This is a genomic window from Xenorhabdus sp. TS4, from assembly GCF_014467265.1.
GTDB classification, from domain to species: Bacteria; Pseudomonadota; Gammaproteobacteria; order Enterobacterales; family Enterobacteriaceae; genus Xenorhabdus; species Xenorhabdus ehlersii.
In genome coordinates this window covers 36,316-91,512 of sequence record NZ_NKHQ01000007.1, presented here as the reverse complement: position 1 = coordinate 91,512, position 55,197 = coordinate 36,316, and the positions used below count along the sequence as shown (strand labels likewise).

General features: G+C 43.6%; 45 protein-coding genes and 5 pseudogenes. 25 read left to right on the top strand and 25 right to left on the bottom strand.

Going from position 1 to position 55,197, the window contains the following annotated elements; all coding sequences use genetic code 11:
- Positions 1-224: 224 nt before the first annotated feature.
- The 7 genes and pseudogenes from Xets_RS05770 to cpxR form a co-directional block, all read right to left on the bottom strand.
- On the bottom strand, positions 225-1,034 hold the full coding sequence (locus tag Xets_RS05770) for a phosphorylcholine transferase LicD (protein WP_187651311.1): 810 nt from the start codon (positions 1,032-1,034) through the stop codon (positions 225-227).
- Between the two features lie 5 nt (positions 1,035-1,039).
- Complete coding sequence (locus tag Xets_RS05765) at positions 1,040-2,248, bottom strand: oligosaccharide flippase family protein (protein ID WP_187651310.1); 1,209 nt, start codon at positions 2,246-2,248, stop codon at positions 1,040-1,042.
- A 1-nt stretch (position 2,249) separates the two neighbouring features.
- Positions 2,250-3,611 carry a bifunctional cytidylyltransferase/SDR family oxidoreductase gene (locus Xets_RS05760; RefSeq protein WP_187651309.1) on the bottom strand — a complete coding sequence of 454 codons (1,362 nt, stop codon included), beginning with the start codon at positions 3,609-3,611 and terminating at the stop codon, positions 2,250-2,252.
- 80 nt (positions 3,612-3,691) lie between these two features.
- Positions 3,692-3,787 (bottom strand): annotated as a pseudogene (locus Xets_RS27705) (IS1 family transposase); the annotation flags it as partial.
- 1,193 nt (positions 3,788-4,980) lie between these two features.
- Positions 4,981-5,857, bottom strand: a pseudogene (locus tag Xets_RS05750) (IS982 family transposase).
- A gap of 559 nt (positions 5,858-6,416) precedes the next feature.
- Positions 6,417-7,793 (bottom strand): envelope stress sensor histidine kinase CpxA, encoded by a 1,377-nt coding sequence (gene cpxA / locus Xets_RS05745; RefSeq protein ID WP_099131906.1) that lies wholly within the window; start codon positions 7,791-7,793, stop codon positions 6,417-6,419.
- Positions 7,790-8,482 carry an envelope stress response regulator transcription factor CpxR gene (cpxR, locus tag Xets_RS05740; RefSeq protein ID WP_099131905.1) on the bottom strand — a complete coding sequence of 231 codons (693 nt, stop codon included), beginning with the start codon at positions 8,480-8,482 and terminating at the stop codon, positions 7,790-7,792. Before cpxR ends, cpxA begins: the two co-directional genes overlap by 4 nt.
- 152 nt (positions 8,483-8,634) lie before the next feature.
- Here cpxR and Xets_RS05735 point away from each other — a divergent pair, with 152 nt between their 5' ends.
- The 5 genes and pseudogenes from Xets_RS05735 (at position 8,635) to Xets_RS05720 (ending at position 11,570) form a co-directional block, all read left to right on the top strand.
- Positions 8,635-9,141, top strand: a complete 507-nt coding sequence (locus Xets_RS05735; RefSeq protein ID WP_187651308.1) for a Spy/CpxP family protein refolding chaperone — start codon at positions 8,635-8,637, stop codon at positions 9,139-9,141.
- 192 nt (positions 9,142-9,333) lie between these two features.
- A pseudogene (locus Xets_RS23655) lies at positions 9,334-9,447 on the top strand (phage tail protein); the annotation flags it as partial.
- A 183-nt stretch (positions 9,448-9,630) separates the two neighbouring features.
- A pseudogene (locus Xets_RS05730) lies at positions 9,631-9,982 on the top strand (type II toxin-antitoxin system RelE/ParE family toxin).
- 2 nt (positions 9,983-9,984) lie between these two features.
- Complete coding sequence (locus Xets_RS05725; RefSeq protein ID WP_099131903.1) at positions 9,985-10,284, top strand: helix-turn-helix domain-containing protein; 300 nt, start codon at positions 9,985-9,987, stop codon at positions 10,282-10,284.
- A gap of 146 nt (positions 10,285-10,430) precedes the next feature.
- Complete coding sequence (locus Xets_RS05720; RefSeq protein ID WP_187651307.1) at positions 10,431-11,570, top strand: glycosyltransferase; 1,140 nt, start codon at positions 10,431-10,433, stop codon at positions 11,568-11,570.
- A gap of 55 nt (positions 11,571-11,625) precedes the next feature.
- Here Xets_RS05720 and rfaL read toward each other — a convergent pair whose 3' ends face one another.
- Positions 11,626-12,864, bottom strand: a complete 1,239-nt coding sequence (rfaL, locus tag Xets_RS05715; protein ID WP_187651306.1) for an O-antigen ligase RfaL — start codon at positions 12,862-12,864, stop codon at positions 11,626-11,628.
- A gap of 352 nt (positions 12,865-13,216) precedes the next feature.
- Here rfaL and Xets_RS05710 point away from each other — a divergent pair.
- The 4 genes and pseudogenes from Xets_RS05710 to Xets_RS05695 all read left to right on the top strand — a co-directional run.
- Positions 13,217-13,729: pseudogene (locus Xets_RS05710) on the top strand (phosphatidate cytidylyltransferase); the annotation flags it as partial.
- 31 nt (positions 13,730-13,760) lie between these two features.
- The gene (gene fieF, locus Xets_RS05705; RefSeq protein ID WP_099131900.1) at positions 13,761-14,660 is read left to right on the top strand and encodes a CDF family cation-efflux transporter FieF; all 900 of its coding nucleotides are present in this window, start codon (positions 13,761-13,763) and stop codon (positions 14,658-14,660) included.
- A gap of 157 nt (positions 14,661-14,817) precedes the next feature.
- Positions 14,818-15,795, top strand: coding sequence for a 6-phosphofructokinase (gene pfkA, locus Xets_RS05700; RefSeq protein ID WP_099131899.1), 978 nt, complete (start codon positions 14,818-14,820; stop codon positions 15,793-15,795).
- 212 nt (positions 15,796-16,007) lie between these two features.
- A complete protein-coding gene (locus Xets_RS05695) occupies positions 16,008-17,018 on the top strand; it encodes a sulfate ABC transporter substrate-binding protein (protein ID WP_370588207.1) in 1,011 nt (336 codons plus the stop codon).
- 71 nt (positions 17,019-17,089) lie between these two features.
- Here the strand turns inward: Xets_RS05695 and tpiA are convergent, their stop codons facing one another.
- Positions 17,090-17,857 carry a triose-phosphate isomerase gene (gene tpiA / locus Xets_RS05690; RefSeq protein ID WP_187651305.1) on the bottom strand — a complete coding sequence of 256 codons (768 nt, stop codon included), beginning with the start codon at positions 17,855-17,857 and terminating at the stop codon, positions 17,090-17,092.
- A gap of 144 nt (positions 17,858-18,001) precedes the next feature.
- A complete protein-coding gene (locus Xets_RS05685) occupies positions 18,002-18,595 on the bottom strand; it encodes a DUF1454 family protein (protein ID WP_244589800.1) in 594 nt (197 codons plus the stop codon).
- A gap of 85 nt (positions 18,596-18,680) precedes the next feature.
- Here Xets_RS05685 and Xets_RS05680 point away from each other — a divergent pair, with 85 nt between their 5' ends.
- Positions 18,681-19,115, top strand: coding sequence for a DUF805 domain-containing protein (locus tag Xets_RS05680; protein WP_099131920.1), 435 nt, complete (start codon positions 18,681-18,683; stop codon positions 19,113-19,115).
- Here the strand turns inward: Xets_RS05680 and fpr are convergent, their stop codons facing one another.
- Positions 19,116-19,862: a ferredoxin--NADP(+) reductase gene (gene fpr / locus Xets_RS05675; RefSeq protein ID WP_187651304.1), complete on the bottom strand. Its 747-nt coding sequence runs from the start codon at positions 19,860-19,862 to the stop codon at positions 19,116-19,118.
- A gap of 349 nt (positions 19,863-20,211) precedes the next feature.
- On the opposite strand from fpr, the gene emrD reads away from it, so the two are divergent.
- Positions 20,212-21,399 (top strand): multidrug efflux MFS transporter EmrD, encoded by a 1,188-nt coding sequence (gene emrD, locus Xets_RS05670; protein WP_187651303.1) that lies wholly within the window; start codon positions 20,212-20,214, stop codon positions 21,397-21,399.
- An 89-nt stretch (positions 21,400-21,488) separates the two neighbouring features.
- Here emrD and glpK read toward each other — a convergent pair whose 3' ends face one another.
- Positions 21,489-23,012, bottom strand: coding sequence for a glycerol kinase GlpK (gene glpK, locus Xets_RS05665; RefSeq protein ID WP_099131893.1), 1,524 nt, complete (start codon positions 23,010-23,012; stop codon positions 21,489-21,491).
- 24 nt (positions 23,013-23,036) lie between these two features.
- Positions 23,037-23,834, bottom strand: coding sequence for an MIP/aquaporin family protein (locus Xets_RS05660; protein WP_099131892.1), 798 nt, complete (start codon positions 23,832-23,834; stop codon positions 23,037-23,039).
- Between the two features lie 316 nt (positions 23,835-24,150).
- On the opposite strand from Xets_RS05660, the gene zapB reads away from it, so the two are divergent.
- A complete protein-coding gene (gene zapB, locus Xets_RS05655) occupies positions 24,151-24,393 on the top strand; it encodes a cell division protein ZapB (RefSeq protein WP_099131891.1) in 243 nt (80 codons plus the stop codon).
- A 56-nt stretch (positions 24,394-24,449) separates the two neighbouring features.
- On the opposite strand, the gene rraA is transcribed toward zapB, so the two are convergent.
- The 7 genes from rraA to priA all read right to left on the bottom strand — a co-directional run bounded on the left by rraA (position 24,450) and on the right by priA (position 32,459).
- The gene (rraA, locus tag Xets_RS05650) at positions 24,450-24,947 is read right to left on the bottom strand and encodes a ribonuclease E activity regulator RraA (protein WP_099131919.1); all 498 of its coding nucleotides are present in this window, start codon (positions 24,945-24,947) and stop codon (positions 24,450-24,452) included.
- A 108-nt stretch (positions 24,948-25,055) separates the two neighbouring features.
- Positions 25,056-25,973 (bottom strand): 1,4-dihydroxy-2-naphthoate polyprenyltransferase, encoded by a 918-nt coding sequence (locus tag Xets_RS05645; RefSeq protein ID WP_187651302.1) that lies wholly within the window; start codon positions 25,971-25,973, stop codon positions 25,056-25,058.
- A 135-nt stretch (positions 25,974-26,108) separates the two neighbouring features.
- Complete coding sequence (hslU, locus tag Xets_RS05640) at positions 26,109-27,440, bottom strand: HslU--HslV peptidase ATPase subunit (RefSeq protein WP_099131889.1); 1,332 nt, start codon at positions 27,438-27,440, stop codon at positions 26,109-26,111.
- 11 nt (positions 27,441-27,451) lie between these two features.
- Positions 27,452-27,982: an ATP-dependent protease subunit HslV gene (gene hslV, locus Xets_RS05635; RefSeq protein ID WP_074019088.1), complete on the bottom strand. Its 531-nt coding sequence runs from the start codon at positions 27,980-27,982 to the stop codon at positions 27,452-27,454.
- A 137-nt stretch (positions 27,983-28,119) separates the two neighbouring features.
- A complete protein-coding gene (gene ftsN, locus Xets_RS05630; RefSeq protein ID WP_099131888.1) occupies positions 28,120-28,941 on the bottom strand; it encodes a cell division protein FtsN in 822 nt (273 codons plus the stop codon).
- Between the two features lie 72 nt (positions 28,942-29,013).
- Positions 29,014-30,039, bottom strand: coding sequence for a DNA-binding transcriptional regulator CytR (gene cytR, locus Xets_RS05625; protein WP_187651301.1), 1,026 nt, complete (start codon positions 30,037-30,039; stop codon positions 29,014-29,016).
- 221 nt (positions 30,040-30,260) lie between these two features.
- A complete protein-coding gene (priA, locus tag Xets_RS05620) occupies positions 30,261-32,459 on the bottom strand; it encodes a primosomal protein N' (RefSeq protein ID WP_187651300.1) in 2,199 nt (732 codons plus the stop codon).
- Positions 32,460-32,678: 219 nt separating this feature from the next.
- Here priA and rpmE point away from each other — a divergent pair, with 219 nt between their 5' ends.
- Positions 32,679-32,894 (top strand): 50S ribosomal protein L31, encoded by a 216-nt coding sequence (gene rpmE / locus Xets_RS05615; protein WP_099131885.1) that lies wholly within the window; start codon positions 32,679-32,681, stop codon positions 32,892-32,894.
- An 82-nt stretch (positions 32,895-32,976) separates the two neighbouring features.
- On the opposite strand, the gene metJ is transcribed toward rpmE, so the two are convergent.
- Positions 32,977-33,294: a met regulon transcriptional regulator MetJ gene (gene metJ / locus Xets_RS05610; RefSeq protein ID WP_074019093.1), complete on the bottom strand. Its 318-nt coding sequence runs from the start codon at positions 33,292-33,294 to the stop codon at positions 32,977-32,979.
- 292 nt (positions 33,295-33,586) lie between these two features.
- Between metJ and metB the strand changes: the two genes are divergently transcribed.
- From metB to ppc, 3 genes are all read left to right on the top strand, one after another.
- Positions 33,587-34,747 carry a cystathionine gamma-synthase gene (metB, locus tag Xets_RS05605; RefSeq protein WP_099131884.1) on the top strand — a complete coding sequence of 387 codons (1,161 nt, stop codon included), beginning with the start codon at positions 33,587-33,589 and terminating at the stop codon, positions 34,745-34,747.
- A 2-nt stretch (positions 34,748-34,749) separates the two neighbouring features.
- The gene (locus Xets_RS05600) at positions 34,750-37,185 is read left to right on the top strand and encodes a bifunctional aspartate kinase/homoserine dehydrogenase II (RefSeq protein ID WP_187651299.1); all 2,436 of its coding nucleotides are present in this window, start codon (positions 34,750-34,752) and stop codon (positions 37,183-37,185) included.
- 297 nt (positions 37,186-37,482) lie between these two features.
- The gene (gene ppc, locus Xets_RS05595) at positions 37,483-40,119 is read left to right on the top strand and encodes a phosphoenolpyruvate carboxylase (RefSeq protein WP_187651298.1); all 2,637 of its coding nucleotides are present in this window, start codon (positions 37,483-37,485) and stop codon (positions 40,117-40,119) included.
- Positions 40,120-40,191: 72 nt separating this feature from the next.
- Here ppc and metF read toward each other — a convergent pair whose 3' ends face one another.
- Together metF and argE are read right to left on the bottom strand one after the other, a co-directional pair.
- The gene (gene metF, locus Xets_RS05590; RefSeq protein ID WP_187651297.1) at positions 40,192-41,079 is read right to left on the bottom strand and encodes a methylenetetrahydrofolate reductase; all 888 of its coding nucleotides are present in this window, start codon (positions 41,077-41,079) and stop codon (positions 40,192-40,194) included.
- 315 nt (positions 41,080-41,394) lie between these two features.
- The gene (gene argE, locus Xets_RS05585; RefSeq protein ID WP_099131880.1) at positions 41,395-42,552 is read right to left on the bottom strand and encodes an acetylornithine deacetylase; all 1,158 of its coding nucleotides are present in this window, start codon (positions 42,550-42,552) and stop codon (positions 41,395-41,397) included.
- Between the two features lie 116 nt (positions 42,553-42,668).
- On the opposite strand from argE, the gene argC reads away from it, so the two are divergent.
- The 5 genes from argC (at position 42,669) to oxyR (ending at position 48,205) form a co-directional block, all read left to right on the top strand.
- On the top strand, positions 42,669-43,673 hold the full coding sequence (gene argC, locus Xets_RS05580; RefSeq protein ID WP_099131879.1) for an N-acetyl-gamma-glutamyl-phosphate reductase: 1,005 nt from the start codon (positions 42,669-42,671) through the stop codon (positions 43,671-43,673).
- Positions 43,674-43,715: 42 nt separating this feature from the next.
- On the top strand, positions 43,716-44,489 hold the full coding sequence (gene argB, locus Xets_RS05575; protein WP_187651296.1) for an acetylglutamate kinase: 774 nt from the start codon (positions 43,716-43,718) through the stop codon (positions 44,487-44,489).
- A gap of 55 nt (positions 44,490-44,544) precedes the next feature.
- On the top strand, positions 44,545-45,756 hold the full coding sequence (locus Xets_RS05570; protein WP_099131877.1) for an argininosuccinate synthase: 1,212 nt from the start codon (positions 44,545-44,547) through the stop codon (positions 45,754-45,756).
- A gap of 58 nt (positions 45,757-45,814) precedes the next feature.
- Positions 45,815-47,188, top strand: coding sequence for an argininosuccinate lyase (gene argH / locus Xets_RS05565; RefSeq protein WP_099131876.1), 1,374 nt, complete (start codon positions 45,815-45,817; stop codon positions 47,186-47,188).
- Between the two features lie 99 nt (positions 47,189-47,287).
- Entirely contained in the window at positions 47,288-48,205 is a 918-nt protein-coding gene (gene oxyR, locus Xets_RS05560) for a DNA-binding transcriptional regulator OxyR (RefSeq protein WP_099131875.1), read from the top strand.
- On the opposite strand, the gene sthA is transcribed toward oxyR, so the two are convergent.
- Positions 48,197-49,594, bottom strand: a complete 1,398-nt coding sequence (gene sthA, locus Xets_RS05555) for a Si-specific NAD(P)(+) transhydrogenase (RefSeq protein ID WP_099131874.1) — start codon at positions 49,592-49,594, stop codon at positions 48,197-48,199. The genes oxyR and sthA overlap by 9 nt on opposite strands.
- 205 nt (positions 49,595-49,799) lie before the next feature.
- Here sthA and fabR point away from each other — a divergent pair, with 205 nt between their 5' ends.
- Positions 49,800-50,462 (top strand): HTH-type transcriptional repressor FabR, encoded by a 663-nt coding sequence (gene fabR / locus Xets_RS05550; protein WP_099131873.1) that lies wholly within the window; start codon positions 49,800-49,802, stop codon positions 50,460-50,462.
- 21 nt (positions 50,463-50,483) lie between these two features.
- Positions 50,484-50,861: a YijD family membrane protein gene (locus Xets_RS05545; protein WP_099131872.1), complete on the top strand. Its 378-nt coding sequence runs from the start codon at positions 50,484-50,486 to the stop codon at positions 50,859-50,861.
- Positions 50,862-50,935: 74 nt separating this feature from the next.
- Here the strand turns inward: Xets_RS05545 and trmA are convergent, their stop codons facing one another.
- Positions 50,936-52,036: a tRNA (uridine(54)-C5)-methyltransferase TrmA gene (gene trmA / locus Xets_RS05540; protein ID WP_099131871.1), complete on the bottom strand. Its 1,101-nt coding sequence runs from the start codon at positions 52,034-52,036 to the stop codon at positions 50,936-50,938.
- Positions 52,037-52,233: 197 nt separating this feature from the next.
- On the opposite strand from trmA, the gene btuB reads away from it, so the two are divergent.
- Positions 52,234-54,072 carry a TonB-dependent vitamin B12 receptor BtuB gene (gene btuB, locus Xets_RS05535; protein ID WP_187651295.1) on the top strand — a complete coding sequence of 613 codons (1,839 nt, stop codon included), beginning with the start codon at positions 52,234-52,236 and terminating at the stop codon, positions 54,070-54,072.
- Positions 54,017-54,880 (top strand): glutamate racemase, encoded by an 864-nt coding sequence (gene murI / locus Xets_RS05530; protein WP_099131869.1) that lies wholly within the window; start codon positions 54,017-54,019, stop codon positions 54,878-54,880. Before btuB ends, murI begins: the two co-directional genes overlap by 56 nt.
- The last annotated feature ends 317 nt before the right edge of the window (positions 54,881-55,197 follow it).

Genomic DNA, 55,197 nt, shown 5'->3' with positions numbered 1-55,197 from the left:
TATGACAGTAACGACAAACCACATCCACTTTAGCCATCTCTCACTCCATAATAAAAAGCAGGGAGTTTATCACAATATCTAATCATTGAGAGCGTGACCTGCAACTGTGTTATCGGGCTTATTCATGAAAATATCGCTCTAAATGAAAAAGACAGGTTTACTAAAATATAAAACAGCACCTATTGGGATATTTTTTTACAGACATCATAATTACCTTATGACTATTATAGTTCGATATGGTGATAATGCTTGATACGCTTGCTAGCAGGTGGTAATTCCATATAATCATCTCCATACATTTTCGATAGATATAAATCAACTTTATTCGGGCATTTATATAGTTTTCCTTCGAACAAAATTTCTCTCAGCGGAAAAACATCATCATATTTAAAATAAGCTCTGGAAAAAGGTGTTTCAATACCGGCTCCGAGTAAATATTTTTTTCTTCTTTTAGACATCATAGAAGATAGCTTACTTACAAGACAAAGAATAGTACTTTTACTAAATAAAAATGAAAATAATTTCGAAATTATTTTTTTTCCTAATGTTAAGTTCGAATATTTTGATTTAACTTTTAACTTTACAAATTGAGCTAACAAGCGCTCAAAAAGGACCCTAATAAATTTATTTTCTGAGTATCGATCATAAGGAAAAATGTCTAAGAATAGTCCATGATGAGATCGTTCATCATAATAAGAATGTGTAATTTCAATTTCCTCTATTATTTTTGTTCCATTTAATCTCACCTTACAAGGTATATTAAAATCAACATAATATTTATCAGTAAAAGCCGTTTGTAAAAAAAAATTATTATTCATATCATTAGCGCAAACTTCCAAAAATTTATTAAACGAAGCTCTCTCCATACAAATATCAATATCATCATCCCAAGGTATAAATCCATTATGTCTTCTTGCGCCTAATAATGTCCCTGCATCTAACCAATAATCAATATTATTCTCCCTACAAATTTTATCAACTTCCTTTAATATTGATAACATTCTTAATTGAGCTTCCCTCAATGTAGTACTCATACCAATTACCTATTATATAAGAAATAATACAATCGAATTAATAGCATACTCCAATCACATATAAGATATGTAATACATACACTTATAGCTGTGATCGAGAAAGCGCCAAAATAAAGAAATAACAACATTAAGATTTGCAATAATCCAGAAAAAATCACACTAAAATTAGCAATCCTTGCTAGCCCTAGAGGCATAAGAGCAGGATAACCAAAAAGCATACCAAAAACGCTTGCTATTATTACTAGCATGAAAATATCCAATACAGGTTTGGCTAGGTCATACCCATTACCATATATAATCCTTATTATAGAATCTCCCCAACACCATCCTATAATCACCCCAAAAGCTGTTAATAAACTAAAAACAATAACTATTTGATGAAATAATTTATAGTTTTTCGTTCTTACCATATAGGGGGTTAATGCCGTAATAATAGGACCAAAAACCTGTACACCCGCTTTGTAAAGCTGTTCTGCCACACCATAAATTGCAACCTGAGATAAACTCCCACCAAAAGTTCCTAAAAATACGCTGCATCCAGATGAATAAAGAGAAACACAAGCTCGAGAAAAAAAGAACTCTAAACCGTAAAAAAACTGCTTATAAATTAGTTTATTTGATGTTATTGTTAAAGGAATTTTCCATGACACCAATATAAATAAACTAGTTAATGTTATGGCAATCGCTTGGAATGCTAGAATCCATCCGTAATATATATAATCATATGGATTGCAAATTAGGAAATATATTCCTACTAGGCTTATCAATCTTACAGAAATGACAACTAAACTATATATATATATTTTTTCTAAGCCTTGAAAAATCCAATATGGATTAAAAGCATTAAAAAACACACATATCAACAATCCTATAATTAATTCTTTAGGAAAAGAATGTTTTGATACAAAAATTATAGTAAGAATAAATAATATAGAAATTAAAGCAAGAATAATTTTTATTACAGAAGTTTGATATAGAAATGCCCCTAGCCATTTTTTACTATTCCTACCCTCTGCTATTTTTTTTGATATTGATAAATCAAAACCGAAATCAGTTATGATCATTGCCATTTGAGTCAAAGATAGGGAAAACATTATAGCACCAAAAAAAACATCCCCTACAACTCGGCTTAAGTAGGGGAATTGTAATAATGGTACAATATAACCAAATATCTGAGAAATAGCTAATCCACTAATATTTTTTTTTAATGACATATTATTTATTTTTTACAGATACTATTTGACCAGTATAATCCGATGACATTATTGAAAGGGTCATTTCTGCAACTGCTTCTGCTGTCAAAAGAGTTTCAACAGGTTCTACTCCAAAATTTTTTCTCCTCATTGGAGTATCTGTTCTTTCTGGGTTAATACAATTTACTTTAATTTCTACTCCATCCCATTCTTCTGATAATGCTTGAGTAAGGTTTACAACAGCAGCTTTAGATGAGGAATAGAGGCTATAAGTAGAACGACCTCTAGTAAATGAGCTAGATGTAAAATTCACGAGCATACCCTTACTCTCTTTCAGATATGGATATGCTTCTCTTGCAACATTTATTGCACCAATGTAATTGGTATTACAACTATTCACTATTTCATCGTCATGCATAAAATTAATCGGTTTTTTTATTAAAACTCCAGCGGTATTTATAACATAATCGATCCTTCCTTCTAAAGCATGTACTTTCAATAACGCATTTTTAACATCTTGCGATTTGCTTATATCAACTCCATTAGAACGGCTAAATGAGTAAACATTTCCTCCAACTGTCTTAGCACGTACAACAATTGATTTACCTATTCCACTGCTTCCACCAAAAACAACTATAACTTTATCAGATATATGCCGTTCAATGAGATCATCTTCTCTTTTAGATAATTCTAATAACCCATCCTTTATCAGGTTGTCAGCAAGATAAATATCTTGTTGATGTGTTATCTTGAAATTAGACTCATCACCTTTAACAATACCTATTGGTTCATTTGGAAAATATCTTAAAAAGATACCGCAATCATCTGAAGCAAATTTAATATTCTCTTTTAAAAATTCAATATATGCCTTTTCTATATATGTTTTCTTAAAGCATTGGGGGGTTTGCCCCCTTGCAAGAAAGCGCCTATCTGGAATAGACATTATTGTTCCATTCTTTATTTTAACTATTGTATCTGTTGGATCAACTACTACATCTATAGCATTAAATTCTTTTAACGCATCAACACAATCTTTGATTATTCTTTGAGAGACAAACGGTCTTACGGCATCGTGTAAGATAACATTACACTCTTCTTCTTCAATCGATTTTATTGCAGCGAATGAAGATTCATATCTTTCTTTTCCACCACTGATTACTTTGCTTATCTTTTTAAAATCATTATTTATAACTAGCTCATTAACAAAATCAATATACATTTCATTTGTTACTATAATAATCTCATCAATATATTTAGATATTTGAAAGCTCTGAAGCGTATATTGAATTACCGGTTTTCCAGCTAATTTAACAAACTGCTTAGGAATTTTTGCACCAAATCTACTGCCTGTTCCAGATGCTAATATAACTGCTATATTTTTCATATTTCAGTAATGACTCCAATTTAGTGGCAATGATAAATTATTAGATACTAATAGATGATTTTGACATGTGTTTTTCCGGCTTATGAGACATAAATCGTTTTACGTGTCAATCTATTAATACATAAACGAAAGTTGAGATTATGCATTTCAATTCGCTGTGTATGTTTTTTGCTGACGGCAATGTAGCTTTGATTTCAAAAGCACTTAGTATCAGGGTGAGAATACGAAAGTCTATATTTTGGACAAATCGATTGGATAAAGCGTTATTCAATACTTGAATAATGTCGAATTGAGAGCTTTTTGCTCATTGCTTGAGTGTATTACGTGCACCGTGAGTTCAAAAAATGTTCACGCTTTCACCCTGCACTTAGTATATATCAGGCAAGTATCCATCATATAGATAGCAACACTGATACTTTTAGCAATGACAAAATTTTTTGTAGTATGTGGTTACTTCGTGGGCCAAATACGTATGTCCAATACCTGTTCATTTATCCAGTCATAAAAATAGAAAAGCTATCTAAGCTTATTTTTATGATATTAGAATTTCTCAAGATAACGACTTTAGTTCTATTATCTTTATGACTAGCTGCTTGCTTAGGTACAATTTTATATGATGGAGAATTGTGTTAAGGCTGATTTCTAAAAGCTCAAGCAAGCAGTATTCCGACAATCTGAACCATTCATTATCACATTGACGATAATTTGGTGCATATGAGGTGTAGTGCATTATATTGGAAAGTGAATGGCTTGAATTTTCAGCAATCACTGAACACTTCTACCCTGTTTTATAGCCAATTAAAACTGCTAATTTCCCAATCCGATACAGGTAATGGGTATGTAGGCATTGAAGCCACTGTACCTGATAGGGGAGGTAGACTATTTTCAGCGAGAATCTAAATAATCGTCTTATCACGACTCACGGCTGCTTCTTTGGGCTTGCTGATTCCAAATTTCAACAAAAAAGCGTGCATTTGGTTGGTGCTTTCACTTTGTCTCCAGCCAGCTATTTCTAGACACGATCACGATGCAACACCTGCATCGTCTGCTGATTCTCTCAGTAGTGACTGAATAAAATGCATGGAAATCCGTAAGGAGCGCTTAGACATCAATAAAATTGTTTGTTTTTGTTATTCTTGACTAAAGGGTGCGCAAACTAAGGTGAAATCAATTTGGTTTCATAGCGTTTTTGCATGCTATGAAATGGGTTCTCGTATACGCGTCCGTCCATCACCATAGTTGCACAAGATGTTCCTGCCAAACACCCAAGGAGTTTAGTTCGGATCAATTTCTTACGATAAAGCATTTTTCTGTTCTATTCTGGTAATGAAGGTGAGAAGAATAAAGGTGAAAAGAATATATACTAACCTCAGTTTTGTTTAAGCATCGCAATTTCATGGTCATGTAAACCTAAGCTCGGCTTTTTCGGCTGGAATGTATAAGCAATGAGTCCTGATACCAGCTCCAGTAAAAAGCCGCCGATGCTCCGGTGTCTTGAATGTTCTATCTGGGAAATATTTTTCAATTGGTCATTCACTATCTCTATCAAAAAACGTTTTCTTAACATGGACTTGTTCTAAAGCGATAACAATTTGGCCTTCATGTTACGACGAACATGGGTGATCAGCGTAATCCCCTCAACCTTCAGCTCATCACATAATGCTTACGATAAATACCCTTTGTCACCATAGAGATGCCCGGTTAAGCCTTTGACCAACGCCTTAACCGGCTGGCGATCGTCAATATTTCCCGGTGTTAATTTAACGGATAAAAGCTCACCACAATCATCGATAATCAGATGAAGTTTAAAACCATCCTGTGCGGGTTTTCCCTCGCTGTGCGACGCCATTGAAGACCTTATTCCGAGGAATACGAAGATTATGGCAAACCGCGATTTTAGTGGAATCGATAAAGGCAATACCCTATGATTTTTCTTTGCGTGAAGAAAGAAAAGCGCACAAAGGAATAATGGCGCTTTTCTTCAATGCTATCATCCGATTGTAGCTAACCAAGCCAGGGAAATCCGCCTGGAGGTATTGCTCACATGCTCAGTATAAAATGCCCTTAAAATGACGATAATGGCTCATGTGAAATAAAATGAGGAGGGTCATGACCTCGCTCAGAGACAAGGAGGTAGCACGATGACGTTTAAGCAAGTTATTCTCGATAATCTGTTGTTCCTAAAGAGGAATAAATTTTTGGCAAAAATCATCGACACAGCAGAAAAGTTCTTCTAAAGTAACTATAGCCTGAGGATCTACACCATTTTGTTTTATAAGAAAAAACTTTGATCGTGCCTCAGGCGCTTAGTTCATTTTTTCCTTCTTTTCTTAAACGAAGTTCAGGTTATACTAAGATCAATATCGATAAGAGTTGTACTGTTTATGATGATGCACTTTTCTGAGAGAAAAACACTTTGTCAATTTACTGCTACAGAGTGAGAAGACTATCTCATTACACGCTCTTAGCCGAATTCACAATTTTCTCATTTTTAACATTTAATTAATTGATTAAAGTATATTGTTATTAACCAGAAAATGTTGATTTATTCTTATATTTCTGCACTAATTAGAAACATAAAGCTACCGCACTAGGTTACGGCTCCCAGAGTGCCTGTCATAGTAACAATTTGACTTATCCAATTAATATAAAAGGAATTTTCCACTTAACAAAAATTAACATACCAACGATTTGTGTTAAGCAGCGACGAGATTAGTCCCTCGATGCTTTGAGGTCAAGTATAATAGCTTTTTTTTCTTTAATTGTTACATTTTGTAACTAGCTAAATTTCAACACGAAAGCCACCTATCTTCCATGCAATGGCAGCCAAATTACCAGCCGTAATCCCCCTAGCGGGCTATCTTCAGCTTTTACCCAACCTCGATGCTGACTCACTGCCGTTTCAACTATTGCCAATCCCAATCCAGTTCCGCCGGATTCTCTATCCCTTGCTTCATCCGTCCGATAAAACGGTCGGAAGATATGTTCTCGGTCTTCTGGGCTGACTCCTGGGCCGTCATCGTCAACGCTAATCGTCACACCTTGGTTATCTGCCTTAAATGCAACGGCGATATGGTTGCTGGAGTAACGCAGTGCATTGCGGACGATATTTTCCAGTGCACTACCAAGTGCGGCCGGGTTACAGTAAATCACCCAGTTTGCGGGAGGTGAGACGATATCCAGCGTTTTGCTCATCTGCTCAGCTTCAAATTTTGCATTCTCCAGGATGTCAGACCATATATCGTGGGCTTTGATATTCTCGCGCAGTAACTCGTTCTTATGTTGATTGCGGGAAAGTACTAGCAGGTCATTAATCATGCCATCCAGACGTTGGGTTTCTGTTTCGATGCGCGCCAGTTCTTTACTTTCACCGTGACGGCGGCGTAGTAAGGCGGTCGCCAGTTGTAAACGGGTAAGTGGTGTGCGCAGTTCATGGGAGATATCGGAAATCAGCCGTTGTTGAGCGGTGACCATCCTTTCCAGTGCACTAATCATCTGGTTGAAACTACTGCCGGTCGCTAAAAACTCTTGTGGGCCGGATTCCAGTTCAGGGTGTTGTCGTAAGTTCCCTTTGGCGACGTCATCGGCTGCGTTTTTGAGTTTACGAGCGGGTTTTGCCAGGCTCCATGACAGCCACAAGAGTAATGGGGCACTGATTAACATGGTGGCCGCAGGCAGTAAAAATGGCCGGTCAAACATCAAATTAATAAAATCTGATTGTGGGCTGCCCGCTGGTCTAATGATGTAGAGATGGTAATGATCTTCTCCATCGCGGACAGAAAAGGGGCCGAGTATTTCAGAACGGCCATATTTTTTCTTTTTGGGGTGATCGGCGTTATCGGATTGGCCGATAAAGTTGCGGATGACTTGTTGTTGATGGGGCGGGGTATTAATGTCACTAATCAGCCCTTCACTGGAGACGAGGATCAGGCGTTGGCCAGGGGGAGTCCACAAAGCAATAGCACGATCCAGACGCAACCACCAGAATAGGTCATTCCCAGAGTCGTGCATTAATTCTTCTTCTACTTGTTTTGCCAGTTTTCCCCCCAATTGATATTCGCTATCTAAAAGAGGTGTTAACTGCCGTGAGTCCAGTTTGGGAGCCATTAAGGCTATCATCAGGACAAGTGCAAGCGTGAACCAAAAAATTGCAAATATACGGGCTGTCAAGCTGTTGATCATTTTGCGGAGACCATTAAGTATCCACGGCCGCGTAATGTCTTAAACCATGGTAGTTCATCCGTTCTGTTGGGTAATTTACGGCGTAGATTCGAAATATGCATATCAATAGCCCGATCAAAAGGCGTTAATCGTTTTCCCAATACTTCTTGGCTTAAATGTTCACGGGAAACGACTTGCCCCAAATGTTGCGCTAATAAATAAAGCAGTGTGAACTCTGTGCCAGTGAGATCCAAAATCGTACCGTCAAAACTGGCTTCTTGGCGCCCTGGGTTGAGTTGCAGTTTATCGATCTCCAGTATAGGTGTCCCAATGTCAGCTTGTTGTTCACTCCAGTTGGAACGGCGCAAAATAGCACGTATGCGGGCGACCAGTTCGCGATCGTTAAACGGTTTGGGAAGATAATCATCTGCTCCCAGCTCTAATCCCAAAACACGGTCTAAATCGCTACCACGAGCCGTTAACATGATAACAGGGGTTTGATGGTATTGCCGTAGCTCTTTTAGTGTTTCAATGCCGTTCTTACGCGGCATCATGATGTCCAGCAATAATAGGTCAATTGAAGAATCGATATATTGTAAAGCCTGTTCACCATCGTAGGCGATGACAACATTGAATCCTTCCATCTCGAGCAATTCTTTTAATAGCGATGTCAGCTCGCGGTCATCATCAACTAATAAGATTTTATGCATTAATTCTTCCTCCAAGAGCAAAATACGATAACAAACTTCGCTATTCCATGACTTTACGTTCTTTTACATGCTCTGACGCTAGTTTGCAGCCGCAGGGTTATAGTTATCCACACTGAATCGAATGCTGCTGTTCGAGAAAGCGAGGAAATTTAATGCGTAACATAGCAATATTGGCTTTAGCGTCAATGGTTGTTCTCAGAACAACAGGGGCTTTAGCTAAAACTGCTGATACGGATCATATTCCTGGGATTAATTCTTCCGCTGCATACCCATATTGTATGCCATATGGGTATAAGAGGAATTTTAATCATCACCGAGACAGTCAATATAACTATAGTTATATCTTCGGTGGAATAGCGTTAACTGAACAGCAACGTGAACAGATGTGGAATTTAGTCAAAAAGCAGCATCAGCATCAGCATGAGCAGCCGCTGATTGATATGCGGGATGAACATCGAAAGTTGAATGCGCTTTTGGCAGCAGAGGGTTTTGATGAAGTTGAGGTTCGTTCGCAGCTTGAAAAAATAGCAGAAAAGAATGTCGCTCTGGGGGTAGAAATTGCGCGCATTAGTAATCAGGTTTATCAACTGTTAACACCAGAGCAGAAAGCGCTATTAAAGAATCGTCTAGAACAAATGAACATGAAGCTCGAAAAGTGAACTGATTTTTTGCAACACAGTAGCATCGACAACGATTTTCCTTGCCATAGACACCATCCCTGTCTTTCAGCCCCCTTGAGGGGCTTTTTTTTATCTGTCTCTTAATCTTAATTTCTTTTAAAATCAAAGCGATAATTTTTCATTAAGCAACTGTAGATGATCTGAAATTTTCCAAGTGTGGACACTTTGGTTACGGTCACTAAGTGTATCGACATTGTTTATGCCACCGCCCGTACGATTGGTCTGCGCGCCAAAATCGACGAAGAGAGTGGCTGGTATAAGGCACAGTCGGACGTTGGCGTTAGCTAAGCCCTAAGCCAACGTTAGTTGAGTTTGCCCCACCACACACTGAAAAGGGGCAGCAGACGGTAATGTGCTTTGATAGTCCACAATAAAACGAAAAGAATGCTGTCCGTCTTCAATATTAATATTGGCAATATAACAAATATGTTATACTTTCAATTATAACGAATAAGTTATGGAGTCGGTATGTGGGAAGTTATAACGACAGAGTACTTTGACGAATGGTTTTTGGCTCAGAGTGATGAACTCAGGGAGTCAATTTATGAAGCAATGGGAGTACTGGAAAAATTTGGCCCGAATCTTGGTAGGCCTTATGTTGATACGTTATCTGGCTCAGATTTTCCAAACATGAAGGAATTGCGTATTCAACACTCTGGTGATCCGATTAGAGCTTTTTTTTGCTTTTGACCCTAAGCGATGTGCAATCGTTTTGTGTGCCGGCAATAAAACCGGGACAAATGAAAAGCGGTTCTACAAGGATATGATACGAAAAGCTGATTTCGAATATCGCCGTCACTTGGACAATCTGGAGAAATAATTATGTCTAATTATAGAAAATTGTTAGCGCAAGAAAGCCCGGAAATGCAGGCGCGCGTTGAAAAGCGAGTTGAGCAGGTCAGCATTAAATTGGCTCTTAGCCAGTTACGTGATGAGTTAGATATGTCACAGGCGGAGCTTGCAGCCGCTATGGGTGTTCAGCAGCCTTCTATCGCTCGAATGGAAAACATCGACCATGATCCGCGCCTTTCAACGCTCAAACGCTATGTAGCGGCTTTAGGGGGAGAGTTAAGTATTGATGTGACACTTCCAACCGGTAAGCGCGTGGCATTTCATCTATGATTCAGTAGGTCAAAAAGGGAACGTGGCGTGAATTATAGAAGCCCCGCGCGTTATGCTAAGGGCTTTTTTTTGTCGATTAGTTTACTTGCATAAACTGGCCTTTTTTTATCTAATCCGATGAATGATTTCTACTGATTTGTTTTCTCATGAAAAAATTTGTTTTTGTTGCTCCTGAATTTCATTCTATTCCTCCAAACTATGCAGCCGCAGTAGAGTGGTGGATCTATAACGTAGCCAAAATCAGTCAGGCTAATAATTTGGTTATTTGTAAAGGGGAAAGAACAGAGAAAACTGTAGAAAAAGTCAGTGAATATGCCACCATTCATAGAATACATATTAGTGCAATATATAAACGTTTTTTTAGGAAATGGTCTCGCTTAGATCCTTACCCTTATGCCAAAAGGGTGATAGATATTGTTATGCGTCATCAAAGTCAGGATGGTGAGAAGCCGATTCTGATCATTCAGAATTCTATTTCGCTTTATAACTCTGTGAAGCAGTTTTACCCAGAGAAACTGATGGTCCTTCATTTACATAATAAACATAAAGTAGTTGACTTAAGGCCTGAAACAAAACTCATTACTCCTAGCCATTTTTTAGCTGATTTTTTTCATGCTGAAGCAAAAATTGAGAATATCAAAGTGGTGCCGAATGGCATTGATAAGGAACTATATCAACAGAGAACTAGCTGGAAAAGAGAACGTTTTGGCCTAAAAAATGACGAAACTGTCATCTTGTATGCTGGCCGATTAGATAAAGGTAAAGGTGTTATTGAACTCATGGATGCAGTCAATTTGCTGTACAAAAAAGATCAAAATATCAAGCTGCTTTTGATTGGCGATCATGCAACGATTAAAAAAGGCGAACGAGAAGTTTATCGGAAAAAAGTGTTGGATAAAGCCGCAAAAATGGCTGATAGCTGCATTCTTGCAGGGAGTATACCTCCGGCAGATATGCACCAAGTATATCCACTTGCTGATTTAACGGTTGTTCCCTCATTAGGAGAAGAAGCCTTTTGTATGGTTGCCTTGGAATCAATGGCATGTGGTATACCCGTTTTGGTCAGCCCCAGAGGAGGAATAAAAGAGTTCGTGATCCCTGAAAGTACGGGATTTTTACTGCAAGAACCCTTGTCCCCAGAAAGCATTGCCAAAGATATTTCGGATACTTTGTTGCGCGATAATTTAAACGTTGTGGCTGAACATGCTAAAGAAACGGCAATAAGCCAATACGATTGGAGTAATGTCAGTGTTTCTTTGTCTAAAGCATTAGCTGAGTGGTTTTAACTATTATTAAACTCATCTTGGGCTATCCAAAAAGATTGAATAGCCCTCAGAGTAGTTAATTGTCTTTTCCGACTTTCAGTCTGCTTTCATTCCATCTTTGCTGACATAATGCCGTCAGTAAGCCAAGGTAGATACCCAAAATGTTCAAATGAACACTTTCAAAGTTCCCTCTGACAATAAAATATCCAAAGAAAGAGATAAGTAAGATTAATCCAGCTTGCTTATTGTAGCCAATGCTTGTGTTCCATTCCTGAGCTGATTGTTTCAGATAAGAGAAGATTAAAAATAAAAAGGTTCCTATTCCCAATATTCCAGAAGAAAACCATACGGTTAGAAAAATATTATGAGGACCTAGGGAAGTTTGATATGTCCAATCAGGGTAATTTTTAGCGTTCTCATTATAAATTTGGTCATATATTTTATTGCCAGCACCATAGCCTTTGAAAGGATGTTCTAGAATTAATGTAAATGCTGAACCTTGTGTTCCATTGGTATATCGGTGACTGCTATCTGTTTGCTCCAATTTATAGGTTAGAGCTGATTGCTTACCAAGGTAATCAGATTTGATAACAAATATGGCGGCGCAGATGAAAACAACACTGGCAATGAAAGTTTTCCAGTTTTTGTTCACGATTATCATCGTGAAAAACATCACAAAAATGGCAAGCCAAGCTCCTCTGGAAAGTGTTCCCAGCAATACAAAGAGTACGGATAAGATAAATAAAATTGTCAGTGTCAAACGAACATAATTTTGGGGTTTTTGAAAATGCCAAAGGGCCACTAGTGCTGGAAAGAAGAAAACAATGCCATCTGACACACTGCGGTGGTTATAGTCAGTGAATGGCATGATATTGTTCTGATAATCCAGATAAAACAGGTACATTTCTTTCAGTGTAATGAATAACAATCCAAGCAGAAATGAACCAATAATCATTTTCTGGATTTTAACTGTGTCCGTATGACCTAATGCTAATGTGATGATGATACTAGAGAGAACGACATCCCTGAAAAAAGGTGTTTTTATTTCACTGAAACTGAGTTTGGGATCAGGTGAAATAACAATCGAATAGAGATAGGCTAAAGTTAATATTCCCAAAGCCAGTACGATGTTGTTCTTCAACGCAGATAGGCATCCTTTGGGGTTTTTAATAAGAAAGTAGAGTGCGGTTAACGCTATCAATGCAAAAAATAAGTTTTTATAACGCGTGATGCCGGTTACATAGACAAGCGCGATGTAACCACCGACGAAAAAAGTACCCCAAGATAAGTGGGTTTTAACGGTTTCTTTAAACATGGCCTTACCAGAATGGAAAATGGATTTCTGGCTGGTATTTTGTACCATTTTTACCAGACAGGCACGAATAAAAATACGATGTTATAACGTAGTGTAAGTTCTGACAGTTTTTGAATTTTATCCTATGAAGTTTTAAGAACAATTTCTTAATCAATCAAAGTATTGCTTATCAACTGATCCCCTTTTCTTTCTAACCTGTTGTTATATTGACCAATCTTGATTATCTTACGTTCTATTTATTTTGTTGATTAAAAGATCTTATCACTGTTACTTCACATAAAAGGGATCAAAATATCCAACATGGATATTGGAGGAGTTAGTGCTATGACAAATATCGATCATGATCTGATGCTATCATTTCCTGGAACGAACCGCCAAAATCCAGTGGGGGATGTTGGTGACGGTATTTGCCATCAGCCATGCGCCAGCGTTGTTGATGCTGGATATCCCAGGATATGAGAATCAAAATATCAAATTATTGTTGTTCCTGATGATCGTGGTACAAATGTCCGATGTTTTGCAGTACGTATTCGGGAAATTATTGGGCAAACGCCCAATTGTGCCGAAGCTCAGTCCCAATAAGACGGTCGAGGGATTTGTTGGCGGGATTTTGGTTTCTGTACTGTTAGGAATGTCGTTATTTTGGGTAACGCCTTTCTCCCCGTGGGAGGCGGGACTGATGTCGTTAGCAATCACCTTAATGGGGTTTATTGGTGGATTATGCATGTCGGCGGTTAAACGAGACAGTGGAGTGAAGGACTTTGGTGGAATAATTGAAGGTCATGGGGGGATGTTGGATAGAGTCGACTCACTTTGCTTTGCTGCCCCTATATTTTTCCATCTAACGCGCTATTTTTATACCTGAGAGTGACTGAATAACCGAAAGGAGGGAGTCAATGAGTATAAATTATGGGCGATGGGTCAGTTCCGCTGCGTTGGTGGCAACGGTATTGGCGAGTGTGCTGTTGATCGTGAAAATTTTTGCCTGGTGGTTGACGGGATCGGTGAGTTTATTGGCGGCGTTGGTGGATTCATTGGTCGATTTGGCGGCTTCCTTGACGAATTTTTTTGTTGTGCGCTATTCACTTCAACCTGCTGATGATGAACACACTTTTGGACACGGTAAGGCTGAATCGCTGGCGGCTTTGGCGCAAAGTATGTTTATTTCCGGTTCGGCAATTTTCCTGTTTTTGACCGGCTTCCAGCATCTGTATTCCCCCCAACCACTGGAACATGCGACGCTAGGCGTATGGGTGATCGTCATTGCTTTGGTTTCTACGTTATGTTTAGTCACGTTCCAGAAATGGGTGATCAGTAAAACTCAAAGTCAGGCGATCCGTGCGGATATGCTGCATTATAAGTCCGACCTATTGATGAATGGGGCGATTTTGGTGGCATTGCTTTTGAGTCTGTATGATTTTAAACGCGCGGATGCGCTCTTTGCCTTGGGTATTGGGGGGTATATTCTCTATAGTGCGTTACGAATGGGCTATGATGCCGTACAATCTTTGCTTGATCGTGCCTTGCCGGATGAAGAGCGGCAGGAGATTATTGAGATCATCCAAAATTACCCAGGCATAGCAGGCGGGCATGACCTGCGAACTCGTCAATCAGGTCCGACTCGTTTTATCCAGTTCCATCTGGAGATAGATGATAATTTGCCATTAGTACAAGCGCATGCTTTGGCCGAAGGGATTGAAAATAAATTGCGGAGTCGATTTCCAGGTGCCGATATTATTATTCACCAAGATCCTTGCTCTGTAGTGTCTGAAGAGCACAAAAACCGCTGGGATTGAAGGGGAATTTATTCATAATCAAAAGAACATCAAAAAACAGACATAATCTTGATGCAGACTGGGTGTTTTTCCGTATTATAGTTAGGGTTGAATCAATTCAGCTAATGCAGTAACAATCAGGTTTCTCAAATATTGTATCTACAAGTCAGAGGTCATCATGATCAACAAGATTAAAAGAATCGGAGTCTTAACGAGTGGCGGTGATGCGCCTGGCATGAACGCCGCTATTCGTGGTGTTGTTCGTGCCGCTTTAACCGAAGGGTTGGAAGTCTATGGCATTTATGATGGCTATCTGGGGTTGTATGAAAACCGCATGAAGAAGCTTGATCGCTTTAGTGTTTCTGACATGATTAACCGTGGTGGTACGTTCTTGGGGTCAGCCCGCTTCCCCGAGTTCAGGGATGATAAGGTTCGGGAAATTGCTATTGAAAACATGCGCAAAAATGGGATTGATGCGTTGGTGGTAATTGGAGGGGATGGATCTTATTTGGGTGCGAAAAAGCTGACCGAAGCGGGTTTCCCTTGTATCGGTTTGCCTGGAACGATTGATAACGACGTTGCGGGCACAGATTACACCATTGGTTATTTCACGGCGCTGGAAACGGTGGTTGAAGCGATTGACCGTTTGCGCGATACATCAACTTCCCACAAGCGGATTTCGATTGTTGAAGTGATGGGACGTTATTGTGGTGATTTAACCTTATCAGCGGCAATCGCGGGTGGATGTGAATTTATTGTTCTGCCTGAAAGTGAAGTTCCATTCGACCGTGAGGAATTGCTGGCTGAAATTCAGGTGGGGATTGAAAAAGGCAAGCGTCACGCGATTGTTGCTATTACTGAGCATGTCTGTGATGTTGCTGAGCTGGCAAAATATATTGAGACAGAAACCCACCATGAAACCCGCGCGACGGTATTAGGACATATCCAGCGTGGTGGTGCACCTGTTGCTTATGACCGCATTCTTGCTTCCCGTATGGGGGCGTATTCTGTTCAACTGCTGCTGGAAGGACACGGCGGTCGTTGCGTTGGTATCCAGAACGAGAAACTTGTTCATCACGATATCATTGATGCGGTGCAAAATATGCAGCGTGTCTTTAAGAAAGAGTGGCTGGAAACCGCGAAGAAACTCTACTAATCCTTTCTTACCTGTAGGATCCTCTTTTGGAGACAGCCACATGCTCTGGCTGTCTCATTCCTCATATTCTTCTTGTGCATAAGCAGAAATTTAAAATTATTTCTGCGTCATAACGCTTTCTGTCAGTTTTTATGGAGAAATCATAATAGCTTAGGGGAAATGTCATCGTGGTTATGTATGCAAGGGGTATAAATAGAGGCTCAAGATGGGCAATGACAAAAGAGTATGTTGTATCGGGGTTATTCTTGGTGGCGTTGATGATGACACTGATGACTCACAGTGCATGGGCAAAAGAGCGGCAATTATTGAACGTCTCCTATGATCCGACGCGTGAATTTTACCAGCAGTATGATAAGGCATTCCGCGAATACTGGCATAACAAAACGGGGGATGATGTAAAAATCCGTCAATCACATGGCGGTTCAGGTAAACAGGCAACTTCCGTTATTAATGGTCTTCAGGCGGATATTGTGACGCTGGCCTTGGCTTATGATGTGAATGCCATTGCAGAGCATGGACGCATTGATAAGAATTGGATTCAGCGCCTGCCGGGTAATTCAGCGCCTTATACATCAACCATTGTCTTTTTGGTGAGAAAAGGAAACCCTAAACAGATAAAGGATTGGTCGGATTTAATTCGTCCAGATGTTGCAGTGGTTACGCCGAATCCGAAAACCTCCGGTGGAGCACGTTGGAATTATCTGGCTGCCTGGGGATATGGCCTGGCGCATAACAATCAAGATCAGTCTAAAGCCAAAGAATTCGTGAAAGCACTTTATAAAAATGTTGAAGTACTGGATTCCGGCGCACGTGGTGCAACGAATACGTTTGTGGAACGCGGAATTGGTGATGTATTGATTGCCTGGGAAAACGAAGCCTTACTGGCAATTAATGCTTTGGACAAGGGTAAGTTTGAAATTGTGACACCAAGCATTTCTATTCTGGCAGAGCCGACGGTTTCTGTTGTCGACAAAGTGGTTGATAAACGAGGAACGCGCGAGCTGGCAACAGAATATCTGAGATATCTTTATTCTCCGGTTGGGCAGGAGATTGCCGCCAAGAACTATTATCGTCCTCGTGATAAAGCAATCGCAGAAAAATACCGCGTGGTTTTTCCTGATTTGAAGCTTTTTACGATTGATGAGGTCTTTGGTGGCTGGGATAACGCCCAGAAAGAACATTTTGCCACAGGCGGAACATTTGATGACATTATCCGGCGTTAATCATTGAACTAATTTGGGATAGAAAACCGCCACAAGTGATACTGCGTGGCGGTTCTGTCTTGATTAAAAGCTTACGCTTTTTTCGCTTCTGCTGCGGCTTTTACGATAACAGCAAAGGCATCAGCTTTCAGTGATGCACCACCGACCAGAGCACCGTCGATATCCGGCTGGGTGAACAGCTCTGCTGCATTGCTGGCGTTAACTGAGCCGCCATATTGAATAATGACCTGTTCAGCGATAGCTGCATTCTGCTTCGCGATATGGTCACGGATAAATTTATGAACGGCCTGAGCTTGAGCAGGTGTGGCAGATTTGCCGGTGCCGATTGCCCAAACTGGCTCATAAGCAATAACCGTATCTTTGAATGCTTCGGCGCCCAGTGTGTTCAGAACGGCATCGATCTGTCGTGCGCAAACGGCTTCAGTTTGACCGGCTTCATTTTCTTGCTCAGTTTCGCCAATGCACAGAACAGGGATCAAGCCTTGCTCTTTCAGGATTGCGAATTTCTTCGCGATGAATTCGTCGCTCTCTTTGTGGTAAGTGCGGCGTTCAGAGTGACCGATAATGATATATTTTGCACCGACGTCTTTTAGCATTTCTGCGGAGGTTTCGCCAGTAAAGGCACCGGAAAGATTGACGCCAACATCTTGCGCTCCCAGGGCGATACGGCTACCGGCCAGGGCATTTTTTGCCAGAGAAACATAAACTGTTGGTGGTGCGATAGCGACGTTACAGCCATCAATGTTGCTCAGTTCTTTACGCAGGCCTGCAATCAGGTCGTTAACCATGTGGGTACTGCCATTTAATTTCCAGTTACCCATAACTAATGGATGTCGCATATTTTTCCCTCCAACCAGAAAATAATCAAATTGCGAACTGAATGAATATTCTTTCTTTGAACGACATTATAGTGATGTCATTCCCTGTAAGCGGAATCCCGACAGTATAAAGATCATCAACGCGAATAGCTCTGCGTTGTGTCACTAATTTTCATTTGCTGCTGTGTCAGATAACGATAGCTTAATCGGTTCAATTGCGAAGGTCATTATATTTTCGCTGCTGTTTACGATGACATAGCGCATTGCTCCCATTTTTTGGCTGAAAGCAGGGCGGTTTTCTGCTGCCTGCAAAAGCCTTTCCAATTGAATTTTGGCTTGTTCAGGGGAAAAAGTAGGTTCGAATTGGCTGATCAGGGCAGTGATATATTGCTTTGCCAGTATGCGGTTTTGTTCATCTTCTCGTTCATTTTGTGATGGCAACAGTGTAACTTGCAGGCTTTTAATTTTTTCGCTGCCTCGTTCCAGTACCGCCGAAGAGTAAATTTTGTCATTGATTTTACTGGCGGCACGGATGAAAGGTTGAGAAATATCTGTGCTTGCAATCACCCTGTATTCGTACAGGGGAGTGTCCGGGTGTTTTTTGTTGTATTTCTCCCGAAAGACAGGGATGGTGTCTTCGAAAGTAGGGGAATCCGGTAGCAGATACATTAACGGTGAGTTTATTTCTGATGTGACTGAAGGCTTATCGGCAGAGGCAGATAATGGTAAACCGATGCCAAAAGCGATTAAAATTGTCATCAGAAGTTTATTTATGCCTGTTTTCATCTTATTACTCACTGAGTTAAATCTTGGAAAAACAGCATCCACAATTGGAAAAGAGTACATGACATTACAACAATGGGGATTTTCATTCAAAGGCCGAATTGGAAGGCGGGAGTTTTGGTTCGGCATAGCTATCTGTTTCGCCTTGATCTTTATACTCCTGACACTGCATGGAATGAATCTCCTCCCCATAAATTATGCGGCGGTTGGGGTTGCTTTGCTATTGTATCCAACAGCCGCAATTTTTTCGAAGCGTTTGCATGACCGGAATAAACGTGGTGGCTGGATGTTACTATGTGCACTGGCCTGGATATTGTTGTCTCTTGATTGGAGCGCAATGGCGCCAATATGGCAGTGGGGAATTGGTCGTTTTGTCCCGACACTGATTTTTGTCATGATGATATTAGATTGTGGTGTATTCCGTGGTACGGAAGGCGCCAATCGTTTTGGTGAGATGGCAGAAACAGTCGATTATATTTCTGCCAAGGAAAACTGATTACCAGTATTGTTCGCTGGTGATATGACCTGGTTTACGACGCAGATGTTTTGCCATATTGCGTTGCTCTTTTAATAGTTGCTGGGTATCCCTGACCATTTGGGGATTCCCGCACAGCATGACATGGCTGTTTTCTGCCTGAATGGGTAAGCCGACAGCCAATTCCAGCTCACCATTTTCAATTAATGCTGGAATTCTGCCCATGAGTGAATTTGGCCATTTTTCTCGGCTGACGATGGTCTGTATCCTCAGTTTACCCTGAAATTTTTTCTCTAATTCCTGCATCATAGATAAATAACTTAAATCCGTTCCCCATCTGGCGGCATGAACCAAAACGATATTTTCGAATCGTTCCAGATCGGTTCCTTGCTGGAGGATAGAAAGATAAGGACCAATGGCGGTGCCAGTGGAAAGCATCCAGAGTGTTTGGCAGTCAGGGATTTCATCAAGAACGAAAAAACCAGCCGCTTGCTCTGTTACCAGCAATTCATCACCGATTTTTAGTGCAGCCAATTGAGGGCTGAGTTTCCCTTCAGGAACGGTCACCAAATAAAATTCCAGATTATTGTCATCGGGAGCGTTGACGTAAGAATAAGCCCGTTGGATGCGTTCCTCCCCAATTTCCAGTGCAAGTTTTGCAAATTGTCCGGCGGTGAATTTTTCTATTGGTGCATGAACTTTGATGCTGAAAAGCGAATCAGTCCAGTTGGTTATGTCGGTAACTTTTCCTGTAACCCAATTTGCCATTACGATTAACCTCTCTACACAAATTGATGATTTTTTGTAACGATTCTACGTGATTACTGGAGATAGCATTATCGATTACGTGTTACAGTTCGATTAACTGGATTTTTGCCAATATCATGGTCTGATATGTACATTTTTATTGACATATATGGGTAATATATCTGTAATTTTTTCTTCATGTAAAATTGTATACTGCAAAGAAAAAATATAGATTTACTAAGTGGATCATATCTATTGAAGTCAGTTCATCAGGCTCTTTATTAAGTGCTTGAAGGCTTCCCTACGGCTGTTTGCAATGGGTGATTGCTCTATGGGTTATTGTTTTCAATTGGTGATTGAATAAAGTGCGATGAAAAAAATAGAACACTTTAATTTATTATTGATGTTAATTGCCTTGGCCGCTGTAGGGCAAATGACGCAAACAATCTATGTGCCAGTTATTGCTGATATGGCAAGTGATCTTAATCAGCCTGCGGGGGAAGTTCAGCGGGTAATGGCGGCATATCTGTTTTCTTACGGGTTTTCACAACTTTTTTATGGGCCGCTATCTGACAAGGTGGGACGTCGCCCTGTGATTTTGGTGGGAATGTCGATTTATCTGGTGGCGACGATATGTGCTCTGTTTGCTCCAAACTTGCTGATCCTGGTGATTGCGAGTGCATTACAGGGATTGGGTACTGGGGTTGCAGGTGTGATGGTGCGTACCATGCCACGGGATTTATATACGGGCACAACGTTGCGTTATGCCAATAGTTTGCTGAATATGGCTATATTGGTTAGCCCTCTGGCTGCTCCCATGATTGGTGGGGTGGTTGCCCACTGTTTTGGTTGGCGCTCCTGCTACTTGTTTTTATTGATGCTAGGGGCTGTCGTTGCTTTCTTATTGGCCCGGTATTTACCGGAGACTCGTCCCACAGAGACTGCACATAGTACGATGCTGGTTTCTTTCCACCAATTACTCTCGCATGGTGCTTTTGTCTCTTACCTGACCATGTTGGTGGGTGGTTTGGCTGGAATTGCCGTTTTTGAGGCCAGTAGCGGTGTGTTGATGGGAGCGGTTTTGGGATTGGATAGCCTAACCGTCAGTATCTTGTTTATTCTGCCAATCCCAGCGGCGTTTTTTGGGGCATGGTATGCGGGGCGTGAAGGGAAAACATTTTATCGGCTCATGTGGCGCTCTGTGACCTGTTGCTTGCTGGCGGGTATCTTGATGTGGTTGCCCGGTTGGTTTGACATCATGAATATCTGGACTTTGTTGATACCGGCCGTATTATTCTTTTTTGGCGCTGGTATGTTGTTCCCATTGGCGACGACGGGAGCGATGGAACCCTTCCCTTATCTGGCAGGAGCAGCAGGTGCCTTGGTCGGGGGATTGCAGAATGTAGGTTCAGGTATAGCAACATGGCTGTCGGCAATGTTACCGCAAAATAGCCAATTTAGTGTTGGAATGTTGATGTTTTCCACGTCATTGCTGATTCTATTTTGTTGGTTGCCCATTTCCCAACAGTTCCAGCGTCAGGAACATACGGCTTTGTAGAAACGATAGTGTTTAAAAAAGGCTCTGGCAGAGTGTATAAACAATCTCAGATGCCAAAGCCTTTATCTCACTTGCTCAACATTTCGCGGTTAGGCGCGATCTTCCCACTCTTGGGCACGGGCAACGGCTTTTTTCCAGCCATTGTATTTATGGTTGCGTTCAGTCGTTTCGATACTTGGACGGAATTCTTTTTCGACTACAGCCTTACTTTTCACTTCATCCAGATCTCGCCAGAAGCCGACGGCCAGACCTGCCAGGAAAGCAGCACCTAAAGCTGTACTTTCACGTACTTCAGGGCGCTCTACACGAGTGCCAAGAATATCGGACTGGAACTGCATCAGGAAATTGTTGGCAACAGCGCCGCCATCTACACGCAGGGCTTGCAAGCGCGTACCCGCATCAGCTTGCATAGCGTCCAATACATCGCGGGTTTGGTAAGCGATGGATTCCAGAGTAGCACGAATAATGTGGTTGCTATTGGCGCCACGGGTCAGACCGAAAATAGCACCACGGGCGTAAGGGTCCCAATATGGTGCGCCAAGGCCAGTAAAGGCAGGAACAACATAAACACCATTGCTGTCTTTGACTTTGGTCGCGAAGTATTCTGAATCTGTGGCATCCGCGATGAGTTTCAATTCATCACGCAACCATTGAATGGATGCTCCTCCAACAAAGACCGCGCCTTCCAGTGCATAATTAACTTCACCGCGTGGGCCACAACAAACAGTTGTCAACAAGCCATGATTGGAACGAACAGCATCTTTGCCTGTGTTCATTAGCAAGAAGCAGCCGGTGCCGTAAGTATTTTTTGCCATTCCGGGGTGTACACACAGTTGTCCGTATAAAGCCGCTTGTTGGTCGCCTGCGATACCTGCAATAGGAATGCGAGTGCCACCTTTACCGCCGATATTGGTTTGGCCATAGATTTCTGAGGACGCGGCCACTTTAGGTAACATAACGCGAGGTATGCCCAATTCATCAAGGATTTTTTGATCCCATTCCAGATTATGGATATTAAACAGCATGGTACGGGAGGCATTGGTGTAATCGGTCACATGTACGCGTCCCTGAGTCATTTTCCAGACCAGCCATGTATCGACTGTACCGAATAAAAGTTCACCATTTTCAGCGCGTAGACGGGCACCTTCGACGTTATCCAAAATCCATTTTATTTTCGTACCAGAGAAGTAAGGATCAAGAACCAAACCTGTATTGTGGCGGATGTATTCTTCCAGGCCCTCTTTCTGTTTCAGTTTGGTGCAAATATCTGCTGTCCGGCGGCATTGCCATACAATTGCGTTATAAATCGGTTTACCGGTTTCTTTTTCCCAGACAATGGTTGTTTCTCGTTGGTTTGTAATACCAATGCTGGCAATTTGATCAGAGCGAATATCAGCTTTTGCCAGCACTTCAACTAAGGTAGAGCTTTGGCTTGCCCAGATTTCCATTGGATCGTGTTCTACCCAGCCTGGTTTGGGATAGATTTGCGGGAATTCACGCTGTGAAATGCAGACAATATTGGCATCGTGATCAAGTACAACGGCGCGTGAACTGGTCGTGCCCTGATCCAGAGCAACAATATATTTTTTTTCTGTAGTATTTTCTATTGTCATAACTATAACCTGGTTTTATGTATTTTAAATCTCGCGCGGTAAATGGCGAGTAATCAGCTTGCGGTAGCCAAAAGCACCTAAAATTGCGCCAACAATAGGAGCTACCAACGGAACAAGGCAATAAGGAATGTCTCGGCCTCCGGTTAAGGCAATGTCTCCCCAGCCGGTCAAGTAAGCAACCAATTTGGGGCCGAAGTCACGAGCGGGGTTCAGGGCAAATCCGGTCAGTGGGCCAAACGAGCCACCGATAACTGCAATAAGAATTCCGATTAACAGTGGTGCTAAAGGCCCTCGTGGGATGCCATTGCCATCATCAGTCAGGGACAGGATTAGACATAACAGAACGGCTGCAATAATAACTTCAACGATAAACGCATGAAATACGGAGATCTGGGCAGCAGGGTAAGTGGAGAAAATTCCCGCAGTAAAGAGACTTTCCTGTGAGCCGCGAACGATGTTGTGAACTTGCTCATAATCGAGGAACAGGTTGTAATACATCATGTAAATGACGAGTGCTGCGACAAAGCCACCGAACATTTGGGCAATGATGTAAGGCAGCACTTTTTTTCTGTCAAAGTTGGCAAACAGGCATAACGCAATGGTCACTGCGGGGTTAAGATGCGCACCTGAAATTCCGGCAGTGAGATAAACTGCCAGGGCGACGCCAAAACCCCAGATAATGCTGATTTCCCATAAACCCAGTTGTGCTCCGGCGATTCGGGCAGCAGCAACGCAGCCTAAACCAAAAAAAACGAGCAATGCAGTACCTAGAAATTCGGAAATGCATTGACCTGATAGTGTTGGAGTTGTGGTCTGGCTCATTTCTATATCCTATGAAAAAGTACAAGGAAGCGATTAATTATTAGTCCTTTCTTATGTATTAAGAGAAAGGTGCTTGTGAATTTATCGTTAATGCGCGTAAACGAGAAATAGCGAAATTAAAATCTGCGTGTTGCGTCAACAAAATGAGCGAATTCGCATTTATTTGCAGTTTTATTGAGCTTGGAAATGTGATCTTATAGACATTTGGGTTTGGTCACTATATTTCGCGTTATGCCGCACATTGCAAGGATGAAACTAGACAGACGTCAATAGGCTAAATACAATCAATAACATTGCTTATAAGAGGGGCCCCAGAATGTCATTTGAAGTTTTTGAGAAGCTAGAATCTAAAGTTCAGCAGGCGATTGATACCATCACTTTGCTGCAAATGGAAATTGAAGAATTAAAAGAAAAGAATGCCGTCTTATCTCAGGATGTCCAGAATATGGCAGATAGCCGTGATTCTCTGGTACGTGAAAATGAGCAGCTCAAACAAGAACAATCGGCATGGCAAGAACGCTTACGCACTCTGTTGGGTAAGATGGAAGATGTACAATAAGGTATCCAATGGCTTAGCTGAAAAAGGGCGATAATTGCGCCCTTTTTTATATGACTTTAACTTAGCTCTTCCTCAATCTCCAGAGGGAAATCTGATAAGACAATGCCGGTATTATCTGCGTAGAGATAGTCACCAGAGAAGAATGTGACGCCACCAAAATTCACCCTGATATCGCTTTCTCCCACCCCTTCGCTATTGGAACCAGCAGGGATAGCAGCCATTGCCTGAATTCCAATATCAAGCTCTGCGAGATAATCGACTTGACGCACTGCACCATAGACAACAATGCCTTCCCACTCATTATTGACGGCGAGTTGAGCCAGTTCTGCATCAACGAGTGCCTTGCGTACTGATCCACCACCATCAACGAGCAAAATGCGACCATGTCCGTTTTCTTCAAGTAAATCATAAAGGAGGCCATTGTCCTCAAAACATTTCACTGTGATGATCTGACCACCAAATGAAGTACGTCCACCAAAGTTGGTGAAGATTGGTTCTACCACATTTATATCTTCTTGATAGATATCACAAAGTTCGGAAGTATCATATTTCATGGGATTTACGTCTGGTTTATGCAAGGAACGGACAGTATATCCTGTTAAAGCCAGTGTTGGCAAAACCATCAATCTTGAAACCTATATGTAAAATTGATGCCTATTTGCTTAATTAAGTACCAATCCAATGGAAAACAGAATATTGGTCAATAATGCTGCTTTGACCATTTGTACCAATTTGGGACGCATACCTTCAGCGGTTGGATCACGCAGCACTTGCACCATATGTTTTAACAGCAGAGGAAAAGCGAGCAGGAACAACCAACTAAACAAATTATTCAGGTATAGGAGCGTGAAGGTGACAAGGCAGAGCATGGCAGTTAGCAGAACGGCTGCATGGTAATAGCGAGCCTTTTTTCCTCCTAACCGGACAGCCAGCGTATTTTTGCCGTTTTGGCGGTCACTTTCGATATCGCGTAGGTTATTAATGTTCAAGACTGCCACAGAAAGTAAGCCACTGGCAGTTGCGGGCAAAACGGTGCTTATGGAAAAAGTACCGGCTTGCAGATAGTAGGTACCAAGAACGCTCAACCAGCCAAAAAAAATCAGGACAGAAATGTCCCCCAACCCCAGATAGCCATAAGGACGAGTACCCACTGTATAAGTGATAGCTGCGACAATCGCCAGTAACCCCAAGATCAAGAATCCGATAATGTCGTTTGGATTATTGCAAGCTACAGCAATCAGGGAACTTCCTGATAAACAGGAGAGTAGCACAGTGAGCTTCAATGCATTTTTCATCTGCTTTGCAGTAATCAGGCCTTTTTGCATACCACGATTTGGGCCAATGCGCTTTTCTGTGTCACTGCCTTTGGTGACATCACCATAATCGTTGGCGAGGTTAGAAAGAATTTGCAGCAGGGCCGCAGTTAATAAAGCCAGTAACGCGACAGGCCATTTGAAATGACCTGTCCATGACGCAAGGGCTGAACCCATTATGACGGCAGCAACAGCCAGTGGGAGCGTTTTGGGGCGTAAACTTTCCAGCCATGCCTGCATCTGACTGATAGACGTTGTTGAGCTCATATTGTCACTGTTTGTCATTATGATTGATGTAATAAATTTTATACCATCGAAAATAGCAAAATGGGAGGCTAAAAGCCCCCCATTTTGATCAGTCCGGCGAATTATTGGCGCTAATCAAACCAATAATATGACTGATTATAAAATAAACCGACTCAAATCTTCATCTGCAACCAGTTCGTCCAAGTGCTCTTTGACGTAATCGGCATTGATTTCGACAGTTTGTCCTTGACGTTCGCTGGCGTTAAAAGAGATGTCTTCCATCATACGTTCAAGCACAGTGTGCAAACGACGGGCACCGATATTTTCAGTGGTTTCATTGACTTGCCATGCTGCTTCCGCGATTTTACGGATGCCGTCAGTCGTGAATTCAATGTTCATGCCTTCCGTTGCCATCAGAGCTTTGTACTGTTCAGTCAGTGAGGCATTTGGTTCGGTCAGGATACGTTCAAAGTCTTCGGTGGTCAGGGCTTGCAATTCAACACGGATTGGCAAGCGGCCTTGAAGTTCTGGGATCAGATCAGAAGGGCTGGCAACCTGGAATGCACCGGAGGCGATAAACAGGATGTGATCAGTTTTGACCATGCCGTGTTTAGTGGAAACGGTACAGCCTTCGACAAGTGGCAGCAGATCGCGCTGAACACCTTCACGGGAAACATCTGGACCGGAAGTTTGACCGCGTTTACAAATCTTATCGATCTCATCAATAAAAACGATGCCGTGTTGTTCAACTGCATCAATTGCCTGCTGTTTCAGTTCTTCAGGATTGACCAATTTTGCCGCTTCTTCTTCGACCAGCAATTTGAATGCGTCTTTGATTTTCATCTTACGGCTTTTTTGACGCTGGCCTGCTAGGTTTTGGAACATGGATTGTAACTGATTCGTCATCTCTTCCATGCCCGGAGGTGCCATGATTTCAACACCAACTGGAGCGGCTGAAACTTCAATTTCAATTTCTTTATCGTCTAACTGGCCTTCACGCAATTTCTTGCGGAATGCCTGACGAGTTGAAGACGGTTCAGCTTGAGTTTCAGTCTGTCCCCAGTTATTTTTTGCTGGTGGCAGCAGGACATCCAGAATACGTTCTTCTGCTAACTCTTCTGCACGATAGCGGTTCTTCTCAATGGATTGCAGACGGACTATTTTTACTGCTACGTCAGTGAGATCACGAATGATGGAATCGACTTCTTTACCAACATAACCCACTTCGGTGAACTTAGTTGCCTCAACCTTGATAAAGGGAGCATTGGCCAGTTTTGCCAGACGACGGGCAATCTCGGTTTTACCGACACCGGTTGGGCCTATCATCAAAATATTTTTTGGAGTGACTTCATAACGCAGTGATTCATCTAACTGCATGCGACGCCAGCGGTTACGCAGGGCAATAGCAACGGCACGTTTTGCTTTGTCCTGGCCGATAATATGATTATTTAGTTCGCTGACAATTTCGCGAGGAGTCATTTCAGACATACTATCTATCCTTACGCTTTCGAAGGCAGTTCTTCGAAGTTGTGATTATGGTTGGTGTAGATGCAGATATCGCCAGCGATAGTTAAAGCGCGTTCTGCGATTTCTCTGGCGCTGAGTTCGGTTGTTTCCAGCATAGCGCGGGCAGCAGCCTGTGCGTATGATCCACCGGAACCAATGGCGATAAGGTCATTTTCTGGCTGAATAACATCACCATTGCCTGTAATGATCAGAGAAGCATTTTCATCTGCGACAGCAAGCAGGGCTTCCAGTTTGCGCAGCATGCGATCCGTTCGCCAATCTTTGGCTAGTTCAACGGCTGCTTTGGTCAGGTGCCCTTGATGCATTTCGAGTTTCCGTTCAAACAGCTCGAACAGCGTGAAAGCATCGGCAGTACCGCCGGCAAAACCCGCGATGACTTTGTCATGGTAAAGGCGGCGTACTTTGCGGACATTGCCTTTCATAACGGTATGACCCATTGTTGCTTGTCCATCACCACCGATGACAACTTTGCCATTACGGCGAACACTTACGATTGTAGTCACGAGTTAGCCCCTGGTTACAAAATAGAAGATGGTACACACGGAGCATTAATTTGTTATCTCACAATTGATTGCGTACTGCTGATAAAAGCACCATGTGTATATTATTAGAGACTAAGATGGGGGAGCTTTCTGCTTTTTCAACCCCCGGTAGGGCGGAGAATACAGCCAGGTACACCGGCACCTGCGACACGTTCGCGCATTTTCTCAGCGCTGGCTTTATTTTTATAAGGGCCAAGTACAACACGGTTCCAATTGTCTTTCGTGGTAATCTGACTCTCAATGCCTGCGAATGCAAGGTTGGCACGGACGGATTCCGCCTGTTCCATTGTGCGGAAAGAACCGCATTGTAGCATCAATTTCGTCTCATTTACCTCAGACTTTGTACTGGTTTGGGAAGACGTTGAAGGCTTTTTTTCCGGCACGGCTGCTGACTTTTGTTCTGGCAAAATCTGTTCAGTATATTGCTGTTGTGCAGGAGGATTGATCACTCGCGAACGTGGAACCGGTTCACTGTTATAAGGCACCTCTTTCAATGAAATAGGCGGCTGGCGCATATCTGCTTGTATTTGTTCGAGCAGCTGTTTCTGCTCAGGTGTTAGTTGAGGAGGATGGTTTAGCGGTTTATTTACTGTTGCATCGCCTTCCTGTATGGAAGATTCATTCACCGGACGGTTTTCCAATTCCTTGATATAACTCCAGCGTTCTTCTGGTTTTGGTGGCAGGCCTTGTCCTTTGGTTTGATGATGGGACTGTGAGGCATTTTGTGCACTTTCTCCCTGCTTATTTTCTGCCTGTTTATTGTGTACGATGAAATAAAGCCCACCAATAAACATGACCACCAAGGCCACTGCAACGGCTAATGTAGTTTTGGGTAATCCTTGAGCCTGATTTTTTTTCTTACCAGTACTTTTCCGACGGGGATTGCTACGCCCGCGACTCACATAATCTCGTTGTGCCACTGTTTAATTCGCTGAGTTATTTAAAAAATTAAAGAATAGATAACTAATGTTACTTAAGCTGTCGTTATTTGCCTAGCTTTTGGGCGAACAAGTACTCGCACGAATAATCAATTCTGCCTCCAATAATCTTGAATCTTTGGAAACCAAACGGCCTTGAAGCTGTTCCAGCAATAACAGAATGGAATGATACCCAATCTCATAACGGGGATGTTCCACTGTGGTTAGGGCCGGTTCGCAGTATTGGGCCAAGTTTAAATTATCGAAACCGACAACAGAGAGATCCTCTGGTAATTTTAATCCCATTTTTTTAGCTTGCCACATTGCGCCCATTGCCATGACATCACTATGGCAGAAAATAGCGCTTGGAGGCTCTGGCAGGGTAAGCAGGGTTGCCGCCAATGTCGCTCCGCTTTCATAGGTGAAATCACCGCGGAGAATATATTCTTCGCGAATGTCTTCCCCTGTGCGTCGCAATGCCTGGATGTAACCCTGCAAGCGATAGTGGCACAATGGCATGGTTTCCGGCCCGGTAATGCAGGCAATGCGTTTGTGTCCCAGTTTTTGCAAATGATGAGTGGCATTGAAGGCGGCTGTCAGGTTGTCAATATGGACAGTGGGGAGTTCCAGTTCCGGAGTGAATTCATTGGCCATCACCATGGGAGGCAGGTTTTTCTGTTCTTCTTTGGAAACATCGAAAGGAATGTTGGAACCCAGTAGCACCATACCATCAATGCGTTTGGTGATCAGAAGATTGATAAACGCATGTTCTTGTTGCTGTTGATGCTTGCAATCACCAATCAGAACCAGGTAACCATGTTCAGTAGCGGTTTCTTCAATACCCCGAATAACCTCAGTAAAAAAAGGATCACTGATATTGGGCACAAGAACCAAGATGGTTCTGGATACATTACGCCGTAAATTTTTGGCCTGATTGTGGGGATAATAACCTACTTCCAACACCGCATTTTCGACCTTCTGGCGTGTACGGGCAGAAACCTTGTCAGGATTCATTAATGTTCTTGATACAGTTGCGGTAGAAACACCAGCCACTTTGGCAACATCTTTCATGGTTACCCGCGCGCATTTCTTTTTTTCCATAGTTCACTCCTCACTCTCCACAGGCAGCGAAACGATTGCTATCCGGCTGCTAAAAAAACGCCAGTCTTGCCTGAAAAGGAAGTGCTGGCGGATTGTTTTCTACAGTTATATTAATAATTTCATTTTAAGCTGATTAACCGATCAATCTGTTACTTTGTTTGCATAAAAAGTGTGATATGAATCATTTCTTAGAGGTGCTTCGCAAATTAAAGAAATAATTATCAACTTTCGCTGGGATCAACATCAATGTTCCATTTCACTTTACGTGCTTGTGGCAGTGTAGTGATTTGGGGATAGATTCCGGCCATCATTTTCTGGAGAAAAATGCGGGAAGGGTGCTGAATCATCAACTGCCAACGATAACGACCGCCACGTTTGGCCTGCAATGCGGGTACGGGTCCCATGATCCATAAATGATTATCAGGCTGTGCATGATGTTCAAACAGTTGGCGCATTTGTTGCAAAAATGCGGGAGCTTGCTGATTGTCGTGATCTTCTGCGCGGAGCAGGATATGGCTCACAAAAGGAGGTAGGTGAACTTGCTGGCGCTCTTCCATCGCTTGCTGGGCAAAGGCATCGTAGCCTTTTTCCAACAATATTTGTAAAAGTGGGTGTTCAGGGTGGTGGGTTTGGAGGACGACTTCTCCCCGCTTTCCGGCTCGTCCAGCCCGGCCGGAGACTTGGGTATAGAGTTGGGCAAAACGTTCGGCAGCCCGGAAATCAGCAGAAAACAAGGCGCCATCGACATCCAGTAAGGCGACCAGTGTCACATCGGGGAAATGGTGGCCTTTTGCCAACATTTGAGTGCCAATCAAAATGCGGGCGCCACCTTGATGTACTTCGGCCAGTTGCTGTTCCAGTGCTCCTTTGCGGCTGGTGGTATCACGGTCGATGCGGGTAACCGGAGTATTGGGAAACAATTTTGTAATGCCATCTTCAAGTTGCTCAGTGCCCAAGCCAACGGGAATTAAGTTAGTAGAGCCACATTGCGGGCATTGGCGTGGGATTGGGCGCTGGCTGTCACAGTGATGGCAACGCAGGTGGCGGTGATTTTGGTGTAGGGTGTAATAGTGATCACAGCGTTGGCATTCTGCTATCCAGCCGCATTCGTGACAGAGCAGGGCAGGAGAATAACCACGACGGTTCAGAAATAGGATAACCTGATTGTCAGCTTTGAGATGTTCACCCATGCGATTGATGAGCGGCTGGGATAATCCAACTGTCAATGGCAAGCCTTTCAGATCCAGTAAATGCTGAGTGGCTGGTTGGGCGTGGCCTGCCCGTTGAGTTAAGGTGAGGTGGCGATATTTCCCCTGTTGCACATTATATAGCGTTTCCAGTGCGGGGGTGGCAGAACCCATAATAATCGGAATGCCCTCTTTTTTCGCCCGGAACACGGCCAGATCGCGGGCATGATAGCGCCAGCCTTCTTGCTGTTTGTAAGAACTGTCATGTTCTTCATCGATAATGATGACACCCAGATGAGCAAAGGGGGTAAACAGCGCAGATCGTGTACCGATAACGATGGCATTTTCCCCTCTTTTCGCCTTTAGCCAAACTGCCAGCCGTTCGCTGTCATTCAAGGCTGAGTGCAGAACATCGATGGGGGCGTTGAAACGTTCCCGGAATCGGCGAATAGTCTGTGGTGTCAAACCAATTTCCGGCACTAAAATGAGAGCCTGTTTACCTTGTGCAAGAATGTTCTCCAGTATACTGAGATACACTTCTGTTTTACCTGATCCTGTGATTCCCGCCAGTAGCCACGGAGAAAAGGTTTTATCTTCTTCCCGGATGGCGCCTACCGCAGTAGCTTGTTCTGTATTGAGCTTTAACCGTTCGCCAATGGTTTTAAAATGCGCACGCCAATTTTCCGCTTCTGGTTGGATGGGATGCAGAGCGATCAGTGATTTCTTTTTCAGTGATTGCAGTGCGCTTTCGCTTAACTCCAATTCAGAGACTTGATGACGATAAACGGGGCGTTGGCGCAAAGCGGCCAACGCCTTTTGTTGTTTGGCGGAGCGCTTGAGTTGTGTAAGCGGGAGTTCACGGCCTGCCTCAGTGACTTGCCATTGCCAGAGTGGGGAAAATTCTGCCGGTTTTCCCTGCCGTAGCAACACTGGCAAGGCATGGAACAAAACTTCGCCCAGCGGATAGTGATAATAGCTGACTGCCCACTGGAGCAATTGCCAGAGATCGTTGGGAAAAAGGGACTGGACATCAAGAATAGTGGAAATAGACTTGAGTTGTTCAGGAGGAAATTCGCTGCTATCAGTGATACCAGTGACGATACCTATCGCATTACGCTTACCAAAAGGTACGAATACTCGAACACCGATAGCTGGCAAAGGTAATCCTGTAGGCAGTAGATAATCAAACGTGCGGGTTAGGGGGACAGGTAATGCAACCTGAACAACTGTCATAAGGCAATTTCCGGATGATTAATGACCAGATGAAAGAACGTATAGCGATAAGAGTATCATAGCAAATCCGCAGATTTCATTGCGCAATAAACAGATATTCTGTATGATCCGCCGCCTTTGGTATAGAAATTACCGATACATATTTTTTATCAACACGACGTGTGGTGTCTGGCAGCAAAACAAGGCTGGATAGCGACACGGCCTGAACAGAGGTTTCCCATGAAACAAGGTATCCATCCTAAATACGAAGCAATTACTGCAAATTGCTCTTGCGGTAATGTAATCAAAATCAACTCTACTGTAGGTCACGATCTGAACCTGGACGTCTGTGGTGCATGCCACCCGTTCTACACCGGTAAGCAGCGTGATGTTGCGACTGGTGGTCGTGTTGATCGCTTTAACAAACGTTTCAGCGTTCCAGGTACTAAGAAGTAATGACTTTTTCCTGTCTGTCATCCATACAGGCCGGATAGTTAAAACAAAAACGCCCGATGTTTCGCATCGGGCGTTTTTGTTATCAATATTCCCATGTATCAGGATCAATACCTCGTTCACGCATCATGATTTTCGCGGCTTCCGGGATTTCATCATGGCGTTCTTTGCGCAAATCGTTATCATTAGGCAGAGGCTGTCCAGTGAACGCATGCAGAAAAGCTTCACACAGCAATTCGCTGTTTGTTGCATGACGCAGATTATTCACCTGACGACGGGTGCGCTCATCAGTCAGGATTTTCAATACCTTTAGCGGGATTGAAACTGTAATTTTTTTGACCTGTTCACTTTTTTTGCCATGTTCAGCATAAGGGCTGACATACTCACCATTCCACTCAGCCATGAGATACCTTAAATAATTTTTGAATCAAGTAATTGAGATTAGAAATTGGAAGGAATTTCTGATCTGTTTTCATATCGATAATGCAATAGTCTAACATAATTAGCTTGTCGACTATATCGCCCCACCCGTACTAATTTATAAAAAATAACCAGAAGACATATGAAGTGTAATGACAGTCATGGAATTGTGATATTAAACCGCAAAATAATTTGGATGTCTAGATGTATTGACGTCTATCTTTCCAGTCGTTATTCTTGCGTGACGCTAATAATAACGATGATGGGGAAAGGTTATGGGATGTAAGCAAGCGACAATTGCGGTTCACAGTGGTTCAAATATTGATGAACAATATGGTTGTGTTGTTCCGCCTATCTATCTTTCCAGTACATACAACTTTACCGGTTTTAATGAACCCAGGGCTCATGATTACTCGCGCCGTGGCAACCCTGGCCGTGATGTGGTTCAACAGGTTTTGGCCGAGCTGGAAGGGGGAGCTGGTGCAGTCATGACCAGCAGTGGCATGTCAGCGATTCATCTGCTCTGTACCGTATTTCTGAAACCAGGAGATTTATTGGTAGCTCCTCATGATTGTTATGGCGGTAGTTACCGTCTGTTTGACAGTCTAAGCAAGCGTGGTGCATACAAGGTGCTTTTTGTTGATCAGTCAGATAAACAGGCGTTGCAACAGGCATTGGCTAAAAAGCCCAAACTGGTATTGATTGAAACACCGAGTAATCCTCTGTTGCGGATTGTTGATATTCAATACATTTGTGCATTGGTTCATGAAATTGGGGCATTAGCTATCGTTGATAACACTTTCTTAAGCCCTGTATTGCAAAAGCCATTGGAGTTGGGGGCAGATTTAGTGGTGCATTCCTGCACGAAATATTTGAATGGGCACTCTGATCTGATTGCGGGAGCAATTATCGCTAAAGAGTCTGCTATCGCGGAAGAGCTGGCTTGGTGGGCGAACAATATTGGCGTGACGGCTGCGGCCTTTGATAGCTATCTGCTATTGCGTGGCATCCGTACATTATCTGCCCGCGTATTACTCCAACAAAGCAATGCTGTTGCCATTGTGGATTATCTGCAACAGCAGCCCCAAGTGAAAAGACTCTTCTATCCTGCACTGAAGAACCATCCGGGGCATGAAATTGCTGTTAAGCAACAGCAAGGTTTTGGGGCGATGCTCAGTTTCGAACTGGATGGTGATGAACAGGCCATGCGTCGTTTCTTATCTGCGTTAAAATTATTTACCTTGGCTGAATCTCTCGGTGGTGTGGAATCGTTGATTTCTCATACTGCAACCATGACTCACGCGGGAATGTCGGCAGAAGCAAGGGCTCAGGCAGGGATTACGGATTTGCTTCTTCGTGTCTCTGTAGGAATTGAAGATAGTCAGGATTTAATTGCTGATTTGGATAATGCGTTTCAGGCAGCGGCAACGAGGTAATCATGAGTATACTGGCAACAGCGGGGGCGGAATCTGGCCGTCAGTTACATAAATTTGGTGGCAGCAGTCTGGCTGATGTGAAATGTTATCAGCGGGTTGCTGAAATTATGGCGAACTACAGCTTGCCGGGTGATTTGATGGTGGTATCGGCAGCGGGGAGTACGACTAACCAGTTGATCGATTGGCTTAAGTTGAGTCAGAGTGATCGGATATCAGCACATCAAATACAGCAGTCTTTGCGGCGTTACCAGCAAGAATTGATCCGTGGTTTGTTGCCCGAAGCAGTTGCAGAAGAACTAAACGCAATGTTTATCGCTGATCTGGAAAGATTGAGTGTATTGCTGGATAAGCCCGTCACCGATATCACATATGCCGAAGTTGTCGGTCATGGGGAAATCTGGTCTGCCCGTTTAATGGCGGCAGTGCTGGAAAATAAGGGTATCTCCAGTGCATGGCTAGATGCGCGTCAATTCCTGCGGGCAGAGCGTATTGCGCAGCCGCAAGTTGATATCAGTTTATCTCAGCCCCTGCTTAGCCAATTATTGATCCAAAATCCCCATAAGCGTTTAGTAGTTACCGGTTTTATCTCCAGTAACCAGAAGGGGGAAACGGTATTATTGGGTCGCAATGGCAGTGACTATTCTGCGACCCAAGTTGGGGCTTTGGCGGGAGCCAAAAAAGTCACAATTTGGAGTGATGTGGCGGGTGTTTACAGTGCTGATCCGCGTAAAGTCAAAGATGCCTGCCTACTGCCATTGCTGCGTTTGGACGAAGCCAGTGAATTGGCACGTTTGGCAGCACCTGTTCTTCATACCCGTACATTGCAGCCTGTTTCTCTCAGCGATATTGATCTGCAATTGCGTTGCAGTTATCAGCCTGAACAAGGCTCCACTCGTATTGAACGGGTGCTGGCAACGGGGACAGGAGCAAAAATTGTGACCAGCCATGATGATGTCTGCCTGATTGAATTGCATGTTTCTCCCGCTCACGATTTCAAACAAATCTATAAGGATATTGATTCTTTGTTGAAGCGCGCCCAAATCCGGCCATTGGCAACAGGGTTACATGCAGATTGCAACTTGATCCAACTTTGCTATACCTCTGAGATTGTGAATAGCGCCCTTGATGTTTTGCAGGATGCTTCCTTATCCGGCAAACTTTCTTTGCGTGAAGGTTTGGCGCTGGTGGCGTTAGTGGGGGCAGGTGTATGCAAGAATCCGCTGCATAGCCATCGCTTTTATCAACAATTAAAAGATCAGCCGGTTGAGTTTATCTGGCACGCAGAAGATGACATTAGTCTGGTTGCTGTATTGCGTTCGAATCAGACATCGCATTTGATTCAGGGATTGCACCAAAGCCTGTTTAGGGCAGAAAAACGCATCGGTTTGGTGCTGTTTGGCAAAGGAAATATTGGTTCCCGATGGCTAGAGTTATTCGCCCGTGAACAGAAGAACATTTCCGCTCGCAGCGATTTTGAATTTATTCTGGCGGGTGTCGTCGATAGTCGCCGGAGTTTGCTGAATTATCAGGGTATTGATGCCAGTCGGGCATTGGCCTTCTTTGATGATGAAGCGACTGAACATGAAGAAGATGCTCTGTTTTTATGGATGCGGGCACATCCTTATGATGATTTAGTTGTATTGGATGTCACGGCAAGTGAAGAATTAGCCAAAGAGTATATCTATTTTGCCAGTTATGGATTCCACGTTGTCAGTGCCAACAAAGTTGCCGGTTCTTCCGACAGCAATACATACCGTATGATCCGCGATGCCTTTGCAAAAACCGGGCGTCATTGGTTATACAACGCCACAGTGGGTGCAGGGCTACCGATCCATCACTCTGTCAGGGATCTGCGGGAAAGCGGTGATACCATTCTGTCCATCAGTGGTGTTTTTTCCGGCACATTATCCTGGCTGTTCTTGCAATTTGATGGTTCTGTGCCTTTCAGTGATTTAGTTGAACAAGCATGGCAGCAAGGGTTGACGGAACCCGATCCGCGCATTGATCTGTCTGGCCAGGATGTGATGCGTAAGTTGGTTATTCTGGCTCGCGAGGCGGGTTATGAAATAGAGCCTGATCATGTGCGTGTTGAGTCTCTGGTACCGACAGAGGCTCGGAGCGGTTCCATTGAAGAGTTTTTTGAAAACAGTGCTGCCATTAATGAGCAAATGCTGCAACGGTTGGAAGCGGCACAGGAAATGGGCATGGTACTACGGTATGTCGCACGTTTTGATGCCAGTGGCAAGGCGAAAGTTGGTGTGGAAGCGGTGCGTAGCGATCATCCATTGGCTTCGCTGCTGCCGGCAGATAATGTCTTTGCGATAGAGAGCCGTTGGTATCGTGATAATCCGCTAGTGATCCGTGGGCCAGGAGCGGGACGAGATGTCACCGCGGGGGCAATCCAATCGGATTTAAATCGTCTGTCGCAACTTCTGTAGTCCAATATTTCTATAGGCGAGGATTTTCTTTCTATTGTTCAATCAGGCTTTGGCAGGGATATAACAGGTTATCCCTGCTGATGTTCACACCGCTATCCAATCAATCAAACACGCCTTTTTCTCTTTTAAAATTTCATAAAATTCGCCCAAATTGTTTGTTTTCTGATATGAATAGAACGTTAGAAATAAACAGAAGAACACGTTTTACAGCAAAACATGAAGCATTCAGACAGAAAATAGGGTCACCAATCGATTGGTGAAATAGGTGACATACAGCAACACAAGGCCAGGAACCACATGAATCAACAATATTCCGCAATGCGAAGTAATGTCAGTATGCTCGGTAAGTTGCTGGGCGAGACAATTAAAGAAGCTTTGGGAGAAGATATTCTTGATAAAGTTGAAACGATCAGGAAGTTATCTAAATCATCCCGTGCAGGTAACGAGGCTGACCGCCAGCAGCTTTTATCAACGCTGGAAAATTTATCCAATGATGAATTATTGCCTGTTGTCCGGGCGTTTAACCAGTTTTTAAATCTGACTAATGTTGCCGAACAATATCACAGCATTTCTCCGCATGGCGAAGCGGCAAGTAATCCGGTAGCGCTGGCAGCACTGTTCAACCGACTTAAAGACAAACAATTCAGCAATGACGATTTGATCAAGGCGGTCAATGAGCTGGCGATTGAATTGGTTCTGACTGCGCATCCGACAGAAATTGCCCGCCGTACCCTGATTCATAAGTTGGTTGAAGTGAATGGCTGTCTGGCACAGCTTGATCATGACGATTTGGCCGATTATGAATGTAATAACATCATGCGTCGGTTGCGTCAGTTGATTGCCCAATCATGGCATACTGATGAGATCCGTAAGATTCGTCCTACCCCAATTGATGAAGCAAAATGGGGTTTTGCTGTGGTCGAAAACAGCTTGTGGGAAGGTGTGCCGGCATTTCTGCGTGAATTCAATGAACAACTGGAAGAATCCATTGGTTATAGCTTGCCAGTGGAAGCGGTGCCAGTACGTTTTACCTCTTGGATGGGAGGAGATCGTGATGGTAATCCTAACGTTACTGCCGAAATTACCCGTCATGTTTTATTGCTGAGTCGTTGGAAGGCCGCAGATCTGTTCCTGAAAGACATTCAGGTTTTAGTTTCTGAACTCTCCATGTCGGAATGTACGCCTGAACTTCGCCAAATGGTGGGAGGTGAGCACGTTTTAGAGCCTTACCGTGAGATTGCCAAACAATTGCGTACGCAATTAAGTAACACGCTGGCTTATCTGGAAAAACACCTTAAAGGCGAGCAAGCTTTACCACCAGCGGATCTACTCCTGCATAACGAACAGTTATGGCAACCGTTATATGCTTGTTATCAATCCCTGAAAGATTGTGGTATGGAAATTATCGCGAACGGGCAATTACTGGATACCTTGCGCCGCATTCGTAGCTTTGGTTTGTCTTTGGTGCGTATTGATATCCGTCAGGAAAGTACCCGCCATACTGATGCGATTGCTGAACTGACGCAATATCTGGCAATGGGCGATTATGCGAGCTGGCCTGAAGCCGAAAAGCAGGCATTTCTGTTGAGAGAGTTGCAATCAAAACGTCCTCTAATCCCGCGTGATTGGCAGCCAAGCGCAGAAACACAAGAAGTTTTCGATACCTGCAAGGTTATTGCTGAATCACCACAAGATTCGATTGCGGCTTATGTTATTTCCATGGCGAAAGTGCCTTCTGATGTCTTGGCGGTAAAATTATTGCTGAAAGAGGCGGGATGCCCATTGTCATTGCCTGTCGCGCCGTTATTCGAAACCCTTGATGACCTGAACAATGCTGAAGGCGTGATTCGACAACTATTGGGAATTGAGTGGTATCGCGATCTGATTAAGGATAAGCAGATGGTGATGATTGGTTACTCCGATTCTGCTAAAGATGCAGGGGTGATGGCGGCGTCGTGGGCACAATATCGGGCACAGGATGCATTAATTAAAGTGTGTGAAAAAGAGGGCGTGACGCTTACCCTGTTCCACGGGCGTGGAGGTACGATTGGCCGTGGTGGTGCTCCTGCCCATTCGGCTTTACTCTCCCAACCGCCGGGTAGTCTGAAAGGCGGGTTTCGCGTAACAGAGCAGGGGGAAATGATCCGCTTTAAGTTTGGTTTGCCGCAGGTAACGATCAGCAGTTTGGCCTTGTATGCCAGTGCGATTCTGGAAGCAAACTTATTGCCGCCACCGGAGCCGAAACCGGAATGGCGCCAGATTATGGATACACTCTCCGATGTTTCCTGTGATATGTATCGTGATTATGTTCGTGAGCAACCGGAATTTGTGCCTTATTTTCGGGCAGCAACACCGGAACAAGAGTTGGCAAAACTGCCTTTGGGTTCGCGGCCGGCTAAACGACGCCCGACAGGAGGCGTTGAAAGTTTGCGGGCGATCCCGTGGATATTTGCCTGGACGCAAAACCGCTTGATGCTACCGGCATGGTTAGGTGCAGGTGCGGCGCTGCAACGGGTGATCGATGCCGGTAACTTGCCAGTTTTAACGGATATGTGTCGCGACTGGCCATTCTTTAACACGCGTATTGCCATGTTGGAGATGGTATTTGCCAAAGCAGATTTGTGGTTAGCAGAATATTACGATCAGCGTTTGGTAGAACCGAAACTGTGGCCGTTAGGCGTAAAATTGCGTAACCAACTGGCGGAGGATATCAAAACGGTACTGACCATTGCGCAGGATGAGCAATTGATGGCGGATTTGCCGTGGATCGCTGAGTCCATCGCTTTGCGTAATGTGTATACCGATCCGTTGAACGTACTACAGGCCGAATTACTACAGCGTTCCCGTCAGCAGGAAAATCCTGATCCGCATCTTGAGCAGGCGCTGATGGTGACAATTGCCGGCGTCGCGGCAGGAATGCGCAATACAGGATAGTTTAAATATTTTTGAATCATAGAAGCCGAATGGGGAAACTGTTCGGCTTCTGAGACGTAGCGGGTAAATTAATTAGCAAGGGCGTACTCCCAATGTATGGCAGATGGCATAACTCAATTCTGCCCGATTTAGGGTATAAAAATGAAAATCTTTCACGCCCTCACGACTGAGAATTTTCACCATATCCATTGCAATAGATGCACCGACTAAGTTGCGACTTTCCGGATCATCATCTAATCCTTCAAACATTCTGGTCATCCAGCTTGGGATCCGAACGTTAGTCATTGAAGCAAATCGTTGCAATTGACGGAAGTTCGAGACTGGTAAGATCCCTGGTACAATTTCTGCGTCAATCCCTGTTGCGACACAGCGATCACGAAAACGCAGATAACTTTCCACATCAAAAAAGAATTGGGTAATGGCGCGATTGGCTCCAGCATCAATTTTATGTTTTAAATTGATCAAGTCTGCCTGTGCACTTTTCGCTTCTGGATGCACTTCTGGATAAGCTGCAACGGAGATATCAAAATCTGCTTCTTTTTTTAATAGCTCAACTAAATCAGCACCATACATTTCTGGTTTACAACCGTTAGCCGGTAAATCACCACGTAATGCCACAATATGACGAATGCCGTTTTGCCAATAATCATGAGCAATGTTGCTTAGCTCTGCACGGCTGGCATCAATGCAAGTCAGGTGTGGGGCTGCATCAAGGCCCGTTTTTTCTTTAATATCCTTGATAATGCTATGCGTGCGATCACGTTCGCCAGAGTTGGCGCCATAGGTAACAGAAACAAACTTAGGTTTCAGCTTGCTCAAGCGATCAATGGATTTCCACAGGGTTTGTTCCATCTCAGCCGTTCTGGGTGGAAAGAATTCAAAGGAAACACGAATTTGCCCTTCAAGTTCAGCCAGATTCTGGTTCAGCGCTTCTCGCTGATTAGCGTGAAAAAAACTCATACCCTGTGCCCTCATGAACAAACGGAACTTTTGCCCGCTTATTTTTAGATGTTTAAGTGTTTATATGTCTATCCATTTAGATGTCCAAATAGAATGGGCGAAGCGGAGTTTTTAGTCAATCGAGAAATGGCCTATTTCCAATGAGGAATATTCAAAGTGATCAGGAAAGAAATTCATGTTGGAGAGTTAGCGAAAAACCCCGATGCATTCACCGAGGTTATAACGCCGACCGGGTACTCCCAGTCCATTTATGGTACTAATTATGAACACTTTTGCAGAGGATTAGCCATTTGACGGCTGGGAAACAGTACAGCTTTAACCCACATTCAAACAAAAATGCGCCACAAGCTGTGAAAGCAATCTTCTCGTTGGCTCAATAAATGCCATATCCAAAAATTCATCGGGCTGGTGCGCTTGTTCAATCGAGCCAGGCCCTAAAACCAATGTTGGACACAACTCCTGAATAAAAGGCGCTTCCGTACAGTAATTGACGGTATCTGCTTTGGTTCCCAACAGTTTTTCAATCACGCCGACCAGTTTGTGGTTTGTCGGACATTCATAGCCCGGAATGGGGGGATGAAGTTCTGTCACGTTCAGGCGACCAGGCCAGCGCTGTTTTACGGGTTCCAGTGCGTCATTCAGCAACCCATTCAAATCCTGCAAGGTCAATCCGGGCAGCGGACGGATATCCATATGCAGTTCACAGCAGGCACAAATACGATTTGCAGCATCACCGCCATGAATATGGCCGAAATTCATGGTTGGGTAAGGGATGACGAACGCCGGATTGTGATAGCGCTCTTGCAAGGTGTGGCGTAGTTTTATTAGCTGGGTAATGGATTCGTGCATCAGATCAATGGCATTGACACCCCGCGCTGGATCGCTGGAATGCCCTGATTTTCCTTCAATGCGGATAGCCTGGGCTATATGCCCTTTATGGGCGCGGATTGGCTGTAATGATGTCGGTTCGCCAATGATGGCAAAATCAGGCCGAATATGAGCATTGGCAGCAAAGTAGCGTGCACCTGCCATTGATGTTTCTTCGTCAGCGGTAGCGAGAATATAAAGAGGGTGAGATAGTTTGCTGACATCGATATCCCGCAACGCATCAATGATAAAGGCAAAGAAGCCTTTCATATCAGCCGTCCCAAGTCCATATAATTTGCCATCGCGCTCGGTCAATGTGAAGGGATCTTGTGTCCAGCGTCCCTCATCAAAAGGAACGGTATCTGTATGACCACATAGCAGTAAACCCCCCGAACCACTGCCCAATGTTGCCAGCAGATTGAATTTACCTCTGGTTTCAGGAACGGGTTGAATTTCAATGGTAAACCCGATCTCTTTTAGCCATTCTGCCAGCAGATTGATAACAACTTCATTACTTTGATCAAGTTCAGCATCAGTTGCGCTGATAGAAGGAGCCGCAATGAGCTGATGATATAATTTAATAAAAGACGGTAATTTAATATTCACTGTTGACAGCCCTTACTCATAATAGTATCAATATTCATGCAAATTAATTGCATATAAATGCAATAAAGTCATTGAATTAATACTATTGGGTTAATACTATAAGGTGAATAAATCCCATGTTGAATACGCTGATAGTTGGTGCCAGTGGTTATACCGGAGCTGAGTTAGCAGCATATCTGCAACGTCATCCCTATGTCCATCTCTCCGGCTTGATGGTTTCTTCTCAAAGTTTAGATGCAGGGAAATGTTTTTCAGAACTTCATCCACAATATAAGGGTATTCTTGATTTGCCCTTACAGCCGTTGGCCGATGTGAGTGAAGCGGCAAAAGGGATTGATGTGGTCTTTCTCGCCACTGCCCATGAAGTCAGCCATGATATTGTCCCGATATTTCTGGCAGCAGGTTGTATCGTGTTTGATTTATCTGGTGCCTATCGCGTGAAAGATACACAGTTCTATAAAAAATACTACGGGTTTGAACATAAAAATACTCGGTGGTTGGAGCAAGCGGTATATGGATTGGCAGAATGGCAAGCAGAGAAAATCAGGCAAGCTCAATTGATTGCTGTTCCCGGCTGTTACCCCACTGTTTCCCAACTTTCCTTGAAACCGTTGCTTGAACAAAATTTATTAGATACAGAACATTGGCCTGTTATCAACGCTGTCAGTGGTGTCAGTGGCGCTGGCCGAAAAGCGTCGATCACCAATAGCTTCTGTGAAATTAGTTTGCAACCGTATGGTGTTTTTAACCATCGTCATCAGCCTGAAATCACTACTCATTTAGGTACAGAGGTGATTTTTACCCCTCATTTAGGCAATTTCTCACGCGGTATTCTTGCCACAATTACCTGTAAATTGAAATCTGGTGTGACAGAAGCCCAAATTAGGGCGGCTTATCAACAGGCATATCATGATAAGCCGTTGGTGCGGTTATATAGCAAAGGGGTTCCCGCGTTGAAAGCCGTTGTTGGTTTGCCATTCTGCGATATTGGTTTTGCTGTTCAGGGGCAATACCTGATCATCGTAGGGGCTGAGGATAATTTGTTGAAGGGGGCAGCGGCACAAGCAGTACAGTGCATGAATATTCGTTTTGGGTATGAAGAAACTCAGGCATTACTTTAATTTCTAACCTACAGATATTAATACCGACAGAGGATAAATCTGATGGAGCCGTTAGTTATCAAGTTGGGTGGTGTGTTGTTAGATAGTGAAGAAGCGCTGGAACGGTTATTTACCACATTACAGTTATACCGAAAAACACATAAACGTCCGCTGGTTATTGTACACGGCGGTGGTTGCTTGGTTGATGAGCTGATGCAACGATTGCAGATGCCTATTTTGAAGAAACAAGGCTTGCGGGTTACGCCTGAGGATCAGATTGACATCATTACGGGGACGTTAGCCGGAACTGCCAACAAGAAATTGCTGGCGTGGGCAACAAAGTATCGTTTGCCTGCCATCGGATTATGTCTGGGTGATGGGGGAATGGTTAACGTTTCTCAACTTGATGAAGAGCTTGGTCACACTGGAAAGGCTCAATCAGGAATACCTGATCTCCTGAAAATTTTGCTGGATTTGGGCTATATGCCGATTATCAGTTCAATTGGTATCACTGAACAAGGTGAATTGATGAATGTCAATGCCGATCAAGCTGCGACGGCCATCGCACAAGTGCTGAATGCAGATTTGATCTTGTTGTCCGATGTCAGCGGTATTCTGGATGGGAAAGGGAAAAAGATCCCAGAAGTCACGACAGAACAGATTGCGCAGCTTATCGATCAAGGCATTATCACTGACGGCATGATAGTGAAAGTAAATGCAGCATTAGAAGCGGCAAAAACACTCGGACAACCAGTGGATATCGCGAGTTGGCGCCATGCAGATCAGTTGATTGCGTTATTTAATGGCATCCCTATTGGCACACGAATTTTGGCGTAATTGGACGTGTAATTCCCGAACTTATGTTTGTACTAAAATTAAAAAGGTTATCTCTATGACTAAAAGCATTAAGAAAATCGTTCTGGCATATTCAGGTGGTTTGGATACATCCGCCATTATTCCGTGGCTAAAAGAACATTATGGCAATTGTGAAGTGATTGCGTTTGTCGCTGATGTCGGCCAAAGTCGTGAAGATCTGGAGGGGGTGGAGCAGAAAGCATTACGTTCCGGTGCTTCTGAATGTCATGTCGTTGATCTGCGCGAAGAGTTTATCAAAGAGTATGTTTATCCTGTGTTAAAAACCGGCGCCCTGTATGAGGGAAGTTATCTGCTTGGTACATCAATGGCTCGTCCAATTATTGCTAAAGCTCAGGTTGAGCTGGCTCTGAAAGTGGGAGCGGATGCCGTCGCCCACGGTGCAACAGGTAAAGGGAATGATCAGGTTCGGTTTGAGAGTACTTATACCGCTTTGGCACCACATCTGAAAGTTGTAGCTCCGTGGCGGGAATGGGATCTACGTTCCCGTGAAGCGCTGCTGGATTATTTAAAAGTTCGTGATATCCCGACAACCGCAACACTGGAGAAAATCTATAGCCGTGACGAAAATGCATGGCACATTTCAACCGAAGGTGGGGTTTTGGAAAGCACGTGGAATACTGCCAATAAAGATTGCTGGGTGTGGACAGTAGAGCCAGAAGAGGCGCCCAATGAACCGGAATATATCACTGTGACGGTTGAAAGAGGTGAAGTAGTTAGCGTGAATGGTCAGGCGCTTTCCCCCTATCAATGCCTTGATGAGTTAAATAAGTGGGGAGCCAGGCACGGCATTGGCCGGATCGATATCGTAGAAAACCGTTTAGTAGGCATGAAATCCCGCGGTTGTTATGAAACTCCGGGGGGAACCATCATGATGGAAGCACTGCGCGGCATCGAACAACTGGTTTTAGATCGCGATAGTTTCAAATGGCGTCAACAACTGGGGCTGGAGATGTCTTATGTTGTTTATGACGGCCGTTGGTTTGCGCCATTGCGTCAATCAATCCAAGCAGCAGCAGAAATTTTAGCGGCCAGTGTCAGCGGTGAAGTGGTTGTGAAACTTTATAAAGGGCAGGTAACGGCAGTGCAGAAAAAGTCAGCCAATAGCCTCTATTCTGAAGAGTTCGCCACTTTTGGCGAGGATGAAGTTTACGATCATAGCCATGCAGAAGGGTTTATTCGCCTCTATTCGCTTTCTTCACGTATTCGTGCACTGAACAGTAAAAAGTAATTTTGGGGCGATCAACTTTTAGTAATCGATAGCAATTAGAAAAAACAGGAACAATATTATGGCACTTTGGGGTGGGCGTTTCAGTCAGGAAGCCGATCAACGGTTCAAGCAATTTAATGATTCACTGCGTTTTGATTATCGTTTGGCGGAGCAGGATATTGTTGGTTCTGTTGCATGGTCAAAAGCGTTGGTTACGGTAGGAGTGTTAACTGCCGAAGAGCAACAAAAGCTGGAACTGGCTTTAAATGAATTACTGGATGAAGTGCGAATTAACCCCAAGGCCATTTTGCAAAGTGATGCGGAAGATATTCACAGTTGGGTAGAAGGGCAACTTATTACGAAAGTGGGTGATTTGGGTAAAAAACTCCATACGGGACGCAGCCGTAATGATCAGGTCGCAACTGACCTGAAATTATGGTGTAAAGATCAGATCATCCACATTCTGATAGCATTAGCTGAGTTGCAACAAGCGTTGGTATTCACTGCTGAAAACAATCAGGATGCGGTAATGCCAGGTTATACCCATTTACAGCGGGCGCAACCTGTCACTTTTGCCCACTGGTGTTTGGCCTATGTGGAAATGCTTAGTCGTGATGAAAGTCGATTGCAAGATGCATTAAAGCGGTTGGATGTCAGCCCGTTGGGATGCGGGGCGCTGGCAGGAACGGCTTATGATATTGATCGTGAGCAACTGGCGTCATGGCTCGGTTTCGCCTCAGCGACACGCAATAGCCTGGATAGTGTTTCGGATCGTGATCATGTCTTGGAGCTACTGTCAGATGCGAGCATTAGTATGGTTCATCTTTCGCGTTTTGCTGAGGATTTGATTTTCTTTAATAGCGGAGAGGCCGGCTTTGTTGAATTGTCGGATCGGGTAACTTCCGGCTCTTCCTTGATGCCGCAAAAGAAAAACCCAGATGCATTGGAACTTATTCGTGGTAAGTGTGGACGGGTGCAAGGGGCATTGACGGGGATGATGATGACTTTAAAAGGACTTCCTCTCGCTTACAATAAAGATATGCAGGAAGATAAGGAAGGCTTGTTTGATGCACTGGATACCTGGTTGGATTGTGTGCATATGGCGATACTGGTGTTGGATGGCATTCAGGTAAAACGCTCCCGTTGTGAGGAAGCAGCAAAGCAAGGGTATGCTAACGCGACTGAACTGGCTGATTATCTGGTCGCAAAAGGTGTCCCGTTCCGCGAGGCACATCACATTGTTGGTGAAGTTGTTGTTGCGGCAATTGACAGAGGTAAAGCGCTGGAAGAGCTTTCCCTGCTTGAATTGCAAAAATTCAGCAACGTCATTGCTGTGGATGTCTATGACGTTTTATCGTTGCAATCGTGTTTGGACAAACGACTGGCAAAAGGTGGTGTAGCGCAAGAACAAGTGAAGCAAGCGATTGCTCAGGCCAAGCAGCGATTTAGCTAAAAACATCAATAATCACACGCAGTTGATAGTTTTTTCCCCTCGTGGATATAATGATTTATTGGTCAATACTATCATTGATATCAAATGCTGAGGTTGGGAATGAATATCCGCGATCTGGAATACCTTGTAGCACTTGCTGAATACCGGCACTTTCGCCGAGCCGCTGATGCTTGTCATGTCAGCCAACCGACCCTGAGCGGGCAAATCCGCAAACTGGAAGATGAGCTTGGGGTGATGCTGCTGGAACGCACTAGCCGCAAGGTATTGTTTACCCAACAGGGAATGTTGCTAGTGGAACAGGCCAAAACGGTATTGAGGGAAGTGAAAGTTTTGCAGGAAATGGCCTCCCTTCAAGGTGAAAGTATGTCTGGGCCGTTGCATATTGGTCTTATTCCAACAATCGGCCCCTATCTCCTGCCACTTATCATTCCTGAACTGCATAAATTGTTCCCCAAATTGGAAATGTACCTACATGAGGCACAAACCCAAAACTTGTTGGCACAACTTGATAGTGGAAAGCTTGACTGCGCTATTTTGGCGTTGGTGAAAGAGACCGAAGCATTTATCGAAGTGCCGTTGTTTGAAGAACCCATGAAACTGGCGGTATTTGAAGAGCATAAATGGGCTGGGCGGGACAAAATTAAGATGGGTGAGCTATCCGGCGAGAAGTTATTGATGCTGGAAGATGGACACTGTTTGCGTGATCATGCGATGGGATTTTGTTTCCAGGCGGGAGCCAAAGAAGATACCCATTTTAGGGGAACCAGTCTGGAAACTCTGCGCAATATGGTTGCAGCGGGCAGCGGTATTACATTATTACCTGATTTGTCAGTTCCGAATGAGAGAAGGCGGGATGGGGTTTGCTATCTGGAGTGTGATGAACCGGAACCTAGGCGATCCGTCATATTGGTTTATCGTCCCGGCTCACCTCTGCGTGGTCGCTATGAGCAATTGGCAGAGGCGATTCGTACTAAAATGGGCAATTATTTCGCAATACTCGGAAAAACATCAAAATAATCGGTTTAGCCCATTGAGTGCCGCAACACGGTAGGCTTCCGCCATTGTTGGATAATTGAAGGTAGTATTAACGAAATATTCGATATTATTGCCTTCACCTTTTTGTTCCATAATGGCCTGACCAATATGAATGATCTCTGCGGCACGTTCGCCAAAACAGTGGATGCCTAAAATCTGTTTTGTCTCACGGTGGAACAGGATCTTGATACTGCCAACATTCATACCGGCAATTTGTGCTCTTGCCAGATGTTTGAATTGGGCGCGACCTACCTCATAAGGGATTTTCATTGCAGTTAATTGTTGCTCGGTTTTACCAACCGAACTAATTTCAGGAATGGTATAAATCCCGGTTGGGATATCTTCCACCAGATGCAGATTAGCATTGCCTGTGGTCATCGCTTTTGCAGCGATGCGTCCCTGATCATAGGCCGCAGAAGCCAAACTTGGATAGCCAATAACATCACCAACTGCATAGATGTTTTCATTGTTGGTCTGATAGACGCGATTGACTTTCAGTAAACCTCGGCTGTCTGTTTCCAGTCCGACATTTTCTAAACCTAGCTTGTCTGTATTACCTGTTCTGCCATTGGCATACAACAGGCAATCCGCTTTGACTTTCTTGCCGGATTTCAGGTGAACGATGACACCATTATCAACGCCTTCAATTTTTTCATATTCTTCGTTGTGGCGGATGACCGTGCCACTATTCCAAAAATGGTAGGAGAGGGCATCAGACATTTCTTGATCAAGAAAGGACAGAAGATGATCACGAGTGTTGATCAAATCCACCTTAACACCCAATCCGCGGAAAATGGAGGCATATTCACAACCAATCACTCCGGCCCCATAAATAATGACATGGCGAGGTTCGTGATCCAGTTGCAATATGGTATCGCTGTTATAAATACGGGAGTGGGTGAAATCAACATCAGGAGGGCAGTAAGGACGGGAGCCGGTGGCAATGATAATGTTGTCTGCACTCAAGATATCAACACTATCATCGGTATAACGCACACTTACCCGATGTTCATCAATGAAAGTGGCTTCTCCTGCAAACATTCGACAACGGTTACGTTCATAAAACCCTTGGCGCATCTTAGTTTGCTGGTTAATAACGACTTCAGCATGGCGCAGAATTTCTGAAAACGAGGAACGAAGAATGCGGGAGTTATCACTGTAGAGGGGATTCTGATTAAATTCGATAATACGACTAACAGCATGGCGGAGAGCTTTCGACGGGATTGTGCCCCAATGAGTACACCCACCACCGACATTATTATAACGTTCTATAACAGCAACGTTTTTGCCTTGTTTTACTAACCCCATTGCTGCTCCTTCCCCACCGGGACCAGAGCCAATCACAATGGCATCAAAATGAGTATGTTGCATAGAGGAAAGACCTGTTTTTACACAAAATAACAACGCTATCTTAACATTACTTGATGCAATAACCCAATGAGCATAAGGTTTTTATCTCACTGCTTAGAAATAAATCAGGAAAACATCGAATAATATCTTTAAGAGAACAATCACAGCAAACTTAGCAGAATCTGTTATATTTGCCCGATTAAAGTCGAGATAGATCAGGATTGTTGTGAGTAACGTAACCGGCGTTAGAGCAAAACAGAAAGAAAAAACCCGCCGCTCCCTGATTGAGGCGGCATTTAGCCAACTCAGTGCTGAACGCAGTTTTACCAGCCTGAGCCTACGGGAAGTAGCTCGGGAGGCGGGTATTGCACCGACTTCTTTTTATCGGCATTTTCGGGATGTGGATGAACTGGGGCTAACGATGGTGGATGAAAGTGGTTTGATGTTGCGTCAGTTAATGCGTCAGGCCCGTCAGCGTATCGCCAAAGGCGGCAGTGTCATCCGTACTTCAGTTTCAACCTTCATGGAGTTTATCGGCAACAATCCCAATGCGTTCCGTCTATTGCTGCGTGAACGCTCCGGTACATCGGCTGAATTTCGTGCGGCTGTAGCACGAGAAATCCAGCATTTTATTGCCGAATTGGCAGACTATCTTGAACAAGCTAGCCATATGCCACGTCATTTTACTGAGATACAGGCTGAGGCGATGGTGACAATCGTGTTCAGCGCAGGCGCAGAAGCATTGGATATTGATGAAGAAAAAAGGCGTCGTCTCGAAGAGCGTTTGGTTTTGCAACTCCGCATAATTTCCAAAGGCGCTTATTATTGGTATCGTCGTGAGCAAGAAAAAAATACTGTCCCTAAAGCGATCCCTAAAACCTCTGAATAATAATGAAAGGAGAATAATACGATGGAACAATACCGACAAGATAAAAGCACAATGTTGCTGGCTCTTATCGTTGGAATGGCAACACACGGAACTTTCTCAACATTTTTTAATTCATTTGTCTCTTTTTCTATTTTCCCTCTTATTGCACTGGTACTTTCTTTGTATTGTCTCCATCAACGTTATTTGAATTATCCAATGGCAGAAGGATTACCAAAACTGGCCGTAGGATGCTTCTTCTTAGGCATGTTTGTGTATAACGCATTCATGCGGATGGAATATCCAGCAATTGGCTCTAATTTCTTGCCTGTCGTTATTGGTACTGTCTTGGTGTTTTGGATCTACCTAAAGATGAAAAAGCGCAAGCAGCAAGCAGTGCTCACTTCAGAAAGCCAAAGTTAATCGCTTTTATCGAGAATGGTTCGGTAAAAAACGCCACGAAATTGACCTTGTGGCGTTTGTGTTTTTAATGACGGCTAAGTTCTTTTTTCCAGCAGGACACCGCATTCCATATGATGGGTATAAGGGAACTGGTCAAAGAGCGCCAGTTGGCTGATTTTGTGGGTCTGTGTTAGCGTCTCCAGATTTTGGCAGAGCGTTTCTGGATTGCAGGAAATATAAAGAATACGTGGATACGCTTGAACCATTTTTAGCGTTTCTTCATCCAGTCCGCTGCGCGGTGGATCAACAAAAATGGTTTCACATTGATAACTGCTTAAATCAATTCCTTGCAGTCGGTTAAACTCACGCTCTCCGTTCATCGCTTGAGTAAATTCTTCCGCTGACATGCGGATAATCTGTACGTTATCAATTTTGTTCGCTGCGATATTAAATTGTGCGGCAGCCACTGAAGGCTTGGCAATTTCTGTCGCTAATACCCGTTCAAAATTCTGCGCCAGTGCCAGGGAAAAATTACCATTACCACAATACAGCTCAAGCAAGTCACCTTTCGAGCTTTTGGTGATATCAATTGCCCATTCCAACATATGAACGTTAATACTGGCATTCGGCTGTGTGAAGCTATTTTCAACCTGACGATAAATCATGATCTTGCCTGCAACAGACAGCTCTTCATCAATATAGTCATGGTCAAGCATGATCTTGGTTTTTGCTGCACGTCCAATAAGTTGTACATCAAACCCTGCTGCGGTGAGTTGGTTACGCAGAGCGGTTGCATGTTCACGCCATTCATCCCCCAGTTTTTTGTGGTAAAGCAGAGAGACAATGATTTTGTTACTGCGGGTAGAAAGGTAATCCACTTGAAACAGTTTATGGCGTAATACGGGATTGTCTTTTACGCCAGCAATGATGGCTTGCATCATTTTATTGATTAGGTGATTGGCAACTGGAAATTGATCAATACGGATACGCTGTTTAGTTTGTTGATCAAACATGATGTGGTAAAGGTCATCTTCCTCATGCCAGATACGGAATTCTGCGCGCATTCTGTAATGTGATGCCGGGGAACGGAAAACGTCAGGCTCAGGTGCGCTAAAGGGGAGCATCATTCCTTTTAGACGATGGACTTTCTCCATCAATTGATTTTCATAATTTTCCGTTGGCAAGGCATTTTGCATTATCGGGTTCTCGTCGCGTTAAGAAAAATTTCCGAGCGCATTGTAGGGAAAGTACAAAGGATGTCCAGTTTTCTGGTTTATCTGCTCTTTTTTTGATAGAGAGGTATTCTGGACACGCTAAAGCCTTCATCGTAGCATGACTCTTTATAGTTAAATATATATAGCCAGATACCACACATATTCTCATCACAAATCTTATGATAAATAAAAAACAGATTCTTCTATCTGCTGCATCCGTGGCGGTATTTTCTAGTTGGAGCCATTTTGCAGGTGCAGATAATCAAGATACATTGGTGATTACAGCCAATCGTTTTAAGCAGCCGATTTCTTCAGTGTTAGCGCCAACGACGGTAGTGACTCGTGAAGATATAGATCGTTGGCAATCCAGTAGCTTAGTTGATGTCTTGCGTCGTTTGCCGAGTATTGATATCGCGCAGAATGGTGGTATTGGGCAGCACTCTTCTTTATTTGTTCGTGGTACAAACTCAAACCATACATTGGTGCTGGTAGATGGAATCCGTTTGAATCAGGCAGGCATTACCGGAGCTGCCGATTTTAGCCAGATCCCAATCTCAATGGTGCAAAGAATAGAATATATCCGTGGGGCGCGTTCTGCTGTATATGGTTCTGATGCCATTGGTGGCGTGATCAATATTATCACTAAGCGGGAACAACGCGGGACAACACTGAATGCAGGGATCGGTTCGAATGGATATCAAAACTATAATGGTTCAACACAGCAAAAACTTGGTGAAAATACTTTATTAACTACAGCCGCAGGCTATACCTATACCAAAGGGTTTGATGTGATAGTTGATGGTAAAACCGGAGGATATCGTCAGCCAGACCGGGATGGCTTTATGAGTAAAATGCTGTGGTTGGAAATAGATCATAAAATAAGTGAGCAAATGAGCGGATTTGCCCGAGCCTATGGATTCAATAATCGGACGGCTTATGATGCATGGAGTATCGGTGAAGCAGACACTCGCGAACTGTTCAGTCGTACCTATGATGTTGGTATTCAATTTAACCAAGGCATCTATTCTTCTCAGTTCATTGTCAGTCACAGCCACGTCAAAGATTACGATTATGTTCCTAAGCATGGGCGTTATGGCAATAACTCCAGTCTGAGTGATTCAAAACAATACAATGTGCAATGGGGAAATACGTGGCAGGTTGGTCATGGTGCAATCAGTAGTGGGATTGATTGGAAAAGAGAATGGATTGCCGCAGGCTCTAATAACATCCCTGTACAAAAACATGTTGATAATACGGGACTATATTTAACTGCGCAGCAAAAGGTGCAGGATGTCATTTTAGAAGGTGCTGTGCGTTCAGATCACCATTCTGATTATAACTGGAATACTACGGGGCAAATTGGCATCGGCTGGGAGTTTATTGATGGTTATCGTTTTGTTACTTCGTATGGAATGGCATTCAAAGCACCGACTTTGAGTCAGCTTTATAGCAAATGGGGAAATGAAAGTCTTAAACCAGAAAAAAGTAAGCAATGGGATATCGGAATTGAAGGATTGACCGGACCACTTAATTGGCGTCTATCTGCTTATCATAACGATATTGAGCAGTTGATAGATTTTGCCAATAACCGCTATGAGAACGGTGATAAGGCAAAAATAAAAGGTATTGAGTGGACGGGAACAATGGAGACTGGCTTACTCCAACATCAACTCACATTACAGTTCATTGACCCGCGTGATGGCAGTGGTCAGCAATTAACTCGCAGGGCTAAACAGCAAGTTAAATATCAATTGGATTGGGAAGCTTTTAATGTCGATTGGGGAATAACCTATCAATATATTGGTCGGCGTTATGACCAAGACTATAGTACATACCCTGCGAAAACAGTAAAATTAGCAGGTGTAAGTCTGTGGGATATCAGCGCCTCATATCCGATCATCGACCGCCTAACAATCCGTGCTAGAATAGCCAATCTGTTTGATAAGCATTATGAGACAGCCTATGGCTACCGTACACCAGGAAGAGAATACTACCTCACTGGAAGCTACAACTTCTGATGTAAACAAGACCATCCGTCCAACGATTCTGGTTTTTGATTCTGGAGTAGGTGGTTTATCTGTTTATCAAGAAATTCGGCAGCTCTTGCCGGATCTCCACTATATATATGCTTTCGATAATGAAGCATTTCCTTATGGAGAGAAAACGGCGGAAGTGATTGTAGAAAGGGTCGTTCAGATTGTTGATGCAATCCAGAAAAAACATCCTTTAGCGGTTGTCGTTATCGCTTGCAACACTGCGAGTACAGTCAGCTTGCCCGCTCTGCGTGGACGTTTTTCTTTTCCTGTTGTTGGGGTTGTACCTGCGATCAAACCTGCGGCGAAGCTAACCTGTAATCGCGTTGTGGGATTATTGGCGACACGCGCCACAGTGAATCGCGACTATACCAAAGAATTAATTGCAAGGTTCGCTACGGATTGCCAGATGTATGCAATTGGTTCTGCTGAATTGGTCGAGTTAGCTGAACGAAAATTACATGGCAAGGATGTTCCACTAAAAGAGTTAGAGAAAATACTGAAACCGTGGCTAAGAATGAAAGAGCCACCGGATACTGTCATTTTGGGTTGTACGCACTTTCCTCTGATAGCAGAAGAAATTGCACAAGTTTTACCAGATGGGACAAGATTAATTGATTCGGGAGCGGCAATTGCTCGCAGAACTGCATGGTTGATCAAAAATCGGGAAGATTTGTTTTCAACAACTGCCGATAACTTAGCATATTGCACAAAAATCGAACCATCGAATGAAGATTTGCGTCCCGTTTTACACGAGTTAGGTTTCTTAACGCTGGAAAAACTATCAACTTAAGTGCAATTTGGCGCAATAATCATCGGTTGGTGATTTTTTTTAAAAAAACTATTGTCAGCGCCGTAAAACCCCCTATAATGCGCCACCACTGACCGACGCTGAGCTGAAACAGGCCGCGCAGGACGGTGAGAGAAAAGCGAAAATAATCGCTTGACTCTGGCGGCGAAAAGCGTAAGATACGCAGCCTCGCAACCCGGAGGGCACTTCCGGTTGCCAACGCTCTTTAACAAATTAATCAGACAATCTGTGTGGGCACTCGCAAGACACTATCGATATGCCGAAAGGCAAAAAAGATTAAAGTCTTAAAGAGTGACCTG

Bases quoted from the DNA above. Each gene is read 5' to 3' on its own strand.
- Xets_RS05770 (WP_187651311.1), bottom strand. From the start codon at position 1,034: ATGAGTACTACATTGAGGGAAGCTCAATTAAGAATGTTATCAATATTA.
- Xets_RS05765 (WP_187651310.1), bottom strand. From the start codon at position 2,248: ATGTCATTAAAAAAAAATATTAGTGGATTAGCTATTTCTCAGATATTT.
- Xets_RS05760 (WP_187651309.1), bottom strand. From the start codon at position 3,611: ATGAAAAATATAGCAGTTATATTAGCATCTGGAACAGGCAGTAGATTT.
- cpxA (WP_099131906.1), bottom strand. From the start codon at position 7,793: ATGATCAACAGCTTGACAGCCCGTATATTTGCAATTTTTTGGTTCACG.
- cpxR (WP_099131905.1), bottom strand. From the start codon at position 8,482: ATGCATAAAATCTTATTAGTTGATGATGACCGCGAGCTGACATCGCTA.
- Xets_RS05735 (WP_187651308.1), top strand. From the start codon at position 8,635: ATGCGTAACATAGCAATATTGGCTTTAGCGTCAATGGTTGTTCTCAGA.
- Xets_RS05725 (WP_099131903.1), top strand. From the start codon at position 9,985: ATGTCTAATTATAGAAAATTGTTAGCGCAAGAAAGCCCGGAAATGCAG.
- Xets_RS05720 (WP_187651307.1), top strand. From the start codon at position 10,431: ATGAAAAAATTTGTTTTTGTTGCTCCTGAATTTCATTCTATTCCTCCA.
- rfaL (WP_187651306.1), bottom strand. From the start codon at position 12,864: ATGTTTAAAGAAACCGTTAAAACCCACTTATCTTGGGGTACTTTTTTC.
- fieF (WP_099131900.1), top strand. From the start codon at position 13,761: ATGAGTATAAATTATGGGCGATGGGTCAGTTCCGCTGCGTTGGTGGCA.
- pfkA (WP_099131899.1), top strand. From the start codon at position 14,818: ATGATCAACAAGATTAAAAGAATCGGAGTCTTAACGAGTGGCGGTGAT.
- Xets_RS05695 (WP_370588207.1), top strand. From the start codon at position 16,008: ATGACAAAAGAGTATGTTGTATCGGGGTTATTCTTGGTGGCGTTGATG.
- tpiA (WP_187651305.1), bottom strand. From the start codon at position 17,857: ATGCGACATCCATTAGTTATGGGTAACTGGAAATTAAATGGCAGTACC.
- Xets_RS05685 (WP_244589800.1), bottom strand. From the start codon at position 18,595: ATGACAATTTTAATCGCTTTTGGCATCGGTTTACCATTATCTGCCTCT.
- Xets_RS05680 (WP_099131920.1), top strand. From the start codon at position 18,681: ATGACATTACAACAATGGGGATTTTCATTCAAAGGCCGAATTGGAAGG.
- fpr (WP_187651304.1), bottom strand. From the start codon at position 19,862: ATGGCAAATTGGGTTACAGGAAAAGTTACCGACATAACCAACTGGACT.
- emrD (WP_187651303.1), top strand. From the start codon at position 20,212: ATGAAAAAAATAGAACACTTTAATTTATTATTGATGTTAATTGCCTTG.
- glpK (WP_099131893.1), bottom strand. From the start codon at position 23,012: ATGACAATAGAAAATACTACAGAAAAAAAATATATTGTTGCTCTGGAT.
- Xets_RS05660 (WP_099131892.1), bottom strand. From the start codon at position 23,834: ATGAGCCAGACCACAACTCCAACACTATCAGGTCAATGCATTTCCGAA.
- zapB (WP_099131891.1), top strand. From the start codon at position 24,151: ATGTCATTTGAAGTTTTTGAGAAGCTAGAATCTAAAGTTCAGCAGGCG.
- rraA (WP_099131919.1), bottom strand. From the start codon at position 24,947: ATGAAATATGATACTTCCGAACTTTGTGATATCTATCAAGAAGATATA.
- Xets_RS05645 (WP_187651302.1), bottom strand. From the start codon at position 25,973: ATGAGCTCAACAACGTCTATCAGTCAGATGCAGGCATGGCTGGAAAGT.
- hslU (WP_099131889.1), bottom strand. From the start codon at position 27,440: ATGTCTGAAATGACTCCTCGCGAAATTGTCAGCGAACTAAATAATCAT.
- cytR (WP_187651301.1), bottom strand. From the start codon at position 30,039: ATGGAAAAAAAGAAATGCGCGCGGGTAACCATGAAAGATGTTGCCAAA.
- priA (WP_187651300.1), bottom strand. From the start codon at position 32,459: ATGACAGTTGTTCAGGTTGCATTACCTGTCCCCCTAACCCGCACGTTT.
- rpmE (WP_099131885.1), top strand. From the start codon at position 32,679: ATGAAACAAGGTATCCATCCTAAATACGAAGCAATTACTGCAAATTGC.
- metJ (WP_074019093.1), bottom strand. From the start codon at position 33,294: ATGGCTGAGTGGAATGGTGAGTATGTCAGCCCTTATGCTGAACATGGC.
- metB (WP_099131884.1), top strand. From the start codon at position 33,587: ATGGGATGTAAGCAAGCGACAATTGCGGTTCACAGTGGTTCAAATATT.
- Xets_RS05600 (WP_187651299.1), top strand. From the start codon at position 34,750: ATGAGTATACTGGCAACAGCGGGGGCGGAATCTGGCCGTCAGTTACAT.
- ppc (WP_187651298.1), top strand. From the start codon at position 37,483: ATGAATCAACAATATTCCGCAATGCGAAGTAATGTCAGTATGCTCGGT.
- metF (WP_187651297.1), bottom strand. From the start codon at position 41,079: ATGAGTTTTTTTCACGCTAATCAGCGAGAAGCGCTGAACCAGAATCTG.
- argC (WP_099131879.1), top strand. From the start codon at position 42,669: ATGTTGAATACGCTGATAGTTGGTGCCAGTGGTTATACCGGAGCTGAG.
- argB (WP_187651296.1), top strand. From the start codon at position 43,716: ATGGAGCCGTTAGTTATCAAGTTGGGTGGTGTGTTGTTAGATAGTGAA.
- Xets_RS05570 (WP_099131877.1), top strand. From the start codon at position 44,545: ATGACTAAAAGCATTAAGAAAATCGTTCTGGCATATTCAGGTGGTTTG.
- argH (WP_099131876.1), top strand. From the start codon at position 45,815: ATGGCACTTTGGGGTGGGCGTTTCAGTCAGGAAGCCGATCAACGGTTC.
- oxyR (WP_099131875.1), top strand. From the start codon at position 47,288: ATGAATATCCGCGATCTGGAATACCTTGTAGCACTTGCTGAATACCGG.
- sthA (WP_099131874.1), bottom strand. From the start codon at position 49,594: ATGCAACATACTCATTTTGATGCCATTGTGATTGGCTCTGGTCCCGGT.
- Xets_RS05545 (WP_099131872.1), top strand. From the start codon at position 50,484: ATGGAACAATACCGACAAGATAAAAGCACAATGTTGCTGGCTCTTATC.
- trmA (WP_099131871.1), bottom strand. From the start codon at position 52,036: ATGCAAAATGCCTTGCCAACGGAAAATTATGAAAATCAATTGATGGAG.
- btuB (WP_187651295.1), top strand. From the start codon at position 52,234: ATGATAAATAAAAAACAGATTCTTCTATCTGCTGCATCCGTGGCGGTA.
- murI (WP_099131869.1), top strand. From the start codon at position 54,017: ATGGCTACCGTACACCAGGAAGAGAATACTACCTCACTGGAAGCTACA.